The 44,631-nt window shown below is 39.7% G+C and carries 47 protein-coding genes and 2 pseudogenes; 38 read left to right on the forward strand and 11 right to left on the reverse strand.

Annotated elements, in window-relative coordinates; translation table 11 throughout:
• The 10 genes and pseudogenes from A7A69_RS07440 to A7A69_RS07490 form a co-directional block, all read left to right on the forward strand.
• Window positions 1–541 (forward strand): annotated as a pseudogene (locus A7A69_RS07440) (DUF2345 domain-containing protein); the annotation flags it as partial.
• Window positions 542–550: 9 nt separating this feature from the next.
• Window positions 551–1,036 (forward strand): hypothetical protein, encoded by a 486-nt coding sequence (locus A7A69_RS07445; protein ID WP_152876777.1) that lies wholly within the window; start codon window positions 551–553, stop codon window positions 1,034–1,036.
• Window positions 1,033–3,417, forward strand: coding sequence for a hypothetical protein (locus A7A69_RS07450; protein ID WP_152876778.1), 2,385 nt, complete (start codon window positions 1,033–1,035; stop codon window positions 3,415–3,417). Before A7A69_RS07445 ends, A7A69_RS07450 begins: the two co-directional genes overlap by 4 nt.
• Window positions 3,418–3,426: 9 nt before the next feature.
• Window positions 3,427–4,254 (forward strand): hypothetical protein, encoded by an 828-nt coding sequence (locus A7A69_RS07455; protein WP_241675232.1) that lies wholly within the window; start codon window positions 3,427–3,429, stop codon window positions 4,252–4,254.
• Window positions 4,255–4,406: 152 nt separating this feature from the next.
• The gene (locus tag A7A69_RS07460; protein WP_152876779.1) at window positions 4,407–4,940 is read left to right on the forward strand and encodes a hypothetical protein; all 534 of its coding nucleotides are present in this window, start codon (window positions 4,407–4,409) and stop codon (window positions 4,938–4,940) included.
• A gap of 86 nt (window positions 4,941–5,026) precedes the next feature.
• Window positions 5,027–5,266, forward strand: coding sequence for a hypothetical protein (locus tag A7A69_RS16730; RefSeq protein WP_206669006.1), 240 nt, complete (start codon window positions 5,027–5,029; stop codon window positions 5,264–5,266).
• A 156-nt stretch (window positions 5,267–5,422) separates the two neighbouring features.
• Window positions 5,423–5,821 carry a helix-turn-helix domain-containing protein gene (locus tag A7A69_RS07470; RefSeq protein WP_151981982.1) on the forward strand — a complete coding sequence of 133 codons (399 nt, stop codon included), beginning with the start codon at window positions 5,423–5,425 and terminating at the stop codon, window positions 5,819–5,821.
• Window positions 5,822–5,912: 91 nt separating this feature from the next.
• A complete protein-coding gene (locus A7A69_RS07475; protein WP_152876780.1) occupies window positions 5,913–6,608 on the forward strand; it encodes a hypothetical protein in 696 nt (231 codons plus the stop codon).
• 227 nt (window positions 6,609–6,835) lie between these two features.
• A pseudogene (locus A7A69_RS07485) lies at window positions 6,836–7,306 on the forward strand (IS5 family transposase); the annotation flags it as partial.
• 68 nt (window positions 7,307–7,374) lie between these two features.
• Window positions 7,375–8,001, forward strand: coding sequence for a LysE family transporter (locus A7A69_RS07490; RefSeq protein ID WP_152876781.1), 627 nt, complete (start codon window positions 7,375–7,377; stop codon window positions 7,999–8,001).
• Here the strand turns inward: A7A69_RS07490 and znuB are convergent.
• From znuB to A7A69_RS07505, 3 genes are read right to left on the reverse strand one after another with little or no spacing between them, the layout of a single operon-like run.
• The gene (gene znuB, locus A7A69_RS07495; protein WP_120371194.1) at window positions 7,998–8,816 is read right to left on the reverse strand and encodes a zinc ABC transporter permease subunit ZnuB; all 819 of its coding nucleotides are present in this window, start codon (window positions 8,814–8,816) and stop codon (window positions 7,998–8,000) included. The two genes, A7A69_RS07490 and znuB, sit on opposite strands and share 4 nt — an antisense overlap.
• Window positions 8,817–8,819: 3 nt before the next feature.
• Entirely contained in the window at window positions 8,820–9,611 is a 792-nt protein-coding gene (znuC, locus tag A7A69_RS07500) for a zinc ABC transporter ATP-binding protein ZnuC (RefSeq protein ID WP_152876782.1), read from the reverse strand.
• Window positions 9,581–10,081, reverse strand: coding sequence for a transcriptional repressor (locus A7A69_RS07505; protein WP_120371192.1), 501 nt, complete (start codon window positions 10,079–10,081; stop codon window positions 9,581–9,583). The genes znuC and A7A69_RS07505 overlap by 31 nt, the downstream gene beginning before the upstream one ends.
• 122 nt (window positions 10,082–10,203) lie before the next feature.
• Here A7A69_RS07505 and A7A69_RS07510 point away from each other — a divergent pair, with 122 nt between their 5' ends.
• From A7A69_RS07510 to adhP, 12 genes are all read left to right on the forward strand, one after another.
• The gene (locus tag A7A69_RS07510; RefSeq protein ID WP_152876783.1) at window positions 10,204–11,043 is read left to right on the forward strand and encodes a metal ABC transporter substrate-binding protein; all 840 of its coding nucleotides are present in this window, start codon (window positions 10,204–10,206) and stop codon (window positions 11,041–11,043) included.
• Between the two features lie 169 nt (window positions 11,044–11,212).
• Window positions 11,213–11,611 carry an ATP synthase subunit I gene (locus A7A69_RS07515; RefSeq protein WP_120371190.1) on the forward strand — a complete coding sequence of 133 codons (399 nt, stop codon included), beginning with the start codon at window positions 11,213–11,215 and terminating at the stop codon, window positions 11,609–11,611.
• 100 nt (window positions 11,612–11,711) lie between these two features.
• Entirely contained in the window at window positions 11,712–12,587 is an 876-nt protein-coding gene (atpB, locus tag A7A69_RS07520; protein WP_120371189.1) for a F0F1 ATP synthase subunit A, read from the forward strand.
• A gap of 85 nt (window positions 12,588–12,672) precedes the next feature.
• Window positions 12,673–12,918 carry a F0F1 ATP synthase subunit C gene (gene atpE / locus A7A69_RS07525; protein ID WP_000424060.1) on the forward strand — a complete coding sequence of 82 codons (246 nt, stop codon included), beginning with the start codon at window positions 12,673–12,675 and terminating at the stop codon, window positions 12,916–12,918.
• 38 nt (window positions 12,919–12,956) lie between these two features.
• Window positions 12,957–13,427 carry a F0F1 ATP synthase subunit B gene (locus A7A69_RS07530; protein WP_004985627.1) on the forward strand — a complete coding sequence of 157 codons (471 nt, stop codon included), beginning with the start codon at window positions 12,957–12,959 and terminating at the stop codon, window positions 13,425–13,427.
• An 11-nt stretch (window positions 13,428–13,438) separates the two neighbouring features.
• Window positions 13,439–13,975, forward strand: a complete 537-nt coding sequence (locus A7A69_RS07535) for a F0F1 ATP synthase subunit delta (RefSeq protein WP_120371188.1) — start codon at window positions 13,439–13,441, stop codon at window positions 13,973–13,975.
• Between the two features lie 42 nt (window positions 13,976–14,017).
• On the forward strand, window positions 14,018–15,562 hold the full coding sequence (gene atpA / locus A7A69_RS07540; RefSeq protein ID WP_120371187.1) for a F0F1 ATP synthase subunit alpha: 1,545 nt from the start codon (window positions 14,018–14,020) through the stop codon (window positions 15,560–15,562).
• Window positions 15,563–15,638: 76 nt separating this feature from the next.
• Window positions 15,639–16,508 (forward strand): F0F1 ATP synthase subunit gamma, encoded by an 870-nt coding sequence (atpG, locus tag A7A69_RS07545; RefSeq protein WP_120371186.1) that lies wholly within the window; start codon window positions 15,639–15,641, stop codon window positions 16,506–16,508.
• A gap of 29 nt (window positions 16,509–16,537) precedes the next feature.
• Window positions 16,538–17,932 carry a F0F1 ATP synthase subunit beta gene (atpD, locus tag A7A69_RS07550; protein WP_152876784.1) on the forward strand — a complete coding sequence of 465 codons (1,395 nt, stop codon included), beginning with the start codon at window positions 16,538–16,540 and terminating at the stop codon, window positions 17,930–17,932.
• A gap of 54 nt (window positions 17,933–17,986) precedes the next feature.
• On the forward strand, window positions 17,987–18,406 hold the full coding sequence (locus A7A69_RS07555; RefSeq protein WP_120371185.1) for a F0F1 ATP synthase subunit epsilon: 420 nt from the start codon (window positions 17,987–17,989) through the stop codon (window positions 18,404–18,406).
• 82 nt (window positions 18,407–18,488) lie between these two features.
• A complete protein-coding gene (locus tag A7A69_RS07560) occupies window positions 18,489–18,794 on the forward strand; it encodes a hypothetical protein (protein WP_151981998.1) in 306 nt (101 codons plus the stop codon).
• A 165-nt stretch (window positions 18,795–18,959) separates the two neighbouring features.
• Entirely contained in the window at window positions 18,960–19,991 is a 1,032-nt protein-coding gene (adhP, locus tag A7A69_RS07565) for an alcohol dehydrogenase AdhP (protein WP_152876785.1), read from the forward strand.
• A 35-nt stretch (window positions 19,992–20,026) separates the two neighbouring features.
• On the opposite strand, the gene A7A69_RS07570 is transcribed toward adhP, so the two are convergent.
• The 5 genes from A7A69_RS07570 to A7A69_RS07590 form a co-directional block, all read right to left on the reverse strand.
• Window positions 20,027–20,641, reverse strand: coding sequence for a hypothetical protein (locus tag A7A69_RS07570; protein ID WP_152876786.1), 615 nt, complete (start codon window positions 20,639–20,641; stop codon window positions 20,027–20,029).
• Between the two features lie 149 nt (window positions 20,642–20,790).
• The gene (locus A7A69_RS07575) at window positions 20,791–21,933 is read right to left on the reverse strand and encodes a S8 family peptidase (protein WP_151982002.1); all 1,143 of its coding nucleotides are present in this window, start codon (window positions 21,931–21,933) and stop codon (window positions 20,791–20,793) included.
• Between the two features lie 213 nt (window positions 21,934–22,146).
• Window positions 22,147–22,692 carry a glutathione peroxidase gene (locus A7A69_RS07580; RefSeq protein WP_151982004.1) on the reverse strand — a complete coding sequence of 182 codons (546 nt, stop codon included), beginning with the start codon at window positions 22,690–22,692 and terminating at the stop codon, window positions 22,147–22,149.
• A 125-nt stretch (window positions 22,693–22,817) separates the two neighbouring features.
• Entirely contained in the window at window positions 22,818–23,576 is a 759-nt protein-coding gene (locus A7A69_RS07585) for a helix-turn-helix transcriptional regulator (protein WP_152876787.1), read from the reverse strand.
• On the reverse strand, window positions 23,573–24,787 hold the full coding sequence (locus tag A7A69_RS07590; RefSeq protein ID WP_120371178.1) for an MFS transporter: 1,215 nt from the start codon (window positions 24,785–24,787) through the stop codon (window positions 23,573–23,575). Before A7A69_RS07590 ends, A7A69_RS07585 begins: the two co-directional genes overlap by 4 nt.
• A gap of 141 nt (window positions 24,788–24,928) precedes the next feature.
• Between A7A69_RS07590 and A7A69_RS07595 the strand changes: the two genes are divergently transcribed.
• From A7A69_RS07595 to A7A69_RS07650, 12 genes are all read left to right on the forward strand, one after another.
• Entirely contained in the window at window positions 24,929–25,582 is a 654-nt protein-coding gene (locus A7A69_RS07595; protein WP_120371177.1) for a TetR/AcrR family transcriptional regulator, read from the forward strand.
• Between the two features lie 100 nt (window positions 25,583–25,682).
• Window positions 25,683–26,597, forward strand: coding sequence for a DMT family transporter (locus A7A69_RS07600; protein WP_152876788.1), 915 nt, complete (start codon window positions 25,683–25,685; stop codon window positions 26,595–26,597).
• A 366-nt stretch (window positions 26,598–26,963) separates the two neighbouring features.
• The gene (locus tag A7A69_RS07605) at window positions 26,964–28,139 is read left to right on the forward strand and encodes a BMP family ABC transporter substrate-binding protein (RefSeq protein WP_120371175.1); all 1,176 of its coding nucleotides are present in this window, start codon (window positions 26,964–26,966) and stop codon (window positions 28,137–28,139) included.
• Window positions 28,140–28,181: 42 nt separating this feature from the next.
• Complete coding sequence (locus A7A69_RS07610; protein WP_152876789.1) at window positions 28,182–28,838, forward strand: Rieske 2Fe-2S domain-containing protein; 657 nt, start codon at window positions 28,182–28,184, stop codon at window positions 28,836–28,838.
• A complete protein-coding gene (locus tag A7A69_RS07615; protein ID WP_120371173.1) occupies window positions 28,831–29,745 on the forward strand; it encodes an aromatic ring-hydroxylating dioxygenase subunit alpha in 915 nt (304 codons plus the stop codon). Before A7A69_RS07610 ends, A7A69_RS07615 begins: the two co-directional genes overlap by 8 nt.
• Window positions 29,742–30,359, forward strand: a complete 618-nt coding sequence (locus A7A69_RS07620; RefSeq protein ID WP_152876790.1) for a glutathione S-transferase C-terminal domain-containing protein — start codon at window positions 29,742–29,744, stop codon at window positions 30,357–30,359. The genes A7A69_RS07615 and A7A69_RS07620 overlap by 4 nt, the downstream gene beginning before the upstream one ends.
• A gap of 122 nt (window positions 30,360–30,481) precedes the next feature.
• Window positions 30,482–31,423, forward strand: coding sequence for a LysR substrate-binding domain-containing protein (locus A7A69_RS07625; protein ID WP_187349196.1), 942 nt, complete (start codon window positions 30,482–30,484; stop codon window positions 31,421–31,423).
• 246 nt (window positions 31,424–31,669) lie between these two features.
• Window positions 31,670–32,950: a hypothetical protein gene (locus A7A69_RS07630; protein WP_120371170.1), complete on the forward strand. Its 1,281-nt coding sequence runs from the start codon at window positions 31,670–31,672 to the stop codon at window positions 32,948–32,950.
• A gap of 86 nt (window positions 32,951–33,036) precedes the next feature.
• Window positions 33,037–33,540, forward strand: a complete 504-nt coding sequence (locus tag A7A69_RS07635; RefSeq protein ID WP_152876792.1) for a nucleoside deaminase — start codon at window positions 33,037–33,039, stop codon at window positions 33,538–33,540.
• A gap of 96 nt (window positions 33,541–33,636) precedes the next feature.
• The gene (locus tag A7A69_RS07640) at window positions 33,637–35,247 is read left to right on the forward strand and encodes an ABC transporter ATP-binding protein (protein WP_152876793.1); all 1,611 of its coding nucleotides are present in this window, start codon (window positions 33,637–33,639) and stop codon (window positions 35,245–35,247) included.
• A 28-nt stretch (window positions 35,248–35,275) separates the two neighbouring features.
• Window positions 35,276–36,382, forward strand: coding sequence for an ABC transporter permease (locus tag A7A69_RS07645; protein WP_152876794.1), 1,107 nt, complete (start codon window positions 35,276–35,278; stop codon window positions 36,380–36,382).
• Between the two features lie 9 nt (window positions 36,383–36,391).
• On the forward strand, window positions 36,392–37,309 hold the full coding sequence (locus A7A69_RS07650; RefSeq protein ID WP_152876795.1) for an ABC transporter permease: 918 nt from the start codon (window positions 36,392–36,394) through the stop codon (window positions 37,307–37,309).
• A 484-nt stretch (window positions 37,310–37,793) separates the two neighbouring features.
• Here the strand turns inward: A7A69_RS07650 and tsaC are convergent, their stop codons facing one another.
• Genes tsaC through A7A69_RS07665 form a run of 3 tightly spaced genes read right to left on the reverse strand, consistent with a single transcriptional unit; the run spans window position 37,794 to window position 40,703 of the window.
• Entirely contained in the window at window positions 37,794–38,366 is a 573-nt protein-coding gene (gene tsaC / locus A7A69_RS07655) for an L-threonylcarbamoyladenylate synthase type 1 TsaC (RefSeq protein ID WP_152876796.1), read from the reverse strand.
• 42 nt (window positions 38,367–38,408) lie between these two features.
• Window positions 38,409–39,539 carry a DNA-processing protein DprA gene (dprA, locus tag A7A69_RS07660; RefSeq protein WP_152876797.1) on the reverse strand — a complete coding sequence of 377 codons (1,131 nt, stop codon included), beginning with the start codon at window positions 39,537–39,539 and terminating at the stop codon, window positions 38,409–38,411.
• A 12-nt stretch (window positions 39,540–39,551) separates the two neighbouring features.
• Complete coding sequence (locus A7A69_RS07665; RefSeq protein ID WP_152876798.1) at window positions 39,552–40,703, reverse strand: LysM peptidoglycan-binding domain-containing protein; 1,152 nt, start codon at window positions 40,701–40,703, stop codon at window positions 39,552–39,554.
• A gap of 121 nt (window positions 40,704–40,824) precedes the next feature.
• Between A7A69_RS07665 and def the strand changes: the two genes are divergently transcribed.
• From def to A7A69_RS07685, 4 genes are all read left to right on the forward strand, one after another.
• Window positions 40,825–41,349: a peptide deformylase gene (gene def, locus A7A69_RS07670; protein ID WP_004985572.1), complete on the forward strand. Its 525-nt coding sequence runs from the start codon at window positions 40,825–40,827 to the stop codon at window positions 41,347–41,349.
• Window positions 41,350–41,433: 84 nt separating this feature from the next.
• Window positions 41,434–41,868 carry a DUF2946 family protein gene (locus A7A69_RS07675; protein ID WP_120371200.1) on the forward strand — a complete coding sequence of 145 codons (435 nt, stop codon included), beginning with the start codon at window positions 41,434–41,436 and terminating at the stop codon, window positions 41,866–41,868.
• A gap of 95 nt (window positions 41,869–41,963) precedes the next feature.
• Window positions 41,964–44,006: a TonB-dependent copper receptor gene (locus A7A69_RS07680; RefSeq protein WP_152876799.1), complete on the forward strand. Its 2,043-nt coding sequence runs from the start codon at window positions 41,964–41,966 to the stop codon at window positions 44,004–44,006.
• A 43-nt stretch (window positions 44,007–44,049) separates the two neighbouring features.
• On the forward strand, window positions 44,050–44,304 hold the full coding sequence (locus A7A69_RS07685; protein ID WP_152876800.1) for a hypothetical protein: 255 nt from the start codon (window positions 44,050–44,052) through the stop codon (window positions 44,302–44,304).
• The last annotated feature ends 327 nt before the right edge of the window (window positions 44,305–44,631 follow it).

A 44,631-nucleotide genomic window follows, 5' to 3' on the forward strand; every position in this document is an offset into this window, starting at 1 on the left:
TGAGCTAACCAGTTCTAAAGAAATTGATCTAAAAGCTGGTGGTTCTCAGCTAAAAGTGAATAAAGATGGCGTATTTATCACTACGGGTGGCTATTTCAAGGTAAAGAGTGGGCAGAATGTGTTTACTGCAGGGGCAACAGTGAATGCTGAATTGCCGAAAATGCCAGAAAGTGGAATTTTTAGTCGACGTTTTGATTTTGGTGATATTTTTAGTAAATATGAATTAAAACAACAGGTCAGATATAAGTTCGTGAATCATTCACGAAAAACTGAATTTATCGGTGTTTTGGATGAACTTGGACGAACACAGCGGTTTTTCAGTGATAGTGCTGATGATGTCGAAGCAATTATTCTTGGGCATGATAGTGAAGATTTAAAAGAATTAATCGTTATAAAAAACGATATTGATGACACTAAAGATCATAGTAGTTGTGAGGGTGAGGGCTGTTGTGGTGCTGTAGATGATCATGATGCAATAGAAGATCAAAATGAATCTTGTAGTGAAGATTTAGAAGCAGATTTTTGTAATTTTGGAAAGTAAGGCTTGATCATGAAAACAATATTTTCTTTCTTATTCATTTTATTATTTGTGACTTGGTGTAATGCAGAAGTTATCAAGGAATTTCCAAAACGGAACATTGATAATGAAGTCGTAAGCTTTAATTATATAGAGTCTGATAAATGTAGCTTTCAGCGTAAAGATATTAAAGAGCCTGTCTCTAAGCTTTTAAAGCAAAATAAGATAGATCTAAATACAGGTCATTGGTTACATATCCCTGATGAGTGTTGGAATATCAAAAGCTCAGATCAAAATATTTTACTTATCTCATTAAAAAATAAAAATAAGCCTCAGAAATTTTATATTATTGATGATGGTAAGAGTTTAGGTGATGTAATGCTCAATCTAAATGAAGACCTGAGTTTCAATTTTGATAAAAATAAAATGAAATTTTCTACAAATATGAGTGATAAAACAAAAAATAAAGTTCTAATTTTATTTAAACAAATTGATCAAGAATCTAAGGGGGCACTATGAGTTTTTTTTCTCAAGTAAAAGGAAAGTCATTTGGTGAGGATAGGCAAGCATATATATATGCAGTATCTCGTCGAGAGTCTTCATCAGATTTGAGTTTATCTGACCTTGTTGATCCTAATTTAACTGCTAGAAAAGTACATAATGGTAAAACTGCAGGTTATGGATTTATTGGTTATTTTCAATTTGGCGAAAGTGCACTTTATGATTTGGGGTATTTTAAGCCACCATATACTTTTAGTAATGATCCTAATAGCCTTTTTCAGAAATCATTTTCGGTTAATGACTGGAGTGGAAGTTGGACGGGCTTAGATGATGTAACTTCGAAAAGTGTTTTTCTCAAAGATCGAACGGTTCAAATAAAAGCATTTAATAAATGGATCAATACACTCTGCACTCGGCTGAACAATCGAAATGTAAATGAATTTTATGGCGTTCGTATTAATGGGGTTGAAATTACAGAGTCAGGATGCATTGCAGGAGCACACTTAAAAGGTCCTAAATATGTTTTAGAGTTTGTACAGGGTCTAGGTAACCAAGCTGATGCTTTTGGAACAAAAGTGGGTGAATATATATCATTATTTGCTTATTATGATTTAGAAAGCTGTTGTAATCGTAAGATTTATATAAATGTTGTGGACGAACAAGGGAATGCTGTTTCAGGTAAAAAAATTATAGTAGAGTCTGAGTACAAAGAAGGAAAATACTATAGCAAAATTGGAAAGATTTCTAATGATTATAAAACAAGTGAAGAAGGAAAAATTCCTGTAATTGTTAGGCATCCTGGTACTAAAATAAAAATAATTGTTGATGGAAAAGCACTTGAGATTACGCAGCAAAAAGATAAGAAGGAAAGTTATACAATCAAATTAACCAAACAAATATCAGTCCCTGTTGTTTTAGAACAGAATAGTGCCCCTCAACTAAAACCACAGGCGAATAAAACGCCTCAAGAAGTTAGAAATGAGCAAGCTCCAAGTATTACAGAAGAATCTAAAGCAGTTGAAACGAAAGATGTGAACTTCAATATACAGATTGTTGAAGCTGATACTAGAAAACCAATCTCAAATATGGGCTTTTTTCTTACGTACAAAAATAATATTAAAAAGCATTCTGCAGATGGGAGTGGCATAAAACATAATATTTCAGCAGAAGTCGGTCAAGATATAGAGGTTTCTGTTTCAGGGGATGGGAAGTACCAAAAGATTCATCACTTCAAGGTTGAAAAATCACTCTCTAATCAGACAATAAAAGTGAGCCTTCCAGTTCATAGCTTTCAGATGATTGTCAAAAAAGATGATCAAATTGTCCCAAATACCGCTGTAACTATTTTTTATCGAGGGCGACAAATTTCAAAAAAAACCAATGCTGCAGGTGTAATTAACTTAAAAATGTTGGTTGGTTTTGTATATGGTTTTGGGGTTGGTTCAAATTCATTGGTAAAAGCTCGGGTAATTAATGGAAGTCCATATAGGATATTTAGAATAAATGAAGGTTTTATCAAGGAATCGAGACAATTAGAATCAGGGCAAAAAGCTCCACAACAAAAACCTGTCACTAATGCGCCGTCCCAAAGTAAGCCTAATCCACCAGCCTCTGCTAAAGTACCAGAAGTTAAACAAGAGCCACCTAAAGTGTCCCAACAAAATACTCATACAGAGAATGGGGGTAAGCCTTTAACAACTGTTTCTAATCAAACACCCGCAACAAGTGATACGACGCGTTATCATATTTACTCTGATGGTAAAATCAAACGAGAGAACGCGGCTGCAACAGGTTTTGCTGAATATATTTATTATGATAAAAATGGACAATCACATCATATTGGCAAAACTGAATTTATAGTTGCACCTAAGCGTAAAAAAGGTAATGGAGTTGTAGGTGGAAATGTTTATTTGGTAGATCAAAGGACGCTCAAATCCTACAAGAGTCCTGATGGTAAAGTCGGATATTTGTGGGATATCTATCTACCAGGTCGAACTAGATATTACTTGAAAGGAGATGCGTTTGCAGCGATTATAGGCGCTATGTGCTCTCTAGATTATGGTTATTATCATGGTTCAGGGTTTAGCGTCAGAGATGGACGATCTGTGGGTAGTGAATCGCACTATAATGGTATTAATGGAGATTTTCGTTATCTAGGAATCAATGGTTGTCATAAAGATGGCCCTGTTCTGATTAGTCAAGTAGATAGATTTGATTGGGATGCAAATGTAAGGTTTGTAAATGCCCTATATCTTTTTGGTTATAAAGCATTTGGTTCACAAGTAATGATGAGAAAAGGTCAATCGAATAAAACTTTGCCCCATGTCGCTTTTACAAATGGTGATCATGATAACCATTTACATTTACAGGGTTATCAACCAAATATTCAGGACATATAAGGGCATATTATGTACATTAAAAATATTATTCTATTGTTGATTTTATTTTCACTTGTAGCCTGTCAAAAGGCAGAAAATAAGATGTTAAACTCAGATTCACCAAAGATGAGTGAGTCGAAGGTCAATAGTGGTCTTTTAATTAATGAATATAAACAAATTAAATTACCATTTGATTCTAAAACATTATTGATCAATGATAAATTCATACAATTAGATAAGTATTCGCTTAATCAAAAAGATTTAAAACTATTTTATTCTGGAAAGGATCAAGCAAGAATTTTGATGACTACAGTTGAAAAACTTGGAAGCAAAGAATATTTACTAGGTTTGATTGCTGTAAATTTTAATAATTACGAAGGTTCCGGACCTGCGCAAGTGATATTTTTATCAGGTGGCGAAAATAACAAGAATAATTATAAAAATACTCTGTTTATAACGATGGGAGGTAAGTTTCCAATATTGGATCATCAAGCCAAAAGATTTAATGATATAAATGAAAGTAAATTGAAAAATTATTGTATCCAATCTTTTGTTATTAATAATGATTTGAGTAAAAATGAAGAAATGAAATGTGTGGGAAATGAACCAAGTATTGAAAAAAAGAATTTCAGATTAAATATTACTCGATTTGGGTATGATGATATTTCATTTAATGGATTTAGTACCGTTGATGGGGGGGCTGGTGAGAGTAAATCTCATATTAATGGTGAAGCTGGTGATATAAGGTATTTAAGAACCGATAAAAAAGCTCTTGCTGTTATCTTACAAGATGCACTTTATGATCACGAAAGATCATTAGCTTTAGTTAATAATTTCATCCTTTTTGGTTGGGGATAATCAAAAAAATGCTTAGCGAAAATTTTAAAAATCCTAAAGTGGGAGTGGAAAGTATTTATCTTTTTCCTCGATGTAATCACTTGAGTACACCTAGGCATAATAATCACCTTCATTTACAAGGTTTATCAGCAAAATTAGAGGATGTGTAACTTATGAAAAAAAATTATTGCATTATGTTTCTTTTTATATTGCATGGTTGTTCTGATGGTAAAAAAAACTCATCAGACGAAGCAAAAAATATTAATAATGAATATGAGTTGAGCGGGGTTAAAATAGGTGGAAATTTAGAATTTTTAAAGGAAAATTTTAAGAATGATATAATTATTCAAAACTATAGTGATATTAGTGATTTGAAGGCATGCGAAAATAGAAAGAATATTTTAATAAATAATACTTTGACTAGTATTGATGTGGATGATCAAGGAATTGTAACATTTATTAATACTCGAAACTCTAAAGCAGTCGATGCTAATAATGTAAGTGTTGGTAATTTAGAAAGTAGTATTAAGAACTTAACCTATGAGATTAAGTCTCAAAAAGAATTTAGTGGAGATGATACACAGGGAATTTATTCATATAAGATTCCGATGAAGGAAAAGAAAGGTTTTTTTATATATAATATTGATAATAAAAGAATTGATTCAATAACAATCGAAAGCATAGAGCATATTTCGTGTTATGAATAGCAATGATAGACCTCTTTCATAAATCAAAAAGTAATGACATAACAATTACTTATGCTCAAAAGGCTTATCTTTAAAATTTAATAAGGATGATTAATCTGAAATTTTTTTATATTATTATTTTAGTGCTTCTTAGTGGATGTAATCATACTAGTGAAATTGAAAACAAGAAAAACCTTATAGATTTTAATTCCTTATATTATAATGGAAATGTTTATTCTATTGGTGATCAAAAAAATAATATTTTAGTTTTTGATGCAGTAAATGGTAAAAGACAAGGGATTTATTTGCAGGAAAAATATTTTTCTATGTCAGATTGTGAAGAATAATTATATTTTCAAGGGTGTTAAAATCATATAGGGGATATTTAACTTTGATAAAAACTAGTTTATTTATATTAAATCTCTTACATGAATCAAGAAACGACCAGCTTTCTGATCATTTTCCACCTCCATAAGTTGGTCATATTTTACTATTCTTAAACCATGAAATATACACATGTTAAATCGCTATCCTACAGCCAATTTAAACCTCTTGTTAGTATAAAAATCTCAACATTTTCAGAAATGCTTCGAGTGCTTGAAGCTAGTCAAAGTCAGCATGATCGAGTGTGCCCATCTAAGCTTGCTCTCGAAGATCAACTGCTCATGACTTTAAGCTATTGGCTTGAATATAGAACTCTATTTCATACAGCAATGAGTTATGGATTCCATGAATCCAGTGCATCTAGAATCATCACTAAAATAGAAAATATCTTAATAAAATCAGATAAATTTCTCTTGTCTAAGAAATTGCAGCACGGGAAAGGTATAGACTGGGAAGTTGTGGGTGTTGATGCAACTGACATGACCATTGAGCGTCCCAAAAAACAAAAGAAATTCTAGAGTGCTCCTACATTAGGAGTTGGATTGGATGGAAGGATTGATCCTATACCATTTATAAATGCAAATTTACCATATTGATTCTGAGGTTATAATGAAATCTATAAAATTACTAGCAATGATAATTGCTTATAGTGTTTTTTTTAATATTTGCAATGCCAAAGAAAACGCCCTTTGGGATGATTATTTACAAGATGCTACTCAAGTTAACTCACCTGTAGAGTATATAGGAGCATATAATAAATATTCTGCCATTAATCCTAATTTGAAGATTATGTTGAGAGATTTTGGTGATATTAATAAAGCAAAAAAAATTAACTATACGTTAAAAAAATATGGTATCCAAGTCTTAAATGGTAAAGATGTATATAATGTTTTAAGAACGGCAGTGCCTTTGCAATCTAATGTTGACTTAGCCTTACTATATCATGATAAAGATATTTTGGCTTTTAGAATGAGAGAGTTAAGTACTGTTAACTATGTTAAAATCCCTTTCAAAAGAAATAGGGTCTCTGCTTTTTTATATAATATAAAAAATAATAATTTCACTGAAATACCCGTAATACTATCTGACAGTGAAAATGGTGATGAGAAAACAGATCTACTCATGGGTGATCAGGTAACATATGATGCTAAGAAAGGACAGTATACGTATCTTGCAAATGTTAAAACTTATACAGATGGAAAAGTTTCTCCATTTAAAGCAGTTTTTAATATTAATCTAAAATGTATTGCCTTAACATTGGGGTGTGACACAATAGGTGTTTTAAAAGCAACAAAATCAAATTAAAATTCTTAACTGTAAAATCTTAGAGAGTAATTACATCTTTGAAATTTTTATAAAAAAATTAAAAATATTTGGACTTTTTCAACTAAATAGTTTTGCTGCCTTGAGGATGTCTTCAGATCAACTAGAGTTTTAATCCCAGAAACTATACTAGGATGTGTTGACACTTTTAGTATAAAAAATAGCGAAGTAGTAAAATTAAATCGCTAAACCCAATTTTACTATTCGCTATGCCTCGTACCATGCTGACAGATCAACACTGGCAAAAGTTGAAAGCTATTTTGCGTAATTTATCTATTCATCACAACTCAAATTTACTTAATTTTATTGAAGCTATTCTATATAGAATGAGAACAGGCTGTCCTTGGCAAGATATTCCTTCTGCTTTTGGCCCATCTAATTCAACTTTTAAACGCTTTAATCGTTGGTCAAAAAGTGGTAAGTTTTTTATATTATATAAGTTATTTGCATCTCATTCAGATATGGAGTGGATTTTTTATTGATGGCTCCCATGTTCGTGCTCATCAACATTCCGCGGGTATCGCGAAGCAAGCCATTTCAAAAGTGTGGGAGGAAACTCTTCAAAAATACACTTAATTCTTGATGCTCATGGTAACCCTATTGATTTTATGATGACTGATGGAACCACGCATGATGTTAAAATTGCGTCCGAGTTAATATCGACATTAGAGTTAACCGAAGCAGTAGGTCGGTATTTGATCATGAAATGTCAACACACCCTATTCATCTTATTTTTTGGCTTCACCTTATGTCCTTTCAAATCTGGCTTGGATTTATGCTCGCATGTTGGGCGATTAGCATATCACCGGGTGCAGGCGCGATTGCTTCAATGTCGAGTGGTCTAAACTACGGTTTTCGACATGGTTACTGGAATGCGATTGGTTTACAACTTGCATTGACCTTGCAAATTCTGATTGTGGCGGCAGGTGTAGGTGTACTCTTTGCCACAACACCTCTGGCATTCCTGTTGGTGAAATGGTTTGGAGTGATTTATTTATTGTATCTTGCCTATAAACAGTGGACTGCTCCAATACAAGATATTGAGATTAAACAGGACATCATCTATAAGTCACGCAGAATGCTCATGCTGAATGGCTTTGTCGTGAATATGAGTAACCCCAAAGCGATTGTATTTTTACTCGCAGTCTTACCACAATTCCTAGATTTAAGTCGACCACAATGGACTCAGTATCTGGTTATGGCCGTTACCATGATTAGTATCGATTTAATTGTCATGGCAGGTTATACAGGACTCGCTGCTAAAGTTTTGCGATTACTTCGCTCACCGAAGCAGCAAAAATACTTAAACCGTAGTTTTGCTGTAATGTTTGCTATCGCGGCCTTGTTGCTCAGTGCTCTACATCAAAGTGTTTAAGAATTTATCGCTGAATTCTGGGTGGTTTTGATTTTTTGAATAATGAAAATCACAGCAAATAATAATGCCATGCACAGTACAATACTTAAACCAGTTGAAATATTAATTACTGCGCTTGACCATAGCCCAATCGTCACCCCGATCTGAGCACAAATAAATGCCCAAATCACCATTTGTTTAGGAGAGTTGGCTAGAAGTCTGGCAGTTAGAGCAGGGATGACCAATAAAGCGCCCATTAATAATGAACCTACTGCACGTAGGGCCAAAACGGTAAACAATGCGAGCAGTAACATAAAAATCAAACGTTGCCATTTGGCATTGACCCCTTCGCTCATCGCAATATCAGGATCAATTGCAATCTGGATCTGTGCTTTCCAGTAACGATAGAGAACGGCTAATGCCAAAACAATGATTACAATAAAGATGGGTAAATCTTCCCAACCAATAGCAAGTAAATCCCCAAATAAATAGCTTAATAACTCAGGACGTAAACTTGGAATTTGTTGAATAAGTAGTAGACCCGAACATAATAATGTTGCTGAGCAAAGTGCTAGTAATGCATCATTCGGCAAGCGAGGATCGTGTAATACCCATAAAATCCCAACCAATAATAATGCGAGCATCGCGACACCCAGCCAGAGCGGGAGCTGTAAAATTCCTGCTACGGCAACACCAAGTAATGTTCCATGTGCCATTGTATCTGCAAAAAAAGACATTCTGCGCCAAAGCATCAAGCAGCCTAAGGGTGCTGTCAAAAAAACCAGCAGGCTTCCCATAGTCCACGCAGGAAGTAAAAGTTGTAACCATTCCAGCATTGCTTAAACTTCCGGTTCAGGGTGGATATGAGGATGCTCAATATGTGTGCAAGCTTCAACGTGATCGCCATGCGCACAATGATCGTGATGATGCTGATACGGTACGCGTTGTCCACCAAAAATAGCTAAATATTCTGGGTGTTGCTGTACACTTTCAGGTAAGCCACTACAGCAGATATGTTTATTCAGGCAAACAACACGCTGTGTTCCTTGCATGACCCATTGTAGATCGTGTGACACCATTAATACTGCGCAATTGTAGCGTTCTGGCAGGCTTCTTACATATTCATATAGCTCTGCTTCAGATTGGATATCTAGCCCTTGCATAGGCTCATCTAAAACTAAAATATCAGGTTGACGTAACAATGCACGAGCTAAAAGTACGCGTTGTTTTTCACCGCCAGACAGCTGTTGTACTTTAGAATCCTGTAATTTCAAGATCCCTGTATCGCGGACAATTTCATCGCGTAATTTACGGTCACATTTTTCCAGATCGAGTAAATCTTTTACCCGTAATGGCAAACTGTGAGAGGGGTTAAACTTTTGTGGTACATAGGCCATTTTGTTTTTTTTAGGTGTAATCACCTTGCCCCGAGAAGGGTGCACAATCCCTAGCAGCACTTTAATCAGTGTGGATTTTCCTGCGCCATTAGGGCCAATCAGTGTGACAATTTCATTTTTGTGTAATGAAAAGTCCACATTTTTTAGAATATCCCGATTGTCGCGATATACAGACACCTGATCTAGCCGAACCAGTTCTGGTGTTAGTGTGACAGCTTGCTGCACTGTTGGCATTTTCCAGAAATCTCAATAATGGTGTGTTGGGCGTTAAAATGATCTGAATCCGCCAACTGATGAAGCTGGTGTAATAATCCTTCAGAAGAAGCTTCTTTGACGACATGACATTCATTACAAATCAGAAAAGCAGCTTGATGTCCTTCACGTGGATGGCAGCAAGGAATATAGGCATTGATGGAGGTTAGGCGATGAATGAGCCCTTTTTCTAATAAAAAGTCAAGCGTACGGTACACCGTGGGTGGTGCAGCTGGACGATCTGAACCACTCTTAATTTTCGCCAATAAGTCATAAGCGCCCATCGGGCCAGAAGCATTTAGAATTAAAGCTAGAACTTCTTTACGCAATGGCGTTAAACGTGCGCCTGTTGCTGCACAAAGACTTTCTGCTTCAGCCAGACGTGCACTCACATTCAGGTGATCATGCACCCCATGTAAAGCATTATGATGTTCATGTGAACACGCGCTCATAGGTCAACCTCATTAATTTATCAAATAGTAGCATGAAGTCATGTTGCTATCGAATAAGCGTAGGTATTTTTCAAAATTTGTTATATTATAACATGTGTTGAGTGTTTAGGTTCGATTTTGTTATGTTTCGTTTTGCGGTGTTTTGTCTACTCTCCATTGTAACGACGCTTTCGTGGTCGCAGGCTCCGCTTGTGATTGCAACTCATCCTATTTATTTGATTGCCAAGCAAATTACAAAAGGTATTGAAGAGCCTCAGCTACTATTGGCCAACCAATCTGGACATGATATTCAGCTTACTCCAGCACATCGCAAAGCAATTCAAGATGCATCTTTGGTAATATGGCTAGGCAAAGCTCATGAAGCGCCATTAGCAAGTTTATTACAGAATAATCCTAAAGCCATTTCGATTCTGGATTCGCAAATTGTCACCATTCTACCGCGTCGAAGTACCCGTAACGTTCCATTAGACAATACCGTTGACACTCATGTGTGGTTAGATCCAAATAATGCTGTGCGTATTGGGTTTTTTATTGCTGCATTACGCTCACAACAACATCCTGAAAGTAAAGCCGAATACTGGGAAAATGCAAGACGATTTGCGCAGGAAATGTTGATTGCAAGTCAAGGCTATGAACGTAAATCTGTACAACCTTATTGGTCTTATCATGATGCTTATCAATATCTGGAACGCGCGCTGAATCTAAAATTTGCAGGTGCATTAACAGATGATCCACATATTGCAGCAACGGCTTCTCAGCTTAAATATTTAAGTGATAACCGCCCCAAACCAAGCATGTGTCTTTTGGCTGAAGGAAATGCCAATCAAAATCAATATCGAATCTTGAATCCAATTGTGTTTCAGCGCGTGGATGAAAGCATGAATGAAGATCAGGATTTTGTTGTGGCATGGAAGAAACTCGCCAGTCAAACTACAAAATGTATACTAACTGCGGGTAAATGAGATAGAAACCTACACCATACTTGCGATTTTAGTGTAAACAAATCATCTAAAAAACACGACTTAGGTCGGTAAAAGATTGCATGTTCAGGGGTGTAACTCTATAATGCCTGCGATTAAAAACGATCATCAGCGTAATTTGTCAAGCATTCATGCTGTAAGTGGATAAACAATGAGCCGAACTAGTCGCTTGATTGACCGACGATTAGCGAAAGCTCTGGTCTTCTTACAAGCATTAATGATTCCTTTAGCTGCTATTGTGGCATGGCTTATACACGGTAGTGTTGCCGCTATAAGTGCAGCTTTGGGAGCCTTGGTCTGCTGGCTTGCCAACCTATATTTTAGCTGGCAGTCATTTCGAACGGCAGGGGCTAGAGCGTCGAAACAAGTTCTATTGAACATGTATCGAGGTATGCTAGGAAAGTTCGGAATTATGATCGTGGGTTTTATTTTGATTTTAAGCAATGTTAAACCGCTGTCTCCAGCGGCATTGTTTTGTGGTTTTATTCTCGTTCAGACCATGTCGTGGGTCGCTCCATTTTGGGTTTCACGTCTACAGAAACGAGTCTAGGCACATCCAAAATTGAAGATTTTTTGAGGACTGCGAGATATCAGGCAGAGCGCGATATTCGCTTCCTTATTTAGTAATTGACATTGACCAGGTGTGATTTATGGCTGCTGAAGAACATGCCCTTACTTCGACCGAGTACATCAAGCATCACTTGACCAATTTAACCTATGGCAAAATGCCAGATGGGACTTGGAAATTGGCTGAGAATGCTGGTGAAGCTCAACAGATGGGGTTTTCTGCTATTCACTTGGATTCAATGGGTTGGTCAATCGGACTTGGTTTCATTTTCTGTTTGATTTTTTGGTGTGCTGCAAGAGCTGCGAAAGCAGATGTACCATCAAAATTTCAATCAGCGATCGAAATGATTATCGAGTTTGTTGATTCCAGCGTTCGCGATACCTTTCATGGTAAATCACGTCTTATTGCGCCACTGGCATTAACCATTTTCGTGTGGATTTTCCTCATGAATGCCATGGATTTAATTCCTGTTGACTGGATTCCATATCTAGCTCAACAAGTGGGTGCACACGTATTTGGCATGGATCCTCATCATGTTTATTTCAAAATCGTTCCAACAACAGATCCGAACATTACCCTTGGTATGTCGTTGTCTGTTTTTGTGCTGATTTTGTTCTATAGCATTCGTGAGAAAGGCATCGGCGGTTTCGTTGGTGAGTTGGCTTTAAACCCATTTAACCCAAGTAACCCAATTGCAAAAGCGTTGCTAATTCCAGTGAACTTAATTCTGGAATTGGTAACTTTCCTTGCACGACCAATTTCATTGGCACTACGACTGTTTGGTAACATGTATGCAGGTGAGTTAATCTTCATCCTGATCGCGTTACTTCCTTTCTGGATTCAATGGGCGTTGTCTGTGCCTTGGGCGATCTTCCACATTCTTGTAATCACCTTGCAAGCATTTATCTTTATGATGCTGACCATCGTGTACTTGAGCATGGCAAGCGAAAAACATTAATGGTATTTGCCTAACTGTTAGGTTAACGGTTAGGTTTAATTTTTTAGTTTAATTTGGTAATAACCTAACCTCTGAGGAATTTTTCATGGAACTCACTTTAGGTCTAGTTGCAATTGCATCTGCTATCTTGATCGCTTTCGGTGCTTTAGGTACAGCGATTGGTTTTGGTCTTTTGGGTGGTCGCTTTTTAGAAGCTGTTGCTCGTCAGCCTGAACTTGCTCCGCAACTTCAAACTCGTATGTTCTTAATCGCAGGTCTTCTTGATGCTGTGCCTATGATCGGTGTCGGTATTGGCTTGTTCTTCATCTTCGCTAATCCGTTTGTAGGTTAATCAGCTTAATTCCTAAATCCACATATTGAGGAATTGCAATGAATATTAACCTCACATTGATTGGCCAAGCGATTGCATTTGCGATTTTTGTCGCATTCTGCATGAAGTTTGTTTGGCCACCACTAATCAATGCGATTAGTGAGCGTCAGCGTAAAATCGCTGATGGCTTAAACGCTGCTGAAAAAGCGAAAGCTGACCTTGCTGATGCACAATCACAAGTGAAAGCTGAGCTAGATGCAGCAAAAGCACAAGCGGCTCAATTGATCGAACAAGCGAACCGTCGTGCAGCACAATTGGTCGAAGAAGCACGTACCCAAGCTGCGGCTGAAGGTGAGCGTATTCGTCAACAAGCGAAAGAAGCAGTTGACCAAGACATCAATTCTGCTCGCGAAGAATTACGTCAACAAGTAGCTGCCTTGGCAGTTGATGGCGCAGAGAAAATTCTGAACCAACAAGTTGACGCAGAAGCTCATAATGCCATGCTGACTCAGCTGGCTGCTAAACTTTAAGCGAGGGAAGTATGGCTGAACTCTTGACGTTGGCACGCCCGTACGCCAAAGCAGCATTTGCTTACGCTTCTGAGCAAGGTGCAACTGACAATTGGTCGAATGCGTTACAAGTGCTCAGTGCTACGGTGCAAGACGAAGCATTTTCCGCTTATTTAAATCGCCCTGAGCTTACTCCTGTGGAGCAAGTCGGACTTTTTTCTAAAGTTTTAGGTGAAGAACAAACTCAGGCAGTGTCGAACTTTTTGACATTGCTTGCTGAAAATGATCGTTTGATTCTGTTACCTGAGATTGCAGTAGAGTACGAACAGCTTAAATCACAGAATAGCAACACAGTAGATGTCGTGATTGAATCGGCATTTCCTTTAACTTCTGTACAAGAGCAGTTATTAACGCAAGCTTTGGAAAAGCGTTTTAATAGTTCTGTGGTTGTGTCAGTAGAAGTTAATCCTGCGCTTATTGCAGGTGTGGTTATTCGTGCAGGCGATCAAGTGATAGATGACTCTGCGCTTAACAAGCTTGAAAAAATGCGGACTCGTCTTCTTGCCTAACCGCAAAAAGACTGAACTTAAAAAAGATTGAGGAATAGCGCAATGCAACAACTGAATCCATCCGAGATCAGTGCGCTCATTAAACAGCGTATCGGAGATCTGGACACCAGCGCGACCGCTAAGAACGAAGGTACCATTGTTATGGTATCCGACGGTATCGTGCGCATTCACGGCCTTGCTGATGCAATGTACGGTGAAATGATCGAATTCGACGGCGGCTTATTTGGTATGGCACTGAACCTAGAACAGGATTCAGTGGGTGCCGTTGTATTAGGTAACTACCTAAGCCTTCAAGAAGGTCAAAAAGCTCGTTGTACAGGTCGTGTATTAGAAGTACCAGTTGGTCCTGAGCTTCTTGGCCGTGTGGTCGATGCTTTGGGTAACCCAATTGACGGTAAAGGCCCTATTGATGCTAAATTGACTGATAAAGTCGAAAAAGTAGCACCAGGTGTTATTTGGCGTCAGTCAGTCGACCAACCTGTTCAAACTGGTTATAAATCAGTTGATACCATGATTCCTGTAGGTCGTGGTCAACGTGAGTTGATCATTGGTGACCGTCAGACTGGTAAAACAGCAATGGCGATCGATGCGATCATCGCTCAGAAAAACTCTGGCATTAAATGTGTATACGTTGCAATTGGTCAAAAACAATCGACTATCGCAAACGTTGTGCGCAAGCTAGAAGAAACTGGTGCTATGGCTTATACCACTGTTGTCGCTGCTGCGGCTGCTGATCCTGCTGCAATGCAGTATCTTGCTCCGTACTCTGGCTGTACAATGGGTGAATATTTCCGTGACCGCGGTGAAGATGCTCTTATCATTTATGATGATTTGTCTAAGCAAGCTGTTGCTTACCGTCAAATTTCATTGCTTCTTCGTCGTCCACCAGGTCGTGAAGCGTATCCAGGTGACGTATTCTATCTTCACTCACGTCTTCTTGAGCGTGCTTCTCGCGTTTCAGCTGACTATGTTGAGAAATTCACGAACGGTGCAGTAACGGGTCAAACTGGTTCTTTAACTGCTTTACCGATCATTGAAACTCAAGCGGGTGACGTATCTGCATTCGTACCAACAAACGTAATTTCGATTACTGACGGTCAGATCTTCCTAGAAACATCATTATTCAACGCAGGTATTCGTCCTGCTGTGAACGCAGGTATTTCGGTATCTCGTGTTGGTGGTTCTGCTCAAACCAAGATCATTAAAAAATTGTCTGGTGGTATCCGTACCGCTTTAGCACAATACCGTGAATTGGCTGCGTTTGCTCAGTTTGCTTCTGACCTTGATGAAGCAACTCGTAAACAACTTGAACATGGTCAACGTGTAACTGAGTTAATGAAGCAAAAGCAATATGCTCCTTACTCAATTGCTGATCAGGCTGTTTCTGTTTACGCATCTAACGAAGGCTATATGGCTGACGTTGAAGTGAAGAAAATCGTAGACTTTGATACTGCATTAATCGCGTACTTCCGTTCTGAACACGCTGCATTGATGCAAAAAATTGATGACACTGGTGATTATAACAAAGACATCGAAGCTGAAATCAAAGCGGGTATCGAGAACTTCAAAGCGACTCAAACTTACTAATTCGTTAGCTTAAGTTTGGTTCACGGAATCAACCCTTCGAAGGCTGTCAAAGGCCTTCGACGACTAGGTTAAGCGTATGGCAAATTTAAAAGAAATTCGCGCCAAAGTAGCTAGTATCAAATCGACGCAGAAAATTACGCGTGCGATGCAGATGGTAGCTGCTTCAAAAATGCGTCGTGCGCAAGAGCGCATGGCTCAGGGCCGTCCGTATGCCGAAAATATGCACCGTGTAATTGCTCATTTGGTACAAGCGAATCCTGAATACAAACACCGTTATATGGTTGAGCGCCCAGTAAAGCGTGTAGGCTATATTATTGTGTCTTCAGATCGTGGTTTGGCTGGTGGTTTGAACATTAACCTGTTCAAAAAAGTGGTAAAACACGTTCAGCAGCAACAAGAGCAGTCAATTGAAGTTCAATTTGCTTTGATTGGTCAAAAAGCGGTTTCGTTTTTTAAAAACTACGGCGGTAAAGTGCTTGGTGCAACCACCAATATTGGTGATACTCCAAGTCTGGAACAGTTAACTGGCTCCGTACAAGTGATGTTGGATGCTTTTGATAAAGGCGAATTAGATCGTATTTATCTAGTATCGAACGGCTTTGTCAATGCCATGACTCAAAACCAGAAAGTAGAACAACTGGTTCCTTTGGCTGAAGCCGAAGAAAGCGAAAATCTAAACCGTAGCTACGGTTGGGATTATATCTATGAACCTGAAGCTGAAGAGCTATTGAATGGTTTATTGGTTCGCTATATCGAGTCTATGGTTTATCAGGGCGTGATTGAAAACATCGCGTGTGAACAGTCTGCACGTATGGTTGCGATGAAAGCAGCAACTGACAACGCAGGCGAGTTGATCAAGAGCCTACAACTTATTTATAACAAGCTGCGTCAAGCCGCGATTACTCAGGAGATTTCTGAGATCGTTGGTGGTGCCGCTGCCGTTTAACATTATTAGTTTGAATTGAGGAGACAGCAATGAGTAGCGGTCATATCATTCAGATCATCGGCGCGGTTATCGACGTCGAGTTTGAGCGCAATAGCGTTCCTAAGATCTATGACGCTCTCCAAGTTGACGGTACTGAAACGACTTTGGAAGTTCAGCAACAACTTGGTGATGGTGTTGTTCGTACAATTGCGATGGGATCAACTGAAGGTCTTAAACGCGGTTTGAATGTAACAAATACCCATGCGCCAATCTCTGTACCAGTAGGTCATGCGACTTTGGGTCGTATTATGGACGTTCTTGGTCGCCCGATTGATGAAGCAGGTCCTGTTGCAACTGAAGCGCGTTTACCGATTCACCGTCAAGCGCCTTCTTATGCTGAACAAGCAGCGTCTACTGATCTTTTGGAAACAGGTATCAAAGTCATCGACTTACTTTGCCCGTTTGCAAAAGGTGGTAAAGTTGGTCTGTTCGGTGGTGCGGGTGTTGGTAAAACCGTTAACATGATGGAGTTGATCAACAACATCGCGAAAGCACACTCAGGTTTATCTGTGTTTGCTGGTGTTGGTGAGCGTACTCGTGAAGGTAACGACTTCTATCACGAAATGAAAGATTCTAACGTTCTTGACAAAGTAGCGATGGTCTACGGTCAGATGAACGAGCCACCTGGTAACCGTTTACGCGTAGCGTTGACTGGTTTGACCATGGCGGAATATTTCCGTGATGAAAAAGACGAAAATGGTAAAGGTCGTGACGTTCTTTTGTTCGTTGACAACATCTACCGTTATACACTTGCAGGTACTGAAGTATCAGCATTGTTAGGTCGTATGCCATCTGCAGTAGGTTATCAGCCAACACTTGCAGAAGAAATGGGTGTTCTTCAAGAGCGTATTACATCAACTAAATCTGGTTCGATCACATCGATTCAGGCAGTTTATGTACCTGCGGATGACTTGACGGATCCATCTCCAGCAACGACGTTTGCTCACTTGGATGCAACCGTTGTATTGAGCCGTGACATCGCGTCAAGTGGTATTTACCCAGCGATCGATCCACTTGATTCAACTTCACGTCAGCTAGATCCATTGGTTGTTGGTGCTGAGCATTATGAAATTGCACGTTCTGTACAGAACGTATTGCAACGTTATAAAGAGCTTAAAGACATCATCGCAATCTTGGGTATGGACGAATTAGCAGAAGAAGATAAATTGGTTGTTTACCGTGCGCGTAAAATCCAACGTTTCTTCTCTCAACCATTCCACGTAGCTGAAGTGTTTACTGGTGCTCCTGGTAAATTAGTACCGCTTAAAGAAACGATTCGTGGCTTTAAAGGTCTTCTTGCTGGTGAATACGATCACATCCCAGAACAAGCGTTCTACATGGTGGGTGGTATTGACGAAGTGATTGCTAAAGCTGAGAAACTTTAATCTGAAATCCCCCTAACCCCCTTTTACTAAGGGGGGATATTTGGAGAAAATCTCATGGCAACGATGCAATGTGATGTCGTAAGTGTTAAAGAGTCAATTTACTCTGGCGCAGTAACGATGTTAATCGCTAAAGGTGCGGGCGGTGAGTTAGGTATTTTACCTGGACATGCTCCACTTGTAACTTTGCTCCAACCGGGCCCAATCCGTGTTCAGTTGGAAAATGGTACAGAAGAAATTGTTTATGTATCAGGCGGTGTGTTAGAAGTTCAGCCACATGTTGTTACCATTCTTGCAGATACTGCAATTCGTGCTGACAACTTGGATGAAGCAGCAATTTTAGAAGCCCGTAAACAGGCTGAACAATTGCTTGCAAATCAAAAAAGTGACTTGGACTCTGCGGCTGCACTTGCATCTCTTTCAGAGATTGCAGGACAGCTTGAAACGATCCGTAAAATTAAAAACCGTGCAATGTAATTTGCCAGTTTTTGAAAAGCCACCGAAAGGTGGCTTTTTTTATGCTATAAAATTTTAAAATATCAAAGATAATCAGAATTCAATGGAATTGATTGAAATAGAACCGCATTTTTGGGAACTTTATCAGCAAGGTGAACAATTATTTCTCAGTATTGCCATTGATTTAAGTTCTGTGGTTTCCTGTTGGGATATTCTTCTAAGCGATAACCAAATAAAAGATTACCAATTACAGGGTCGTGAAAGTATTCATGCACTGGCCAATCAATTTGTAATCGAAGTATATCGCGGAGAGAGTCAAAAACTGGAACAGCATCAAGCGTCAGCTCAGCAAAAAATTGATATGCAAAAAACTTTCAGTCAATGGAAAATCCAAAATAAAAGCTTCTGAAGCTGATTAAATCTGTTTATTTGTTGCGCAACTGTAAATATGAATCGCATTCACAGAAATAACCTACCAAACGCCAACCTTGAGTATTCTATCGTAATCTCGACTTGAGAATAGTTCTTAATAAATTGAACGATTCTTGATTTTACATAAGACGGAGATAATAAAATGGGAAGCACAATGAAAGCTGCGGTAGTGACAGAGTTTAATCAGCCACTACAGATCAAGGATGTAGAAATTCCGAAAGTCAGTGCGGGTAAGGTTTTAGTCAAAATGATTGCGACAGGTGTCTGCCATACCGATCTACATGCAATGCATGGTGATTGGCCGATTAAACCAAGCCTGCCTTTTATTCCTGGACATGAAGGAGTCGGTGAAGTCGTTGAAATTGGTGCAGGTATTACTCACCTTAAAGTTGGCGACAAAGTCGGTATCCCATGGTTGTATTCAGCCTGTGGACATTGCGATCATTGTTATGCAGGTTGGGAAACTTTATGTAAACAACAGCAAAATTCAGGTTATTCAGTTAACGGAAGTTTTGCTGAATACTGTCTGGCGGATGGTGAATATGTTGGTGTCATTCCAGATGGAGTAGATTTACTCGAAATCGCTCCAATCTTATGCGCAGGTGTAACAGTTTATAAAGGTCTGAAAATGACCGAAGCCAAAACAGGTGATTGGGTTGCCATTTCTGGTATTGGCGGTTTGGGTCACGTTGCAGTGCAATATGCTAAAACAATGGGTTTTAATGTGGTTGCCATCGATGTTGATGACAGTAAACTGGTGTTGGCCAAAGAATTAGGGGCAGATGTTGGAATCAATGCACTTAAGGTAGATGTAAAAGAAGAAGTATTGAAAGCCACTGGTGAAGGTTGTCATGGTGTATTGGTTACTGCTGTTTCGCCGAAGGCTTTTGAACAAGCTGTTTCGATTATCCGTCGCGGCGGAACTATGGTGCTGAATGGCCTACCACCTGGCAAATTTGATCTCTCTATTTTTGATATGGTGCTTGATGGAATAACGGTACGTGGTTCAATTGTGGGGACGCGACTCGATTTAAAAGAGGCACTGGATATTGCAGCGCGCGGTAAGGTGAAAGCACATATTAGTGTTGAACCATTGGAAAATATCAACGATATTTTTGATCGCATGGAACACGGTAAAATCGATGGTCGTATTGTCATCGACTTTAATGCCTAAAATTTTTAAAATGATTTAAATGAAATCAGCTCAAGTTAAGAGCTGGTTTCATTTGAGTTAGAGCTCTTTGATGAAGATGAATCTGATTGAGGAATCATCATCGTAGCCAGTTTTAACATTTCACCTTGAATGTTATTCATTTGATGCTCGATTTGTTTAAAGTTGACCTGATCCCAATTCACTTGCCCATTTAAAAAGGGGCTTTTTAATACTTGTTGGTTACTTTCTAGCAGTTTTTTTCGGATATCTTCAATTTCCTGACTTTTTAAATTTAAGCTATTTAATGCCTGATCAAAGCCTTTCAGTTGCTGTTGTAAAGTCGTAGCCGTTTGCTGTAGTTGGTCACTATCTTTTTCTCGAATCGCTTGCTGTAGTTCAGTCTGTGACTGTTTTAACTGTTGAATATAATCGCCAGCACGGAGTTGCAGATCTGCGACATCGCGTGCGATGTAAAAGAAATTACCACTTTTAAAATCAGAAGATGGTGTGTTCACAGCATCTTGATCAGTCACTTGGACTTTAGTCTCATGATCTGATGAGGTGTTTTCCTGAGTGTTGGATGGGGAGGGTTTATCGCAACCTTGTAATAAACCAAGGGCCGTGATGAGCATGCCAGAGATCAGCAGATATCGAGCAGAAAAAAAAGTCATAATCAAAAGTCAAATCAGTAATCAATTTATCAGAATAAGATGAAATGATGGAGATATGACAGAGAGTTGCAAAGTTATAACAAAATCAAAAATAGAGTGAATACATATTTTAGTTCTAAAACAATATGTATTCACAAGATATCAAGATTTTATAAGCGAGTGTAGAGTAAACGATTAGGTGAGCCTGTTTGGCTATCAGATACTTTATTTGTTGTGGCCTTATTGATAATACGATTGGTAATTTTGGACACATTTTCGCCTGTATATAAGCCACGTAATATTGCAGCTAGACCAGCAACATGAGGACTTGCCATGGATGTACCACTAGCTGTAGCCGTTGCTGTATTACTTGAATACCAATCGGATGTAATATTGCTGCCAGGTGCAAATACATCCAGACACTTGCCATAATTAGAGTAGTTTGCGCGTTGATCTTGATTTGTGGTCGCTCCAACCGTAATCGCAGCTGGTACACGAGATGGAGAATAACTGCAGGCATCAGCATTATTATTTCCAGCGGCAACCACGACGACGATGTCTTTATTTACGACTTTATTGATTGCATCATCAAGAGCAGTTGAGGCTCCACCACCCAATGATAAATTGACAACTGCGTTACTTGTATTTTGGGAGGCAATCCAGTCTAGGCCTGCAATTACTGTTGATGTAGTTCCAGAACCATTACAGTCCAGTACCCGAACAGGAATTAGAGACGCAGATTTGGCAATACCATATTTTGTACCCGCGATTGTTCCTGCAACATGTGTACCGTGGCCATTGCAGTCCGTCGTGCCATTACCATCAGATACAGCCGTATAACCCGCTTTAACTCGACCACCAAAATCCTGATGAGACGCCAGAATACCTGTATCTACCACATAAACAGGGACACCTTGAGCATTGCCATCGGCATTGTAAATGGAGTTCAAAGGTAGATCGCGTTGATCACTACGATCTAGCCCCCATGTCGCATTACTTTGAGTTGTAACATTCGTCTTGAACACTTGATCTTTTTCAATCAGGCTGACGTTTGGATTTAAATGAAAGACCCGAACAAAATCTTGTTCAAAATTTTGTGGAATCTGCACAGCAATCCCTTGAAAAGCATATTGATAAATATATTTAACTTTTCCCTGAAATTGTTGGGGAATGTTGAATGAATTTAATAAGCGATCGGTTACTGGGGTATTAAATTTAATGAGGTAAGTCACCTGAGGAGGGCTTGCAGCATGAGCTATATTCCCAAACAAGGCAAAAAGGGTGAGTGATAAACAGCGCAATATTAATTTCATTACAACCACTCCAGTTTTTGTTTTAAGATATCGTTATCTGGATATAAATTAATCTATTTTTATAACAAATCAATTAGAATTATAATATTTTAACGTTTACGGGCTCTTGTTTTATCATTTTTTTGTGATTTATTTTGCTTTTTTTAAGTTATTTATTTTGAGAAAAATAAAGATGACAAAGCATGTGCTATGTCATCTTTTTTCGCTTAAAACTTATTTCGCAAGTTCTGCTTGAATCGCATCGACTATACGAGAGTCATCCGCTGTAATATCGGGCGCAAAACGTGCAACCACTTCACCTTTTTTATTGATCAAAAATTTCTCAAAATTCCACAATACTTCAGGTTTTGGATTCGGCGTTAACCCGTATTCGACTAAATCTTTCCACCATGGGCCTTCACCAATACGTTCTGGTTGAGCAGAGATTAAGGTTTGATAAAGTGGATGTTTGTTTTCGCCTGCGACAGAAATTTTTGAAAACAGTGGAAAATGTACATCATAGCTCAGAGAACAAAATTGCTGAATTTCATTGTCTGTACCTGGTTCTTGTTCCAGAAAATTATTAGCAGGAAAACCCAGAATTTCTAGCCCTTGTTCTTTTTGCGCCTGATAAAGTTTTTCTAGTCCTTCATATTGGGGAGTAAGGCCGCATTTAGAGGCAACATTGACAATCAATAGCACTTTGCCTTGATATTGATTTAAAGTGGCTTCTTCCCCTGAAATTGTTTTGACTGGAATGTCATATACTGAATTGCTCATAAAAGTCCTTAAATAAAATAAAGAGAAAACGGATGTCTTGTTTTAAGGAGATTTAGACAGAAAGGCAAGTGTTTCACTCAGGATTTCTGTGCATAAACAGTGAAGATATACACATCGGTTAAAAATTATTTCATTTGTAGTGGGGTTTGCCCTGTATAGCGTTTAAAAAACTCAATAAAACTGGAGCTGTGTTGATAACCTAAATCCAGTGCAATCCGCTTAATGGCGCTACCTTGCTGAATCTGAGCAATGGCATAAACAATTTTGGCGCGATTGCGCCATTCTGATAGCGATAAATGCAATTCTTGTTGGCTTAAGCGTAGTGCATGGCGTTCGCTAATTTGAAAGCTTTGCAAAATCTGCTGCAAACTTTGCTCAAACAACTGAGCTTGTCCTAACTGATCTAGAATAGGCGCTAAGATGGGGTGATTTGTCTGTGGTAAATAATGATCATAACAATTCGCTGCCAGCATTTGATCGAATAGCACCGCTAATAATCGCTGATATTCTATCGAATCTGGAGCGTACTGATCATGTAATAACTCTTTCACTAAGGCATGAAAAAAAGGTCGAATTTCGAGGGTTTTTGGACTGGAATGAAATTTCGAACATAAATCAGGATGGACTCTGATACAAATAAAATGAGTCGGTTGATCGACTGCAACACAAAAATGACTGGTTTGTGGCGGTAACCACAAACCATAATTAGGCGGTGCCAAGAAGGTGCGTTCACCCACCTGAATTTCAAGCACACCATTTAAACTGAAGTTGAAATCTCCCCACAGTGAAGAATGCGGACAAACACTGTCATGCGGATGGAAAAAGAATTCATGAATTTCCAGATGATTTGCAAGATTCAGTGTAGATGTACTTTGGTCATTCATACTTCTTGATCACAGGTCATTTTAGGATTGTTTAAACCCTTGGCTAAAGTGAAAATAGACAATAGCGCTAAAAGAATAAAACTGAGTACCCCATAAATTAAAATATTTTCATTAAAATGATCAACCACAAAACCACCAAGTAGTGATCCACTGGCAATCATGACCTGAAATAATCCAACAAATAAGGGCATTCCTTTTTCGACGGCTTGCGGTGCATGCACAAACATCCAGATATTGGCAGAAGTTGGGAAGGCACCAAAAGCAAAGCCCCACAAGGCAGTCAAAATAAATGCCCCCGTTTCATGAATCGCAAATACGGGAAATCCAAAGAACACAATGGCAAAGCAGATTCCAACAAATGCTAATGTATAACGAATATTTATATTACCGCTATATCCCGCAAAAGCATTACCGAAAACACCTGCGATGCCATAAAGCAATAATAATAGACCAATCGTGGTGCCATCAAAGCCTGCAATATGTTTGAAAAATGGTGCCAAATAACTATAAGCACAAAAATGTGCCAGTCCAATAAGCAGAACAATCAGCATGCCGCTACGTGCTTTGGGAATACGCAACAAAGCAGGTAAATCACGTAAATGAATGGCTGAATCAGGTCGAAGGCTTGGTAGAAATATCAGTTGTAAGAGCAGGACTACAAAACCAATGATTGCTGTAATACCAAAAGCACTGCGCCAACCATAAAATTCACTCAGCCATGTTCCAATTGGAACACCGAGTACGGTTGCCAGTGTTACACCTGCCATGACAACGGCAGTGGCTTTTGCAATCGGTAAATTTTTGGGTGCCAGTTTGCCACTAAGCGCAATTGCAGTCGCCCAGAAACCTCCAATTGAAATCCCTAGAACTAATCGGCTTAGTAACAGTAGGGTAAAATTGTCAGAAAATGCAGTAATCGCATTTGCAATGACCATAATGAAGGTGAGTAGAATCAGTACATAACGCCGATCCAGTTGTTTCATCATTACTGGGAGTAAGGGGGCTGCAAAAGCGGCCATAATACCTGGCAAAGTAATAATAAGCCCTGCTGTACCTGTCGAAATGTTTAAATCACTGGCGACGCTATTGAGCACCCCAATGGGTAAAAACTCACTGGTGACCAGTGCAAAAGCTGCAATCGATACAGCGAGTATGGCAAACCAACTACCTTGTGAAGCAGGCGGTGTTGCCGTAGATGTTGATGTATCCATTGGACGTCAACCTTAATTTTTTGAATAGAAAATATGGGAAGATATATTTTGTAGTGATCACTATGAAAATAAAAATAGTTGAAAAAATATCTCACGTCAATTAATTTAATAGTGATTGTTATAAAAATACATGTGAGCTTTATGACAAAATTGGATAATCCAATGCTGGACAATGCACAGACGATGTTAAATAAGAAAAAACGTGGTCGTCCCAAATGTTTTAACGAAGAAAGTGCATTGCAAAAAGCCATGCTGCTATTTTGGGAGCATGGTTATGAAGCCACGTCTATTAATGACTTAACACAGGCGCTTGAAATTACTGCGCCGAGTTTATACAGCAGTTTTGGTGATAAAACAGCATTGTTTTATAAAAGTATTGATTATTATCTGGCCCATGAAGCCTGTCCAATTGAGCCGATTTTTACACAAGCACGTACTGCAAAAATTGCATTTGAGCTGTATTTATATGACAACATTAAACGATTGATGCAACCCAATAAACCGAAAGGTTGTATGTTGGTGACAGCCGCGATGAATGGTTCTGACCAATCTCAGGATGTTCAGCATAATTTGTTGGAAAAGCGTTTAGCCACGAAACAAAAATTATGTGAGCGCTTGCAACAGGGCGTTAAGGATGGTGATTTGTCTGCACATGCACCTATTGCAACGATGACTGATTTTTATTGTACTGTCATTCAGGGATTAACTGTACAGGCGCGAGATGGCGCGAAAATTGATGAATTGAATCATGTGGTGGAACATGCCATGAAAGCATGGGATTTATTTGATCAATAAGCCATGTCTTAACTGCGATATAAATGTCTGAAATACAGTATTTCAATTTTTTTAGACAGATATCAAAATAGATTCATTCTCAGTTATATCGAGCTCGTTCATGAAACACGTTGCAAAAGTACATTGGTGGGCATTTTTACTCCCCATGCTTGCGGTATTAATCTGGTCACTCAATATTACAGTAACGCGTTATGCAGCTGATCTGATTTCACCTGTCAGTATTAGTTTTTATCGTTGGTTGATCGCGTTTATTGTTCTTACGCCATGGATACTGCCACAGGTCTGGAAGCAACGTATGCTGGTGCGCCGTCATTTGGGGCAACTGGCGGTATTGAGTGCATTTGGTATGGTGTTATATCAGGGGCTAGCCTATAGTGCTGCGCATTATACCACGGCAACCAATATGGGCATTATCAATGCCTTTATTCCAGTCTTTACCATTTTTGTCTCGATGTTTATTTTGAAGGATATTCCCAATAAATTTGCTGTGATCGGGAGTTTGATTTCTTTTTTCGGTCTGATGTATGTCATGAGTCAGGGACATCTTGCCAACTTGTTGCAAAGTGGTGGGCATTGGGGCGATGCAATCATGGTTGTTGCTGTTTTTTTCTATGCCTTTTATGGGGTGTTTTTAAAGAAATGGCAGTTACAGATTCCGTTATTGATTAGTTTGTATGTTCAGATTGCATTTGCCCTGATTTACCATTTGCCATTTATTGCATGGTTAGGGCTAGATGCCATTAATGTTCATAATGGGCCTAGTGTTTTTTATGCAGGCATTTTCCCATCATTAATTGCACCATTATTGTGGATGATGGCTGTTCAGCAAATTGGGCCCAATCGAACCAGTATTTTTATGAATCTCATGCCTGTATTTACTGCGATTATTGCCAGTATGTGGTTGTCTGAACAATGGACGATTTATCATACGCTTGGTGGAATCATGATCTTGTTGGGCATCATTTTGGCGCAAAAGAAAACGCCTATAAAAGCAAATCAGGCGATCCAAAGTTAGACATGCTTTTTTTAGAAAATGGTGGACAGGGATGTTCCACAATTGTGCAAAATATCTGCAAAGCGAGAGCAAAGCACTTTTTAGAAAACGTTTATTGCTCTATAAATAAATCAGGCTTTAGATAATATATTAATTTAAGTAGTTGATTTTAATTGGTTAAATTTAAAATTCACGATGACATGGAAGATTATTCTATTCTTTTTTATATATAACCTTTATTTAAAAATGATCAATTAAAAATATTACAGCAGATGTTGGCGCAAAGGTTGCATTTTACCTCTATGTATTCTGGAAAATAAATCATTGCAATTATAGGCAATATTATTTTCTGGTGTCTCGATACCATAACAAAACTGGGGTAGTGCGATGTCTGTTGAAATGAACAAAAATCCAAACAAGCTACACGATCAAAACCCACAGGGTTTATTTTCAAAATTATTCTCAAAATTTAAAACGACTGCACTTTGTGCCGCAAGCAGTGGTTTACTCACGATGGGCGCGCTTTCAACAGGTGCGATGCTGAATACTGCACAGGCAGCTGAACCATTAAAAGCAGCTTTTGTGTATATTGGCCCGCCGGGTGATCATGGTTGGACATATGCACATGATCAATCACGTATTCGTACCGAACAGGATCTAAAAGGTGCAGTAAAAACGACTTATGTTGCCAATGTGCCTGAAACAGGAGATGCTGAGCGTGTGTTCCGTAATCTGGCGCAGCAAGGCAACAAGGTCATTTTTGGAACGTCATTTGGTTATATGAATGCGATGGAAAAAGTTTCACGCACTTATCCAAATACGGTGTTTATGCATGCCACAGGTTATAAATCTGGCAAGAACATGGGCAACTATAATATTCGTACCTATCAGGGTGCATATTTGCTTGGTGTGTTGGCAGGTAGCAAAAGTAAAACCAATAAAATCGGCTTTGTTGGTTCTTATCCAATCCCAGAAGTGGTGCGTAATATCAATGCTTTCACTATTGGTGCACGCAGTGTGAATCCTAAAATTACCACACAAGTGGTTTGGGTAAGTTCATGGTTCGATCCAGGTAAAGAGCGAGATGCTGCTTTGGCTTTGATTTCACAAGGCTGTGATGTGCTATTACAAAATACCGATTCGCCAGCAGTCGTACAAGCTGCCAAGCAAAAAGGGGTGTGGGGACTCGGTTGGAACTCGGATATGGGTAAATTTGGTGGCGATGCACAATTGGGTGCTGCGGTACTACATTGGGATCCGATTTATGACAAAGTCCTGAAAGACGTTGCTGCAAAAAAATGGAGTAATGCACCAATTTATTATGGTGTCAAAGAAGGCACTGTGAATGTAGAAAATATTGGAACGGCTGTTTCTGCTGATGCTAAAAAAATGGTCTTGGCTCGTCGTGATGCGATGAAAGCGGGCAAACTTAATCCATTTGCAGGACCTTTATATACACAGGCAGGTAAAGAGTTTGTCAAGGCTGGCAGTATTTATACCGAAGCACAGCTCGATAAGATGAACTTCTATGTACAAGGCGTTCAGGGTGTATTACCAAAATAAAACTTTGAAATCTGGATTTAAGTGATGTTGAGGAAAATGGGCATGATCACAGAACAATGGATTCCTTTAGTCCCTTCAGTGTTGATTGAAGCGGGTGAAGTGGAACAGTTTCTAGTGGAAGCTAAAGATGTGGCTGTCTGGCGCTCTATGCAAGGTCATGTCCAGATTTGGGAAAATCGCTGTCCACATCGCAGTGTGCGTTTAAGTTTGGGACAGGTACACGGTGAAAGTCTAGTCTGTGCCTATCATGGTTGGCAGTTTGCCGCTGAAGATGGGCATTGCCAGCGAATACCTGCACAACCTGAGCAGCGCGCACCAAAAAGTTTATGTGCAAGCTCTTATGCTGTCATGGAAAAATCAGGCATGATTTGGTTTGGCGGAGATTCTACTTCTATTGCTGAACCTTTGCATAAGGATGTGCAGCAGGTGTATGCAGGGTCTGTCACGATTTCGGTTGCTTTGCCCCAAGTACAGGATTATTTACTTGAACTGGGGATAAGTGAACTAGATATGCACAATGGATTGGTTTGGCAAAATGATGCAGTAGATTCAACACTACGCATTTATCTTACACCCACACAGCCTCATGTCGTAACAGTACATGCCATGTTGCTGCAAACAGAACAACCAACGCAACGTCACCCTTTATTAAGTCAGATGCGACAAAATCTGGAGTTGGAGCAATTCAGCCATGCTTAATACACAGCATTACCCTCAAATGATTTCACCTAGTTTGATGGGTGAATGGATCGTGATTGCTTCTGAACAGGAATTTGTTCAGCGCCAACAGATTAAAACATGCCTCGATGGGCAAACTTTGACTCTCCATCGAGATACCATCAATGGTGTACATGTGTATCAGGTGAATTTCGAATCACTTGATATGAAAGAGTTAAATCTTTCTGTGCAAGCAGCTTATGGTTTTGTTTGGTTATGTATAGGCTCTGAAAAAAAACCATTATTTCAATTGCAAGAATATGACGTTGAGGGAGCGCGTCGTGTGCCGTGTGGTGCTTATGGTGTACGCACATCGCCGTTGCGTGGTATCGAAAATTTTCTGGATATGGCACATTTTCCTTATGTGCATACTGGCATATTGGGGGCTGAACCAGAAACTACCGTTAAACCTTATAAAGTTGAATGGCGTGAAGACGTCGATGAAATCTGGGCAACGGAATGTTTTTTTACTCAACCGCTTGCCGCACCGAGTTCGCCTCAGCCGCAGGAAACTGAATATGTTTATCGTGTTGCTTCCCCCTTAAACGCGATTTTATATAAGGTAAATACTGCGGCTGAGGGAATTATTCCTGCCGATGTAGTGTGTCTGTTTATTCAACCATTAAGTGAAACTCACATTCGGGCACATTTACTGATGATTCTGGATGATCAGACCAGTAGCATGACCGATATGGTTTTATTTCAACAGAAAATTTTTACGCAGGACAAACCCATTCTGGAAAATCACGTACCTTTAAAACTTCCTTTGGAAAAACTGGAAATTCCGACCAAAGCTGATGCACTGGCGACGGCATATCGTAAATGGCTGATCACCAAAAACTGGTGTTATGGTGTGCATAAAAACACGCAGGAGGAGCAAGTGGTATGAACCTTAATCCATCACCATTGCCTCTAAATTTTGCCGATGATCCGTTATCGACAGATTGCTATAGTGTACGTTTGTTGCTTGAGTTTTTACAGCTTTCTTATCAGTCAGAATATGCAGATATTGAGCAGATAGGTGAGGTATTTGAATCTCCAGTTTTAATACATTCATCTTTAAGAGTATCGGGGCTGATACCCATTTTCAAAGAATTGGTTGAAGCGACACAAACACAATCTCACTGGATGCCAGCGCATCAATTCTCACATATACAAGATTGGTTGGTTTTTAATGAAAAGCTCAAACTGAGTTTAGGACAGTTACGTCAAGCGAGTTTGGCAATGGATCAATTGTTATCTAATGAAGAAAAGTTAATCCAACAGGCAACACAACAATTACGCGAATTAGATGATCATTTATGTGAACAAACTATTCGAGGGCAAAATTATTTATTGGGTGAGCATTTAACGGTTGCTGACCTGATCGTATTTCCTCAAGTTGCACTGGCTTGGGACGCGGGGGTAAGTCTGCTGCCTTTTTTACATATTCGTCGTTGGATCAATCGGATTCGTCATCAAGCTAGATTTATTCCGATGGCAGGTTTACTGGCTGTCAATTAAGTAAGATTAGTCACAAAATATGTTTTTATTTTTATCATTGTGAATAGTTCTGTCTTCTTATAGGTGAGAGATGGTATAAATTTTGCCTATAGACTCAGGTTTGGTAGATTAAGGACAAATTGGTGATTCATCCTACAAATAAATGGGAAGCATTAGATGCACATTTGTTGCAAGTTTTATATGTGCTTTTAACAGAAAAAAGTGTATCCAATGCGGCCAAACGACTGAATCAATCGCAACCTGCTATTAGTACCGCTTTAAAAAAACTTCGGGAAATTACAGGTGATCAGCTTTTGGTGCGTAGCCGTAATGGTATGACCCCTACCGAACGTGGTTTGTCGCTCCTCGAACCTGTAAGTCAGGTACTCAGCCAGCTTGAATTAATTGCCACCCAACAAGTGCATTTTGATCCAGCACAATCGCGTCAGGTGTTTAATCTGGCGGCATCAGATTACTTAAATCCAATTGCGATTGGTGAAATTCTCCGTAGGATCCATGTAGAAGCACCGCATTGCACAGTTATTATGCATTCTATGGGGCATAATGTGGATTATGCACACGCCCTCGAAAGTGGTATGTACGATGCCGTGATTGGCAACTGGCCACAGCCTCCCGAATATTTACGACTTGCGCCACTTTTTGAGGATGAAGTAGTTTGTCTGATGCGCAAATCACACCCACTCGCCAACAGAACTTTGTCGATGGATGATTATCTAAATGCCGATCATATTGCTCCAACACCTTATACAGTCGGGCAACGTGGGGTTATCGATTTACATTTATCTAAAGAGCGCCTGAAACGGAACATCGTGGCGTTTATTCCATATTTTGGGATGATTCCCTATATGCTGCTACAACTTGACGCGATTTTTTCCGCGCCGCGCTCATTTTCTCGCCATTATAGTGCATTATTACCTTTAACCATTTCCGCTGCACCGATCCAATTTCCTAAAATTTCCTATTATTTGCTCTGGCATGAGCGCCAGCATCGCTCTCCTGAGTTTCGCTGGTTTAGGGAGTTAGTTATTTCAGTACTTAGAAACGATAGTCATGTCGTGAATTAAATTAAGCATATTTGAAGAATTAAATTGAATTCAGCCTATATTAAGAGGCTGTTTTTTTTATATGTTTGTTTTATATTGATAAATTTTTATACTTTAAGAGTTGAATCTGAAATTGCGTAGATAGCTTTATATCAATATTTTTATAATTCTAATTGTAAATTCAGAATAAGGCTGCTGTTGGTGGGTATTTTGCATTTTGTTTTCTCAAGTAAATTACATATTGTTACTCGATGGGGAAATTCTAAAATGAACAATATTTACCGTAACAAAGCGCTTTTATTCTGTGGATTAACCAGCTTATGCTCATCTGTATTCGCTATGCCGTTATCTACTTCTGATGCCTGTAAAGCGGCCAACGTGGCTAGCTTTTCTGAAATGCTGGCTTGCGGGAATGTCGAGGGCAGTATTCGTCTCAATTCATTTTCACTCAACAATGCTTATTTTTCAGATACCAGTCAGGACACAACGACTGCGGGTGGTTATTTGACTTATAAGACAGCACGTTTCAATGGTTTTCAAGCTGCTTTGGGAGTAGAAGGACAGCGTCGTTTGGCAGAAGGTGCGCATAATATTTCTGAATTATCTGAACATACTTTTGGTATTGGTGAAGCTTATTTAAACTGGACGCAAGATAAATTTTCCATCACTGTTGGTAATCAAAAACTAAATTTGCCGTTCATGGGTGACTATTCTTATTATCGTGTACAGCCTTGGTTATATCAGGGCGTAGATATTAAATATGGTGATTCGGACAATTTCGTACGTGCAACCAAAGTTAATAAATTTAAAAGCTACGGTGATGATGAATTTAGTAAAAGTAACCGCTTGAACGATGACCCTTTTTCAGGTTATGACCAGAACTTCGATGGTGTAATTAGTTTGGGTTTAGGTAAGAAAATTGATTTAAATGATAAATATCTCAAAGGTCAACTTTGGGTAGAACAATATCAGGATTTGATTAATCTTTACTATGCAGAAGCAAATCTTGGCTTCAAGGAAGCAACATGGAAACCAGAAATTAGCTTACAAGGGATCTATGGTGAAGAAACAGGAGATGCTTATTTAGGTAATATTGACAGTAAATCAGTAGGGGTGCAACTCAAGCTCAAACCAACTGACACATTGACTTGGAAAATTGCCTATGACCATGTGTTTTATGAAGATAATAGCGCTTGGCTCAATGGTAGTTTGCCAACGCCATATGCACATAATACCTCCTCTGATCCTTATTTTGCACAGCCATTCTTTACCAGTACTCAGGATTTAGGGCCAGGTAACTTTTATACCACAGAGCTTAGCTCTCCTTTTGGAAAAAATATTTTTGCTGGTGCACGTTTGACCTATACCGATATTGACCGCAAATTTAATTCAGATCGTGACATGTATGAAGTGATGTTCTACGGTTTCTATAACTTCACGGGAGCACTCAAGGGGCTAAGTATTGCTGAATTTGTGGGTGCACAAAAACGTGATGGAGACTCTAATGCATTCCTGCAAAACCGTTTAGCACTAAGCTATAACTTCTAATCTTCTTCATTTGAAAGTCAACAACACATGCAGATGAAAACTGCATGTGTTGAATAAATTGAACACTTTTGATGGGGGAGATCAACATGACACCATTACAAGCCACTGCACAAGACCTGTTTTTTCTAAGAAAAACCTTTGAACTGGCAGAACAGACCAAATCGCAAGGCTTACATCCTTTTGCTGCAATTGTGGTGAATGCACAGGGTGAAATTGTTACTCAGGCAGGCAATAACTCATTACCTCCGACAGGAGATCCAACTCGCCATGCTGAAACAATTGCCGCAGGGCAGGCTGCACGACTTTTGCCATTGGAACAGTTACGACATTGTACTTTATATACCAATGCCGAACCGTGTGCGATGTGTTCTGGGGCAATTTATTGGACAGGTATTGGTCGAGTAGTCTATGGCATGAGCGAAACGCAATTACTTGAGATCACAGGAAACCATCCAGAAAATCCAACCTTGTCTTTACCTTGCCGTCAGGTATTTGCCAGTGGACAACGAGAAATACAAGTCATTGGGCCATGTTTGAGCGAAGAGGCAGCACAAGCGCATCAGGGATTCTGGACAGAATTTAATCAATAAACAGAAATTTCTAACCTTGTATTGTCTACACCATAACCAAATTGCAGCATGGCATATCCCTTGCTTCATTCCTATCACCTGAGCTAAAGAGATGACATGATGGATTTACCTACCGATAATATCTCTGTTGATCCAGATCTGAATGTGACTACCAGTAGACCTGCTCATACCTTGCAGCAAAATCGTCTGGAGTTGATCAATATCACGAAACGCTATGGCAGTTTAGTGGCAAATGATCATATTAACTTACAGGTTGCACCTGGTGAAATCCACGCGGTATTGGGTGAAAACGGTGCAGGTAAAAGCACCCTGATGAAGATTATTTATGGGGCAGTTAAAGCCGATGAAGGGGAAATTGTCTGGAATGGTCGCTCTGTCAGTATAGAAAGCCCTGCCGCAGCCAGACGTTTGGGCATTGGTATGGTCTATCAGCATTTTTCTTTGTTTGAGACACTAACAGTTGTAGAAAATATTGCATTGGGACTAGATGAAAAGTTTGATTTAAATGCATTATCCAAGCGCGTCATTGAAGTTTCCGAAAAATATGGATTGCCCATTGATCCGAAAAGAACGGTTTACAGTTTATCGGTTGGGGAACGGCAACGTGTCGAAATTGTACGCTGCCTATTACAAAATCCTTCACTGTTAATTTTGGATGAACCCACTTCGGTACTCACACCTCAAGCTGTATTAACTCTGTTTGAAACCTTGCGCCGTCTAGCCAGTGAAGGGGTTTCAATCTTATATATTAGCCATAAACTTAATGAGATACAGTCACTCTGTGATCGCGCGACCATTTTACGTGGCGGAACTGTGACAGGCACAGCCATTCCTAAACAGGAAAGTACGGCCAGTCTAGCCAAGATGATGATTGGTCGTGATTTACCTGCTTACGAACATCCAGTTTATGCAGGTGAAAGCACACCTATATTTGAAGTCAAACAGCTCAATGTACAGGCACCTGATATTTTTGGAACATCCCTTGAAAATATTCAGCTCAGTGTAAAAACAGGCGAAATTCTAGGTATTGCGGGTATTTCAGGCAATGGTCAGGCTGAACTCCTGACGGCTTTGTCTGGTGAAATCACTACATCTAAAGACTTTGTCATGTTAGATGGTCGAGCGATTGGTCATTTAAACGCAGGGCAGCGCCGTGCGCTTGGTTTTGGCTTCGTACCCGAAGAACGTTTGGGGCGTGGGGCTGTACCAGCCATGAGTTTAACTCAAAATGCGCTGTTAACTGCATTTCGACAGGGCTTTGTTCGTTATGGATTGGTCAGTTATGAAAAGGCACGTCAGTTTGCCCAAGACTGTATTCAAAAGTTTTCGGTAAAAGCTTCTGGCACCGAAGCTGCTGCTCGTTCTTTATCGGGAGGGAACTTGCAAAAATTTATCGTAGGCCGTGAAATTTTGCAAAAACCAAAAGTGATGGTCGTAGCGCAACCGACTTGGGGTGTCGATGTCGGTGCGGCTGCTTTTATTCGACAAACCCTGATTGATTTGTCGCGTCAGGGCGTTGCCATCATCGTGATTTCTGAAGAACTGGAAGAATTATTTGAGATCAGTGATCGAATTGCTGTTCTGGCCGCAGGTCGGCTAAGTCAAGCCCAATCCGTGAGTGAAACCAATGCTGAGGCGATTGGTTTAATGATGTCTGGGTTGAATCGACAGGCTGAAAGCTCCAGCGTTTTAAACGCATCGGCTTAGACCTATATCATTTGAACTGGGGTTATATATGCACTTACTCGAACCACGTGATCATCCATCAACTTTAATGAAGTGGCTTTCACCCTTGATTGCTTTGGTGGCGACGTTCTCTATTGGTGGCTTGCTATTCATGGCTTTAGGAAAAAATCCGCTTGAAGCATTTCAGGTTTTTTTTATCGAGCCATTGTCCAGTTGGTATGGCTGGAGTGAATTGATTATCAAAGCCAGTCCCTTAATTTTAATTGCATTAGGATTATCTGTTGGATTTAAAGCACGTATTTTTAATATTGGTGCTGAAGGTCAACTGATTATGGGCGCAATTTTCGGAGGTGGACTTGCCATTGCCTGTCAGGGAATATCTGGATTTTGGGTATTACCTTCAATGGTGATTGCAGGAGCAATCGGTGGAGCGTTATGGGGTGCAATTCCTGCGCTATTAAAAACTCATTTTAATGCACAAGAAACCCTGACTACTTTAATGCTGAATTATGTTGCGACCTTTATTTTACTGTACCTGATTAATGGGCCGTGGAAAGATCCAGCAGGCATGAATTTTCCGCAATCTGTCATGTTCGATGACGGAACCTTATTTCCTATTTTGTTTGAGGGTACACGGATCAATGCCGTGATTGTAGTCACCCTATTTGCAGTATTGGCATTCTGGTTATTTAGTAAACGCAGTTTTCTGGCGTATAAGCTTGAAGTCGGTGGGCAAGCCCCTGATGCAGCACGTTATGCGGGGTTTTCTGCAAAGCAGGCCATTTGGTTTAGTTTGATGATTTCAGGTTTTATGGCGGGTATTGCTGGCATTGGAGAGGTCGCTGGCCCTGTTGGACAACTCAATCCAAATATTTCTCCGGGTTATGGCTATGCCGCGATTATTGTGGCGTATCTTGGGCGTTTAAATCCGATTGGGATTGCCCTGTCAGGCTTTTTAATGGCTTTGCTTTATATCGGTGGAGAAACAGCACAGCTCAACTTACAACTCCCTGCGGCGATTACAGGTTTATTTCAGGGAATGTTGTTGTTTTTCTTACTGGCTGCCGATGCTTTTATCGAAAATCGCTATCGCTTTGGTAAATCTAAAATAATAAAAAAGCCAACATCTTCCATTGCATCGACTGAAATAGCTTAGGAGTTAGATATGATTGATTTAGTTCCAATTTTGGCAGGAACTCTGGCCGCAGGTACACCGCTGATTTTTGCAGGGATGGGAGAATTGGTGGCAGAACGTACAGGTGTAATTAATCTAGGCGTTGAAGGGATGATGCTGATTGGCGCGATTGCAGGTTTTGCCTTTTGTGCAAGCACTGGATTAGGGCCGGCGGCAGGACTGATTGCTGGAGCTGTTGCTGGTATGGGAGCAGCGCTCATTTTTGCAGTTTTAGCCCTTTCTCTAGCGGCAAATCAGGCAGCATGTGGCCTTGCACTGACTATTTTTGGTGTGGGTTTATCGGCATTTGTTGGACAGCATTTTGTGAGTAACAGTTTGGAGGGATTAAAAGCGCTAGATATTCCTGTCTTGTCAGAGATTCCTTTTATTGGGCCAATTCTGTTTCATCAAAACTATGTGGTGTATTTATCGATTTTATCCTTCTTTGTCATCTGGTGGGTTTTGGCAAAAACCAAACTTGGTTTATTACTCAAAGCAGTTGGAGAATCACCAGAATCGGCACATGCCATGGGTTATCCAGTTTTGTTGATTCGTTATGGTGCCGTATTATTTGGTGGAGCAATGGCAGGAATTGGAGGTGCTTTTTTATCTACGGTCTATACGCCACTTTGGGTTGAAAATATGGTCGCAGGACGTGGCTGGATTGCGATAGCATTAGTTGTATTTGCGGTCTGGAAGCCTGCACGATTGATGATTGGTGCGTATTTATTTGGTGGTGTTACTATTTTACAGTTTCATGCACAGGCTTTAGGGTTAGATCTGCCAGTCGAGTTACTCGCTTCCTTACCTTATCTGGCAACTATTTTAGTGCTGGTTGTAATTTCACGAGATAAAAAGTTATTGCAAATGAATCTGCCTGCCTCTTTAGGGAAGTCTTTTATTCCTTAATATTTTCATAATGATAAATAGATGAATCAAATTTGATCGTCTATTTGTCTTTTTTTATTTAAAAGTGTTTAAAAAATCTTCTTTATGATTTTTTCTATATGATTTTTAAATAAATTTGAAATATGACAATAAATTCAAAATTTTTAAAAAATGAATGAAAATAGAGTGATAATTTTAATTGTTAAGTTATAATTAACAATTATGCTCTATTTTTTGAGCTTTTCATAAGATAAATAATATATTTGTATTAATGAAAAGAATCATCCATAATACATCTATTGCAAAATATAGCTCAAATTGTGATTGAGTTATATACCCCCAGATTGAAGTTACCCTCTGGATGTGCTTGAAACGCATCCTTTTTTATACCCAGCCATTCTATATGGCTGGGTTTTTTTTGCCTATAAAGAAACAAATTTTTATTATTTTCAAATTACAAATGAAATCGACTTAGAGGAATTAACGATAATTATTGTCACTTAAATTATGCACGAATGATTTGTCCAGTGATGGCATCAATAATTCGACTCGGTTGTTGGCTTAAGCCTAAATCTCCATTGAGATAATCAACTTTTGACTCGAAATATTGACTTGCATTCTGCAAAGAACGTGCAGGTTCTAATCCCGCGGGATTGGCACTGGTGGAGACAATAAATCCATTAAAGGCATTACATAGCGCAACACACAAGGCATGTGTGGTGACTCTTACTGCAACTTGATTATGTTGCCCCGTAATCCACTTGGGAATTTGCGCCTCATTGATGGGGAGTAGCCATGTGGTCGCACGTTCAGTGATAGAAAGATTTGTCCAACTTTGAATCACCTGCTGTTGTCGTTCTGAATCAAGATTTTGAAATAAAGGACGGACTTGGTCGATATGACCTGCCAATAAAATAACCCCTTTTTCAATCGGGCGTTGTTTTAGGGTAAGAATTTTATGAAAGGCTTGTTCGTTAAAAGGATCACAACCTAATCCCCAAACTGCCTCTGTAGGATAGGCAAGCACATTGCCTTGTTTTAAGCATTGTGCTGCTTCTACAACTGAGGTGGTCAGCATCATGATATCCTGCTTTGATAAAAACGGTCATTATTGTGAACTTTAATAGCTTGGTCGGCAACGTTGATATAAACCAGCCTGTTGCATGCATAGTCCCGAGAGTTCCAGTTCCATCAATTGACCAGTTAATTCGGCAGTTGATCCACTAAAGTTTTGAGCGAGTTGATCCAAACCTTGTCCAACCCAATCAAGCTGCTGATATAAAGAAATTAAATGCGCTGGAATGGCATTGGTTTGCTCGGTAATATCTGCTTGAGTTTGTTGATTGATGTGCCATTGGGTTGGAAGTGCTAAATCTTCAATGATCTGTTCAGGATGATCGACCAAAATCGCGCCTTCACGTATGAGTTGATGGCAACCCTGATGAAACTCACTGTATATGTGCCCAGGAATCGCAAAAATAAGTTTACCTTGTTTGGCGGCTTCATTGGCAGTAATCAAAGAACCACTATTTTGTTTTGCCTCTACCACCAGTACACCAAGCCCTAAACCACTGACAATACGATTACGTCTTGGAAAGTTACGTTGTAAAGGTAAGGTACGGGGTAAAAACTCAGTAATCACTGCGCCTTGCTGTGCAAGTTGTTGGCGTAAATTCTGATTTGCAGTTGGATACGTGCTATCCAAACCTGTTCCCATTACCGCAATACTGCGCTGATGTTGTAGACCGCCTTGATGCGCTGCTTCATCAATACCATGCGCCAGACCACTGCTGACAAAAAAACCTTTTTCACTTAAATAAAAAGCAAAATCATAGGCTACCTGTCGACCATGTGGACTCGGTTTTCGACTTCCTACAATCGCGATCTGAGGTTGCAACAATGCATCTGGTTTACCTTGTCCAAAAATAATCGGTGGACGATCCTCATAAGGAAGCAGTTGTGATGGGTACGCTATATCTTCTGGCGTAACAATAAAATCGGTGTGCTGTTTGACAAGATCAATCAGTTTTGCAAAATCCTGTTGACCTGAATGTGTCTGATATTCTTGAATGCGTTTGAGATGGCTGGCATGTAAGCCCAGCTGTGACCATTCTGCCAAATGTTTTGGCAATATCGCCTGTTCACAATCACCAAAATGATTTTTGACTTTTTGAAATGCCGAAAGAGAATGTTGCACCAGATACCACACCGCGATGGTATGGTAGTGATGTTGATTCAAATGATTTAACATGAGATGAGTTTTTTAATCGTCAAGACGCGGAGGCAAAATCTCAGCGCCCACTTTAATCGGTAAAGAACTTTCTAACACATACGCATAGCTTAATTGATCAAAGGTTCTAAACACCATTAGCGTACCAACTTTCTGGTTTGGCAATTTGATTTTTTCTTTGGTTTTTGGGTCCTGAACCGTTTCACCTTGTTGGTAAATCGCAAAAATATGACCTGATTGCACACCATCCAGACGACCACGATCAATCGTGACCACGCTATTTTTTGCGGCTGAACCTATCGAACCCATCACTCGAATGATTTGTCCACCTTGTGTCACCTGATTGGCTTCGGTTGGATAAAATAGGGTCGGTAACATGGCTTCTTGTTCAAACATCACCAGATCGCCACGACGAACTTCGGCATTGTAGCTGTCAGTTAGTTCCATCGTTGCAATATCATGATCTGTCTGGGTGACAATACCTGATGCCACTTGCAATAATTCTAAGCCAACGGTGTGCTTTTTGCCTTTCGCATCAGTCAGTACATAAGGTTCGCCTTTACGATATACCGCATAGCGTTGACCTGAGGTTAAACCCTGACCACGTACATAAACACTTTGGCCTTTTCCTGCTAGCACACGCTGATCCGCCGTGCCTAAAATATAAGGCGTATTTTCGATACTATCACTTGCGACAATCGCGGTACGATCTAGCCATTGTTTGATATTGTCCAGTGGAATTACAGGAATACTATTACTCAGTTGTTCAATACGAACTTGCGGTTGTAGTGTGGTACGGCCAGAGTAACGACGAATAATGCCTTCACAACCATCACCTTCATCGCGTCCTACGAATGGACGACCATCTAGTGTACACAGTAATAGTCGATCCCCTGGATATATCCAGTGTGGATTTTTAACGTGCTTGTTACTTGCCCAGATTTCAGGCCAGCGCCATGGTTTGTCCAGAAATTTTCCTGAAATATCCCACAATGTATCGCCTTTTTTAACCACATAAACATGAGGTGCGCTTGCTCTTAATGCAGGCGGATTTACATTGGGACTTGCTGCATAAGTTGCGCTTAGCCCTGTCATACCAAGTCCAGCGCAAATCGCGACAGCGATACATTGTTTTTTAAACCCCAAGGCATTAAATGATCGAATGCCGTATAAAACCTTTTTCATTATCATAATTCCTAAAAATTATGTCCGTAGTTGCGGTATAATAACCACAATACACACATTTTTTTGATGAAGCTTTTCCTTCATTGGTTTTTTGATCAATGGCATAAGTGAGGATAATCGTATGGCCTTATTACCTATTTTAAGTTTCCCAGATCCCCGCCTGCGCACCATTGCTAAGCCTGTTGAAGAAGTGACCGATGAAATTCGTCAACTTGCAGCTGATATGTTTGAAACCATGTATGAAGCACCCGGTATTGGACTGGCTGCAACACAAGTAGATCGTCATATTCAGCTGATTGTCATGGATTTGTCTGAAAATAAAGACCAACCCATGGTATTTATTAACCCCAAAGTTACCCCACTCACTGAAGAAACTCAGCCGTACGAAGAAGGCTGTCTCTCAGTGCCTCAAATATACGATAAAGTTGAGCGTCCGTCACGTGTCAAAATTGAGGCAATTAACCTTGACGGTCAAGCATTTGAGTTAGAGGCTGACGAACTTCTCGCTGTTTGTATCCAACATGAAATGGATCACTTAAATGGTAAGTTATTTGTGGATTATTTATCACCCTTAAAACGACAACGTGCGCGTGAAAAAGTTGAAAAAGTGGTGCGTCAACGTGAAAAAGTGGCGGTTAAGCGTTAATTTCACGATTCAAGTGCTACGAAAAGCCCAATTTTGATTGGGCTTTGTTATACTTGCGGACGAAAAAATGTTGAGATGAGCGTTTTGCTGTTACGCACAGGGTTGCTGCTGGGTTTTGCCGCAGTGTTTTTACAGATCGCGGTGTTTTTACAACCGTTACTGCCGAAGCAATATCAAATTGCTCCGGTCTGTGAAACTATTACCCAAGCGTTAATGTTAACTACAGCCCAAGCATCTACCGATCATTCGCTACATTCTCCGATGCAGCATATGCATCATGAAATGTCCAAAACAATCATGCAAAGCCACGGTCATGATCATCACGATCTGGATCATCAGTGTCAGTATTGTACGGTGTATGGCAATCTGGTTTTACCACCTGAACTTGAAGTCAAAGAAGTTTTGGTGCGTATTCAGGTTCGCTTATTGGCATATCAACAAGCATTTCGGCATATTTATTTCGCACTTCAGCGACTTTTTTTATTGCCTCAGGGCCGAGCCCCACCTGTTTTCGCATAACTAAATACCTTTGGGTTTAAAAGCCTACTTTTATGCTTAAGCTGTTTTTTGTTCAGTTTAGGCTGTTCCGTATTTATGTTTTGAGATAAACAGACATGACTCAAACTCAATTTTTATTACAGCCACTTTCGGCTGCGATTCTGATCGCGCTTACTTCTTCTTTTGCATATGCTGAAGATGATATTCAAACCAAAAAAATGGCACCCATTGTCGTCACTGCCCAAGACAACCGATTATCAAATGGTTTGATTATTGAGGCTGACCCAAAACAGCCGATCCAGCCTGTGCCTGCGACCGATGGTGCTGATTATTTACAAAGTATCATGGGGTTTAGTGCCATAAAAAATGGCGGAACTAATGGTGACGTAACGTTCCGTGGTATGTTTGGTTCGCGCATTAAAATTTTGACGGATGGCACAGAAAATCTGGGTGCTTGTCCAGCACGTATGGATGCGCCAACTTCCTATATTAACCCAGAAAGTTATGATCGAATTACCGTGATCAAAGGGCCACAAACGGTTCAATATGCCAATACAGGTTCTGCTGCGACCGTGATTTTTGATCGGGAACCAGAAAATTTAACTGCCAATAAGCCCTATCGTGGTCAGGCCAGTGTCTTGATGGGGTCTTATGGAAGACTAGATCATAATGTAGAGGCTGCAATAGGCGATGAAACTAAATATGCTCGTATTAATGCCAATCGTTCAGTAGCCAATGATTATCAGGATGGCAATGGTGACAAAGTTCATTCTAATTGGGAACGTTGGAATGCTGACTTGGCTCTAGGCTGGAAACCGACACAGGATTCATGGATTGAACTGAAAGGTGGAAAAGGAGATGGCGAAGCTGCTTATGCAGGGCGTACTATGGATGGAACGCAATTTCAGCGAGAAAGTTTAGGTTTACACGCAGAACAAAAAAATCTGACCGATGTGATTAAAAAAGTTGAAGCTCAGGTTGATTATAGCTACAACGATCACATCATGGATAATTATAAAATGCGTACCCCACCAATGATGCCTATGGCAATGGAAGTAACGCGTCGTACACTTAATGCACGAGCAGCAATCACCACAGAATGGGATAATTTTAGTGTCATTTCTGGAGTGGATTCACAGCAAAATAAGCACGCTGGTAACATGTACATGCGTGATGCAAATCCAATTCCGCCATTAGATGGCGATTTACGGTTTGAATCTTATGGAGCGTTTAGTGAATGGACATATCGTTTAAATCCAAACAATAAGCTGGTGGCTGGCGCACGTTTTGACCATGTCAAAGTTGATAGTGCCGAAAACGATCAGGAACGAACAGATACCAATCCAAGTGGTTTTATTCGTATCGAAAGCAATTTGCCTGAGCATGGGTTTAAAACCTATGCAGGGATAGGTTATGTTGAACGTAGTCCAGATTATTGGGAGCTTTATAGTACAGCAACGGATCATGGTAATGGTTCAACCAATATGATGGGTGAGTCTTCTTATTTAATGGTGAATAATTTAAATAACTTAAAGACAGAGAAAACTGCTCAGCTAGATATTGGATTTGAACAGCAACATGGTGCGTGGAATACATGGGCATCTGCTTATGCAGGACTGATTAACGACTTTATTTTAGTGAGATACAACAGTTTAAATTCGAGTCAGATGTATCCTTTGGCCGCTAATGTCGATGCGACCATCGCAGGTGCAGAAGCGGGAGTAGGTTATAAATTCAATGACCATTTTCAGGCAGATCTTTCGGCCATGTATGCATGGGGTGAAAACACCACGGACAATAAGCCCTTACCGCAAATTGCACCTTTAGAAGGGCGTTTGAATCTGCGCTATGTGCAGGAAAAATACAGTTTAGGATTATTGTGGCGTGCTGTGGCTGAACAGAATCGAATTAGCCTGAATGATGGCAATATCGTGGGTTACGATATGAGTAAGAGTAAAGGTTTTTCTACCCTCGCTATTAATGCAACTTATCAATACAGTGATGCACTCGACTTCTCGGTAGGGATTGATAACCTACTCGATAAAGCCTATAGCGAACACTTGAATAAATCAGGTGCAGCCTTATTTGGTTATGCTGCCAATGAACAGTTCAATAACATTGGTCGTAACTACTGGGCACGTATCAGTATGAAATTCTGATCTTTTGGATTTAAACATTATTTTAATTTTATGGAGAAAGTCCATGCGTGAAAAACTGTCACCCGAAAAATCGATTTGGGGTTGGAAACTCCTGATCATCGCGATTATTTTAGCCTTTTTGTTTATGTGGGTATTTTATTTAGCAATGAATAATGAGCCTGACTATATGCCAATGCACAAACAAAAACAGATGCAAATGCAGCATCAGATGCAGTCGGATTCCGCAAAAGATGATGCAATGCATATGGATATGAAAGATATGCCGATGGATCAGCATAACCAATCATCTTCCCAATAAATATTAATAAAAAGGGAGTTTGGGCTCCCTTTTTTATTAAATATCAAAGGTTTAATGGTTGGTATTTGAAAAACAATTCTAGCGCATCAAAATATAAATAAATTAATCAATTAAATCATGATCTTAATTTCTTTTAGTTCAAAACATAAACACTTAAAAATGAAATATCAGAAATTCACTTGTGCTGACTGAAAAATGCTGTAGAATGCGCACTCATCGGCGGTGATGCGGATAAAAACTTGTTGAAAAACAGGGTGTTGGTTGAGTCTTAGTGGATTTGATTGATATTTTGGTAGAGTAGATGAGGTTTTAAAAATATCTAAATTA

Origin of the sequence: Acinetobacter guerrae, assembly GCF_009372255.1 — a bacterium.
Classification (GTDB): domain Bacteria; phylum Pseudomonadota; class Gammaproteobacteria; order Pseudomonadales; family Moraxellaceae; genus Acinetobacter; species Acinetobacter guerrae.

Excerpts from the sequence above, each read along its gene's own strand:
- A7A69_RS07490 (WP_152876781.1), top strand. The coding sequence starts at position 7,375 with ATGTCCTTTCAAATCTGGCTTGGATTTATGCTCGCATGTTGGGCGATT.
- A7A69_RS07570 (WP_152876786.1), bottom strand. The coding sequence starts at position 20,641 with ATGACTTTTTTTTCTGCTCGATATCTGCTGATCTCTGGCATGCTCATC.
- A7A69_RS07580 (WP_151982004.1), bottom strand. The coding sequence starts at position 22,692 with ATGAGCAATTCAGTATATGACATTCCAGTCAAAACAATTTCAGGGGAA.
- A7A69_RS07560 (WP_151981998.1), top strand. The coding sequence starts at position 18,489 with ATGGAATTGATTGAAATAGAACCGCATTTTTGGGAACTTTATCAGCAA.
- A7A69_RS07530 (WP_004985627.1), top strand. The coding sequence starts at position 12,957 with ATGAATATTAACCTCACATTGATTGGCCAAGCGATTGCATTTGCGATT.
- A7A69_RS07645 (WP_152876794.1), top strand. The coding sequence starts at position 35,276 with ATGCACTTACTCGAACCACGTGATCATCCATCAACTTTAATGAAGTGG.
- A7A69_RS07450 (WP_152876778.1), top strand. The coding sequence starts at position 1,033 with ATGAGTTTTTTTTCTCAAGTAAAAGGAAAGTCATTTGGTGAGGATAGG.
- A7A69_RS07445 (WP_152876777.1), top strand. The coding sequence starts at position 551 with ATGAAAACAATATTTTCTTTCTTATTCATTTTATTATTTGTGACTTGG.
- znuB (WP_120371194.1), bottom strand. The coding sequence starts at position 8,816 with ATGCTGGAATGGTTACAACTTTTACTTCCTGCGTGGACTATGGGAAGC.
- A7A69_RS07555 (WP_120371185.1), top strand. The coding sequence starts at position 17,987 with ATGGCAACGATGCAATGTGATGTCGTAAGTGTTAAAGAGTCAATTTAC.
- A7A69_RS07455 (WP_241675232.1), top strand. The coding sequence starts at position 3,427 with ATGTACATTAAAAATATTATTCTATTGTTGATTTTATTTTCACTTGTA.
- A7A69_RS07610 (WP_152876789.1), top strand. The coding sequence starts at position 28,182 with ATGATCACAGAACAATGGATTCCTTTAGTCCCTTCAGTGTTGATTGAA.
- A7A69_RS07535 (WP_120371188.1), top strand. The coding sequence starts at position 13,439 with ATGGCTGAACTCTTGACGTTGGCACGCCCGTACGCCAAAGCAGCATTT.
- znuC (WP_152876782.1), bottom strand. The coding sequence starts at position 9,611 with ATGCCAACAGTGCAGCAAGCTGTCACACTAACACCAGAACTGGTTCGG.
- A7A69_RS07650 (WP_152876795.1), top strand. The coding sequence starts at position 36,392 with ATGATTGATTTAGTTCCAATTTTGGCAGGAACTCTGGCCGCAGGTACA.
- atpD (WP_152876784.1), top strand. The coding sequence starts at position 16,538 with ATGAGTAGCGGTCATATCATTCAGATCATCGGCGCGGTTATCGACGTC.
- A7A69_RS07685 (WP_152876800.1), top strand. The coding sequence starts at position 44,050 with ATGCGTGAAAAACTGTCACCCGAAAAATCGATTTGGGGTTGGAAACTC.
- A7A69_RS07515 (WP_120371190.1), top strand. The coding sequence starts at position 11,213 with ATGAGCCGAACTAGTCGCTTGATTGACCGACGATTAGCGAAAGCTCTG.
- tsaC (WP_152876796.1), bottom strand. The coding sequence starts at position 38,366 with ATGCTGACCACCTCAGTTGTAGAAGCAGCACAATGCTTAAAACAAGGC.
- A7A69_RS07635 (WP_152876792.1), top strand. The coding sequence starts at position 33,037 with ATGACACCATTACAAGCCACTGCACAAGACCTGTTTTTTCTAAGAAAA.
- A7A69_RS07630 (WP_120371170.1), top strand. The coding sequence starts at position 31,670 with ATGAACAATATTTACCGTAACAAAGCGCTTTTATTCTGTGGATTAACC.
- adhP (WP_152876785.1), top strand. The coding sequence starts at position 18,960 with ATGGGAAGCACAATGAAAGCTGCGGTAGTGACAGAGTTTAATCAGCCA.
- A7A69_RS07475 (WP_152876780.1), top strand. The coding sequence starts at position 5,913 with ATGAAATCTATAAAATTACTAGCAATGATAATTGCTTATAGTGTTTTT.
- A7A69_RS07615 (WP_120371173.1), top strand. The coding sequence starts at position 28,831 with ATGCTTAATACACAGCATTACCCTCAAATGATTTCACCTAGTTTGATG.
- A7A69_RS07505 (WP_120371192.1), bottom strand. The coding sequence starts at position 10,081 with ATGAGCGCGTGTTCACATGAACATCATAATGCTTTACATGGGGTGCAT.
- A7A69_RS07595 (WP_120371177.1), top strand. The coding sequence starts at position 24,929 with ATGACAAAATTGGATAATCCAATGCTGGACAATGCACAGACGATGTTA.
- A7A69_RS07600 (WP_152876788.1), top strand. The coding sequence starts at position 25,683 with ATGAAACACGTTGCAAAAGTACATTGGTGGGCATTTTTACTCCCCATG.
- dprA (WP_152876797.1), bottom strand. The coding sequence starts at position 39,539 with ATGTTAAATCATTTGAATCAACATCACTACCATACCATCGCGGTGTGG.
- atpA (WP_120371187.1), top strand. The coding sequence starts at position 14,018 with ATGCAACAACTGAATCCATCCGAGATCAGTGCGCTCATTAAACAGCGT.
- A7A69_RS07665 (WP_152876798.1), bottom strand. The coding sequence starts at position 40,703 with ATGAAAAAGGTTTTATACGGCATTCGATCATTTAATGCCTTGGGGTTT.
- def (WP_004985572.1), top strand. The coding sequence starts at position 40,825 with ATGGCCTTATTACCTATTTTAAGTTTCCCAGATCCCCGCCTGCGCACC.
- atpB (WP_120371189.1), top strand. The coding sequence starts at position 11,712 with ATGGCTGCTGAAGAACATGCCCTTACTTCGACCGAGTACATCAAGCAT.
- A7A69_RS07585 (WP_152876787.1), bottom strand. The coding sequence starts at position 23,576 with ATGAATGACCAAAGTACATCTACACTGAATCTTGCAAATCATCTGGAA.
- A7A69_RS07640 (WP_152876793.1), top strand. The coding sequence starts at position 33,637 with ATGATGGATTTACCTACCGATAATATCTCTGTTGATCCAGATCTGAAT.
- A7A69_RS07680 (WP_152876799.1), top strand. The coding sequence starts at position 41,964 with ATGACTCAAACTCAATTTTTATTACAGCCACTTTCGGCTGCGATTCTG.
- A7A69_RS07575 (WP_151982002.1), bottom strand. The coding sequence starts at position 21,933 with ATGAAATTAATATTGCGCTGTTTATCACTCACCCTTTTTGCCTTGTTT.
- A7A69_RS07605 (WP_120371175.1), top strand. The coding sequence starts at position 26,964 with ATGTCTGTTGAAATGAACAAAAATCCAAACAAGCTACACGATCAAAAC.
- A7A69_RS07470 (WP_151981982.1), top strand. The coding sequence starts at position 5,423 with ATGAAATATACACATGTTAAATCGCTATCCTACAGCCAATTTAAACCT.
- A7A69_RS07510 (WP_152876783.1), top strand. The coding sequence starts at position 10,204 with ATGTTTCGTTTTGCGGTGTTTTGTCTACTCTCCATTGTAACGACGCTT.
- A7A69_RS07620 (WP_152876790.1), top strand. The coding sequence starts at position 29,742 with ATGAACCTTAATCCATCACCATTGCCTCTAAATTTTGCCGATGATCCG.
- A7A69_RS07460 (WP_152876779.1), top strand. The coding sequence starts at position 4,407 with ATGAAAAAAAATTATTGCATTATGTTTCTTTTTATATTGCATGGTTGT.
- atpG (WP_120371186.1), top strand. The coding sequence starts at position 15,639 with ATGGCAAATTTAAAAGAAATTCGCGCCAAAGTAGCTAGTATCAAATCG.
- atpE (WP_000424060.1), top strand. The coding sequence starts at position 12,673 with ATGGAACTCACTTTAGGTCTAGTTGCAATTGCATCTGCTATCTTGATC.
- A7A69_RS16730 (WP_206669006.1), top strand. The coding sequence starts at position 5,027 with ATGATTAATCTGAAATTTTTTTATATTATTATTTTAGTGCTTCTTAGT.
- A7A69_RS07590 (WP_120371178.1), bottom strand. The coding sequence starts at position 24,787 with ATGGATACATCAACATCTACGGCAACACCGCCTGCTTCACAAGGTAGT.